Source organism: Yersinia sp. 22-579 (assembly GCF_030433455.1).
GTDB classification, from domain to species: domain Bacteria; phylum Pseudomonadota; class Gammaproteobacteria; order Enterobacterales; family Enterobacteriaceae; genus Yersinia; species Yersinia enterocolitica.
This window is the reverse complement of record NZ_JAUJTZ010000010.1, coordinates 57,672-115,342: the sequence shown is the minus strand read 5'-3', so window position 1 is coordinate 115,342 and position 57,671 is coordinate 57,672. Positions and strand designations below refer to the sequence as shown.

Here is a 57,671-nt window from a genome sequence, read left to right as displayed (position 1 = left end):
AAATGGCAGCCGGTTCGATGGGGATGATGAGCAGCAAGTTCGGCTCCAGTATCTCTGCCTACAGCTACCTGATTTTTGTCTTGTTGTATGTGCCTTGTGTCTCGGTGATGGGGGCAATTGCGCGGGAAACCAGCCGGGGCTGGATGACCTTCTCAATACTGTGGGGGCTAAATGTTGCGTACTCACTGGCAACCTTGTTCTATCAAGCCGCTACCTTCCGTGACCACCCACAGCAGAGCCTCGGTATTATCGCCTTAGTTATTATTATTAATGCGCTGATCCTGTTTGGTTTACGTCGTGCTCGTAGCCGGGTCACGGTGAGGCTACAAAACAGTGCGCCAGCCAGTTGTTGCCAAAGTTCTGGTAATGACTGTCATTAACAAGGAGGTAAAAGTGGCAAGCCTGGTGCAATTACGCGATGCCATCGCCCTTAGCGGCAGTGCTGATGCGAACCAGTTGAGTCATCAATTAGCGATGCCTTTACCTCTGGTTGAGGCAATGCTGGAAAAGTTGACGGCGATGGGCAAGATTGAACGCATTGAGCAAGATAATAGCGGCTGCCTAACCGGCAGTTGCAAGAGTTGTCCTGAGGGGAAAAATCAATGTAGCACGGTGATTTATCAGTTAAAAAACCATCGTTAAGTTAAATGAGATGCCCACTTGGGAATGACAAAACTATTGATAACTCAGCGAGTGAAGGGGTTACCGCACCTCTGGGCACTCCGGTCGCTTACGCGACTACGACCCCTACGGCACGCTTCCCCTTCATTTAATTTTATCAGCAATCTATGAGATGCCCACTTGGGCATCCCTGATCATATTATTTATAGACTTCTGCATCCGCATCAAACTTCTTCTTCTCGCGCTCGGCAATAATCACATAATACTTACCGCCTTTCTCATCTGCTAATTTTGACAACTCTTGCTTCACATCCATGGGTGAGGTTGCCTGGCCCGAGGTAGTGATTGTGCCAATCTTCTCGTAATTCTTCGCTTCTTCTTTGGTAATTTCCTTAGCCGCCATCGCGCCAAAAGAAACCCCAGTCACCACCAGAGCTACAGCCAGATTTTTCAATAAATTCATGCCAAATACCTCGCAAATGAAGGATTACTGCTTACACATGTCACACCAAGACAGTAACAATTATTAATTAAATTTAATATTTAGCCATTAAATCACTGATTAAATTTTACTTAGCTATGTATTGCTCTGTTGGGCAAAATCCACGACGAGTTGAGAAAATGCCTCAGGATGAGAGACAAAAGGAGCATGCGCAGAGCCTGGCATCACCACCGATTGAGTATGCGGCCACTGGCTGTCTAGCAATGCCGCCACTTTGCGTGGTACCAAACCATCCAGATAACCATAAATACGCAAGAAAGGGAGCGAACAGTCTGCCAATTCTTCGCGTAAATCTGCCGTACGCAGAATATCCAGCCCGCCGGTCAACACCGCCACTTCCGGCATTTGATGTTGCAATACCACCGCTTTCAGCAAACGGGCGTCCTGGCGTGCGCTTTCTGTTCCCAGCGTTTGCAATGCCAGAAAACGCTCCACAGTACGCTGGAAATCCTCACTAAGTTGTTGCTGGAAACCGGCCAATACTTCCGGACGAATCCCCGGCCACTCATCATGGGCGGTAAAACAAGGAGAAGACGAAACCGTGATCAAACCACCAACACGCTCAGGGTGGCTCAAGGCTATCTGACTGGCAACCAATCCGCCCATTGACCAGCCAAGCCAGATTGCTTGCTGCGGCGCTTGCTGTAAGACTATTTCAGCCATTTCTGACAGTGACATTGCGCCAAATTCAGTGCTACGCCCATATCCTGGGAGGTCGACCAAGTGCAGGCGAAAATGCGGCGCGAGTCGATCAATTATGCAATGCCATACCCCTGCATTCAGCCCCCACCCGTGCAGCAACACAAGATCGCGATCGCCTTCACCACAGATGTTCCAATAAAGTTGTTTCATACGTTAGTATCCTGTTGCCTTAACCCTGTATAGCATCATTTATTAAGGAAGATAACTATGCTAACAATCGTCAGCCCGTGTTGGCTATGCCAGCAACCGCTATATCATCCAAAGCACGGTATTTGTGGCTACTGCCGCCGCCACTTCCCCCTATTGCCGCCCTGCTGCCTTTACTGCGGCTTACCTTGTAGCAATACTGTTTTGCCTTGTGGCCGCTGCTTGAAACAACCACCGCGCTGGATGAGTATGACTGCGGTCAGTGATTATGCCCCGCCACTGGATGGGTTGATAAAAAAGCTCAAATTTAACGGGACAACATCACTGGCTCCGGTATTGGCCCGATTATTATTACTACGCTGGCTCGATGCCAAACGGCACGGAAAAGTCATCAAACCAGACAGAATTATCAGTGTGCCACTACACCGCTGGCGCTGTTGGCGGCGCGGGTATAATCAAACAGATTTATTAGCGCGGCCATTGGCACACTGGGTCGGTTGTCACTACAGCAATAACACCTTACGGCGTATTCGCGCGACGCCCTCTCAGCAGCAATTAAAAGCCGCAGCACGCCGTAAAAATATGCAGGGAATATTTCGCTGTATGGAGTCAGTTCGCGGCCAACATATTGCTTTGCTGGATGATGTTGTAACAACTGGCAGTACCGTGCATGAGATTGCCAGGCTACTATGGGCTGAGGGGATCGCCTCATTGCAAGTCTGGTGTATCTGTCGAACCTTGTAGTCACCCTAGCAATGGGCGTATTATAACCGACAAGAGTAGTCAACTATTGAGCAGATGCCATGATCACAATAACAGACGCAGCACAATCTCATTTTGCCAAACTGTTGGCAAATCAAGAAGAAGGCACCCAAATCCGCGTATTTGTTATCAACCCCGGTACACCCACCGCTGAATGCGGTGTGTCTTACTGCCCACCGGATGCCGTTGAAGCAACAGATACCGAACTGAAATTCGAGCAGCTATCAGCCTATATTGATGAGCTGAGTAAACCTTATCTGGAAGATGCTGAAATCGATTTCGTCACTGACCAGTTAGGTTCACAGTTAACGCTGAAAGCGCCTAACGCCAAAATGCGCAAAGTGGATGATAACGCTCCGCTGATGGAGCGGGTTGAGTATGTTCTGCAATCGCAGATTAACCCGCAATTGGCCGGTCACGGTGGTCGTGTCACCTTAATGGAGATTACGCCAGATGCGTTAGCTATCCTGCAATTCGGTGGCGGTTGTAACGGTTGCTCTATGGTCGATGTGACCTTGAAAGAAGGTATCGAGAAAGAGCTGTTACAGAAATTCCCAGAATTGAAAGGTGTGAGAGATTTGACCGAGCATCAGCGCGGCGAGCACTCTTATTACTAATTAACCTGCGTCCTTGGCGCTACAGCTGTGTTAGCTGCGCTCGCGCACCCGAATCACTGACCTGAGTCAGCTCATCGGGATTTGCTCGTTTTCTGCCTTGCTGTAACACCAATGACTTTGGCTAATATATTTATCAATGCTGACAAAGTCAGATGCCAAACTAAGGGGAAACGTGCCGTTGGGGTCGTAGTCGCGTAAGCGACCGGAGTGCCCCGAGGTGCGATAACCTCTTGGCTCACCGGCTTTATTGTTGATTTTGTCATCATATTCAGGGGGATTTCTCCCCCCCTTTTTACTTCTTATACTATTCCTGAATCACCCAGCTGAAACATTCTTGCGGCGCTTATCCAAATCTTTCAATAAACGATTAACCTGGTCATCGGCAAACATCTCTTCCAATGTTGCCGTCAACTTTCGCCGCCAGTTTGGATATTCATCACTGGTACCTGGAATGTTCACTGGGGTGGCCATATCCAACCAATCTTCCGGCTGCAAACCCAATAATGCACTGGCACTGTCGGCAACATAGCGCTGCAATCCACGATTAAGAACCGGGCTCATCGACAGCAACGACGCTTTATGACCCACTTTCTTTGGCACACAATCATAATGATGCAACCCTTCCAGCAAGCCTTGTTTCGCACGTTCCCTATCAAGATAAAGCTGTTTCAATATCTGTTGGTCCGGGTATAGCCCCAGCTTATTCCCCAACGTCAAATCATCACTTTGCCAATAACCGCGCAGCGTCGGCAGATCATGAGTGGTGATGGTTGCCATCGCTTGTACCGGATAAGACTGTGGTGCGCGGAAAGTGTTTTCGCTGTCATGCTCAAAATAGAGCACTTTATAGGAATACACTCCGCTGTCGCGCAACTTACCGACAATCTCAACCGGCACCGTACCTAAATCTTCACCAATCACCATGCAGCGATGGCGCTGACTTTCTAACGCTAATATCGCCAGCAGATCATCGACCGGGTATTTGACATAAGCCCCTTGATCCGCCGTTTGGCCGTAAGGAATCCACCACAGACGCAATAACGCCATCACGTGATCAATACGTAGCGCGCCACAACTGGTCATATTAGCCCGCAACAAATCAATAAAAGGCTGATAAGCGCGAGCAGCCATGACGTGCGGATCCATTGGCGGCAACCCCCAGTTCTGGCCCAGCGGCCCTAAAATATCGGGCGGCGCTCCCACTGAGGCTTTAAGGCAATATAACTCGCGATCGCACCAGGTTTCAGCGCCGCCTTCTGCAACACCTACCGCTAAATCACGATACAACCCCAACGGCATTTTCCGAGTTTGACTGGCACGGAAGCAGTCCTCAAACTGGCTGGCCGCCAACCACTGTAGCCACAGATAGAAGTTCACTTCATCAGCATGCTCACGACTGAAATCAGCCACAGCACTGCTGTGCCCATCACGATATTTTTCCGGCCATACTGGCCAGCCCCACATCATCGGGTCATTTTTACTCAAATGAGCATGCAAAGCATCAAAAGCGGCCTGTTGATGCAGGCTGCTGCCACCCTGTTCAACAAAACGATGGAATGCCTGTACCCGAGCATCTTTGGTTTTGCGCGCCGTAAAAAGTGGGAAAGCCAAACGCAAAGCGGTCAACTTGAGCTGCATGACCTGCGGATAATCAACCCATTCACTGGCACGCGCTTTCGCCAGCGCGCCTTGTGTCTCGGGCTGATGCCACCAGGTCTGCGCCGCCTCGCTATGCTGGAATTCATCCACGCGATTGACATCAATATAAATCACATTCAGCCAGCGCCGGGAAGAAGGGCTGTAAGGGCTGGCGCTATGTGGGTTGGCCGGATACAGCGCATGAATCGGGTTAAGACCAATAAAGGCCCCACCGCGCTCACCGACCTGCTCCAACATCTGGTTGAGGTCGCCAAAATCACCGATACCCCAGTTATGATCGGAGCGCAGGGTATACAACTGAACACAAGCTCCCCAGAGTTTTTTCCCTGCCAGCAGGGCATCTGGCTCATAGCAACGTTTCGGCGCGACGATAACCGAGCACTGCCACTGCTGTAAGCCTTGTTCCAATACCAAGCGGTGATAGCCTTGCGGCAGTGCAGCCGGCAATGTCAGTGTTTTTTTGGCACTGATACGCCCCTGATGCAAATCACCTTTTTCGGTCTGTAACTGCCAGTGATAATCGCCTGATCCCGCCATTGGCAGTTGCATTGCGCTGCCAAAAGTAAATATTTTTACCGGTGGTAATGGTGCTTTTTCTGTCTGAGAATCTGGGGGCACACTAGTGCGCCCCATGGCCGCCAACAACTGCTGCTTGGTTTGTGCTGAAATAGCCTGCGACTTACCATGCGCATTAATATAATTGGCGGCAATCCCTGCCAGTGTCGCTGCTTGATCGAGCGATTTACGATCCATGCAGTCTTCTCCTTAACGTTTGGCTTGCCAGATTCGCGTTTGATAATCGCGAATTGAACGGTCAGAACTAAACATCCCTACCCGGGCAGTGTTAAGAATGGTACGGCGGGTCCATTCATCCTTATCGCGGTACAGGGCATCAATTTGCTGCTGTGCCTGACAATATGAAGCAAAATCAGCCAGTACCAGATAAGGGTCACCCCCTTCCAACAAGCTATGCAACATCATGTCAAATGCGTGTTTATCGCCTTGGCTAAATGCGCCGCTGGCCAGCTCATCCAGAATGCTTTTCAGATGCGCGTCAGCTTTCAAATAAGTCTGTGGCTTATAACCTTTCGCCAGAATGGCTTTTACCTGTTCAACAGTGTTGCCGAATATAAAGATATTCTCATCACCCACTTGCTCAGCAATCTCGACGTTCGCGCCGTCCAGCGTACCCACCGTCAACGCACCATTCAGTGCCAGTTTCATATTACCAGTACCGGAAGCTTCTTTGCCCGCAGTTGAAATCTGCTCGGACACATCCGCCGCGGGGATCATCAACTCAGCAACCGAAACTTTGTAATCCGGGATAAAGACCACTTTCAGGCGATCTTTAACGATCGGATCGTTATTGATCTTCTCAGCAGCCTGATTAATTGCATAAATAATATTCTTGGCTAAATAATAGCCCGGCGCTGCTTTAGCGCCAAACAGGAACACACGCGGGACAATATCCAGATTTGGGTTATCGCGGATCTGGCGATACAGCGACAGAATATGCAGCAGATTCAAATGCTGACGTTTATATTCATGCAAGCGCTTAATCTGCACATCAAAGATAGCATCCGGGTTAATGGTTATCCCCATTACGCGCTTAACATATTCAGCTAACTTAACTTTATTGTCGTATTTGATCTGCTGATAGCGATTGCGGAAAGCATTATCTTCGGCATAAGGCTCAAGCCCGGCTAATGCATCCAGATCATTCGCCCATTCCACTTTTAATGTGTCATCAATCAAACCAGACAGTGCCGGGTTACATTGCTTCAACCAGCGGCGTGGTGTAATACCATTGGTAACGTTGTGGAATTTATTTGGCCACAACTGATAGTATTCAGGGAATAAATCTTTGATAACTAAATCTGAGTGCAACTGCGCGACACCATTGACCGCAAAGCCGCTGACCACGCACAGATTGGCCATCCGCACCTGCTTATTATGGTGGACTGCCAACTTGGCCCAAACTTCTTCATCGCCCGGCCATTGCTTATCGACCAACTGCTTAAATTGCGCATTGATCTGCTTGATGATGACAAAATGACGCGGCAGCAAGCTGCGCACCAGTTTTTCATCCCAGCACTCAAGGGCTTCTGGCATCAAGGTGTGGTTGGTATAGGCGAAGGTTTTACTGGTGATAGCCCAAGCCGCATCCCAGCTCAGCTGATGTTCATCCAACAATACGCGCAACATTTCAGGAATGGCGATGGTCGGGTGGGTATCATTCAACTGAATAACTTCATAATCCGGCAGTTCAGCCAGCTTGCGGCCTGCCAAATGGTGCTTACGCAAGATATCCGCCACCGAACAAGCGCACTGGAAATATTGTTGCATCAACCGCAGGCGCTTACCGGCCAGATGGTTATCATTCGGATAAAGCACTTTAGTCAGCTTTTCTGCTTCAACACCATTTTTTTCGGCCAGCAGGAATTTACCATCATTAAAGTTTGTTAAATCAAATGGATGCTGGTGAGTTGCTTGCCATAAGCGCAATGGCTGAGTGATGCCGTTACGAAAGCCCAGCACCGGTAAATCCCAAGCTTCACCACGTAAGGTAAAGGCCGGACACCATAACTGACGGCCATCCGCTTGTTTCTCCAGCTTGCCACCAAAACCGACATCCACCGCCAGCGCGGCATTGTGGCGGAACCACGGGTAGCTCTCGCGCTGCCAATTATCCGGCGCTTCCTGCTGCTTACATTCACTGAAAGATTGGCGGAACAAACCGTATTGATAATTCAGACCATAACCGGTGGCGGGTTGCTCAACTGTCGCCATCGAATCAAGGAAACAAGCTGCCAGACGCCCCAAGCCACCATTGCCCAATGCTGGGTCGGTTTCCTGCTCTAACAGGTCACTTAGATTAACCTGCTGCTCAGCTAACAGCGCCTCTACCTGATCATACCAACCCAAGTTAATCAGGTTATTAGCGGTTAAACGGCCAATTAAAAACTCCATTGAAATGTAGTTAACATGGCGCTGTACTTTTTTGGCTTTACCGGGGGCGGGCTGAGCAGACAACTGTTCAGCTAATGCTGCACTGACCGCTTCCCACCATTGGTGCTGGGTCATTTGCTGAGCGGAGGTTAAGCCAAAGCGCTGCCACTGGCGGGCAAGTGCGGCCAGAAAATCGTCCTTTTTAAGCATAGGCTGTGACATAGGGAGGTCTCTATCCTGTGAGTGGGGTAATTTTACCCTTATCCTGCCAATGAGAACTGACAAGAGCATCATCCTGCCGGACGATTAGCTGGGGATGAGTCGCAGGGCGTAGCTAAAATTGTGATCCGGTGCAACTTACAGCCATAGGAAACATTAACTCTATTGCAATAAGATGGCCGTTATCAGACCTTAGCAGTGCTGATTAATTACGAGGCTAAAAATAATTACTCTTATGAATGCCTGTAACAACTTCCTACAAATGGACATATCAATCGCCAGGACGTCTTCTCACCGGATCTCTTTAAAACCGGACATAGCATGCTGATCCCATCAAAACTGAGCCGCCCGGTACGGCTGCAAAATACTGTGATACGTGATCGCTTGTTAGTTAAGTTATCAGGTGTCGCAAATTACCGTCTGACCTTAATAAATTGCCCGGCGGGGTATGGTAAAACGACGTTGATCGCTCAGTGGGCAGCCGATCAGTCCGATCTCGGGTGGTATTCTCTCGATGAAAGTGACAATCAGCCCGAACGTTTTGCGACCTATTTGGTGGCAGCGATCCAATTGGCAACCAGAGGCCATTGCAGCAAAAGTGAGGCCATAAGCCAAAAGCATCAATATGCCAGCCTCTCTGCGCTGTTCGCACAATTATTTATCGAGCTGTCCGAGTGGGATGGCCCGCTGTATTTGGTTATTGATGATTATCATCTGATTACCAATGATGCCATTCATGAAGCTATGCGCTTCTTCCTGCGCCATCAGCCAGAAAATCTGACATTGATTATGCTCTCGCGTACCTTGCCGCCACTGGGGATTGCCAACTTGCGGGTGCGCGACCAGTTGTTGGAATTAGGTATGCAGCAGTTGGCATTTAACCATCAGGAAGCGCAGCAATTCTTCGATTGCCGCCTCTCAGTGCCGCTGGAACAAGGTGATAGCAGCCGCCTGTGTGATGAGGTTGAAGGCTGGGCGACGGCGCTGCAATTGATCGCGCTATCATCTCGCCAGCCTAACTCCTCGGCACAAAAATCAGCAAAACGACTGGCAGGTCTAAATGCCAGCCATTTGTCAGACTATCTGGTCGATGAAGTGCTGGATCAGGTCGATAGCGATGCACGCGCCTTTCTGCTGCGTTGTTCGGTTTTGCGCTCAATGAATGATGCTCTGATTGTGCGCCTGACCGGTGAAGATAACGGCCAGCAACGGCTGGAAGAGTTGGAGCGCCAAGGCCTATTTATTCATCGCATGGATGATAGCGGCGAATGGTTCTGTTTCCATCCGTTGTTCGCCACCTTCCTGCGCCAGCGTTGTCAATGGGAACTGGCATTAGAGTTACCAGAGTTGCACCATGCTGCGGCTGAAGGTTGGATGGCGCTGGGCTATCCGGCGGAAGCCATTCACCATGCATTAGCGGCGGGTGATGTCGGCATGTTGCGCGATATCTTGTTACAACACGCCTGGACGCTGTTTAACCACAGTGAGTTAGCCCTGCTGGAACAATGTCTGGTCGCGCTGCCCTATTCTTTATTGGTACAAAATCCTGAACTGGCGCTGCTACAGGCCTGGCTGGCACAAAGCCAGCATCGCTACGGTGAAGTTAACACCTTGCTTGAGCGCGCCGAATCGGCAATGCAGGAACGTAAAATTCCCATTGATGAGATTTTGCGGGCTGAATTCGATGCTTTGCGTGCTCAGGTGGCCATCAATGCCGGCAAACCGGAAGAAGCTGAAAAGCTGGCAACAGATGCACTGAAATATCTGCCAATGGCGAACTTTTATAGCCGTATTGTCGCCACTTCAGTCACCGGTGAAGTTCATCATTGCAAAGGGGAGTTGAGCCGCGCGCTGCCGATGATGCAGCAAACCGAGCAAATGGCACGCCGCCACGAAGCCTATCACTATGCTTTATGGGCATTATTGCAGCAAAGTGAAATTCTGATCGCACAGGGGTTCCTGCAAGCGGCTTATGAAACACAAGATAAAGCCTTTGATTTAATTCATGAACAGCATCTTGAACAACTGCCGATGCACGAATTCCTGTTGCGCATTCGCTCTCAGGTATTGTGGTCGTGGTCACGGCTGGATGAAGCCGAAGAAGCTGCGCGTAAAGGTATCGAAATTCTGGTGAATTACCAGCCACAGCAGCAATTACAGTGTCTGGCGATGCTGGCAAAATGCTCATTGGCGCGTGGTGATTTGGATAACGCCAACATGTATATTCAGCGCTGCGAGGCACTGCAACACGGTAGCCAGTATCATCTTGATTGGATTACCAATGCTGATAAGCCACGGGTTATTCACTGGCAAATGACTGGCGACAAAGCCGCGGCGGCAAATTGGCTGCGTCAGGCCGAAAAACCGGGTATGGCCGATAACCACTTTTTGCAGGGCCAGTGGCGCAACATTGCGCGGATACAGATTATGTTGGGCCGTTTTAATGAAGCGGAAGTGGTGCTGGACGAACTCAATGAGAATGCCCGCCGCTTGCGTCTCACCAGTGATCTTAACCGTAACCTGTTGTTAAGTAATATTCTTTACTGGCAAACCGAACGAAAAAGTGAGGCGCAAAAAGCGCTGATTGAATCACTGTCACTCGCCAACCGCACCGGTTTTATCAGCCATTTTGTGATTGAAGGTGAAGCGATGGCGCAACAGCTACGCCAGCTGATTCAACTCAATGCCTTACCCGAGTTAGAGCAGCATCGTGCCCAGCGCATTTTGAAAGACATCAATCAGCATCATCGGCATAAATTTGCTCATTTCGATGAAATCTTCGTCGATAAGCTGCTAACTCACCCACAAGTGCCAGAACTGATCCGCACCAGCCCGCTAACCCAAAGGGAATGGCAGGTCTTGGGGCTGATTTACTCTGGTTACAGCAACGACCAGATAGCCAGCGAGTTAGATGTCGCGGCCACCACCATTAAAACCCACATTCGTAATTTGTATCAAAAGTTAGGTGTCGCCCACCGGCAAGACGCGGTGCAGCAAGCGCAACGTTTATTGCAAATGATGGGGTATGTTTAAGTATGATTTTAGCATTATGGTCGTAGGTTCTGCGGCCACAATGCTACCATCTCAGTTAGGCTAGTTTTGTTATATCTCCTGGATTCAACGCGTTTTTACAATATTGAGTAAGGCTTTCAATATTATCGATTGCCTGCTTAACTTCTTCTATTTTAGAACTTTTACCGCCATCTTCAGAGCATTTAATTCTGTTTATCTCATCTTTATTATTACGTATGGTTTTTCCTACCCATTTATCATTGGCTATCTTATTTTTTAAAGAATAAATACTATTTGTTAGTTCATTTAACAATTCAACCGCAGCACTATCATTGAACCTTTTATTCAATTCATTTAATACTTCATTAATATTAGCAAATTTAATATTATAAGTTTCTTCGCCTTCAATTTTACCAATAACATTATTGGCTCGCATAAAATCATTTATTTCACTTAAAGCATTCAATTTATTTAAACTCGTTTTTAGATTTAAAAAATCAACATCTCTCTCTGGATTATTTTCCTCGATGTCATTGCAATGTCATTAAAACAATTCTCCATCTCTTTGTATTGACAAGATATGTACCCCTTACGGGTAGGAATGCCACTACTGGCGAACAACTCTTGCACATCACGAACATTTTCATTAAGGTATGTAGCGTTTGTATATTCATAAATTTTAGTATCGTCATACATGAAAATTATTTTATCATTTTTAACAGAGTACTCCCCTGTATCTTCATTCTTTTTCAGGGTAAAAAGTTGGACTATTTCATAATTCTTTTGCAATTCACTTTTTGTCAGACTTTTTAGCTCCAAGACCGTATCCATCAGCGTCGAAAGCTCATTATCATTAGGATACTGTTGAAAATAATGTAACCGCTGAGCAATATCATTTAAATGATTATCCAAGACATCCATTCTCAAAATATCTCTAATAAAATGAATGATTTTTTGAAAGATATTTAATTTTTCAGGCTCGTTATAACTCTGCGGCAGAGTATTATAAGTACGTTCCGATGGTGTTATACTCATATAATGGCTACCTCTTACTCTATTTCACATCATCCTAGCCCTTACTCAGGTAAAGTCTTTTATAAAAGCTATTAATTTATAAAATAGAAACTTTGAATACAGCAGCTATAACCCTATATAACTTGTTGATATCTGCTCTCCCAAAATCGCTTATAATGCCGCGTTAACATCACTCATCGGCATCAAGGCAAAAAGTAGAATGGAACAGTTTGAAACAATCAGCATTGAACAGGCCTATAACCGCCTAAAAGAACACCAAGCAGTTTTAGTTGATATCCGCGATCCGCAAAGTTTTGAAGCGGGCCATGCACCTGAGGCGTTTCATCTGACCAACAGCAGCTTGCATACTTTTATGCAACAGACTGATTTTGAACAACCGGTGATGGTGATGTGCTATCACGGCAATAGCAGTAAAGGTGCAGCACAGTATCTGCTCCAACAAGGCTTTGAGGCGGTTTACAGTATTGATGGTGGTTTTGAAGCTTGGGCAAGAAGCTATCCGCAAGACGTGGTACAGGCCAGTTAGCTAATACTCACCCGATTGTGATATTTTTAAGCACTTTAATTAAAATCTCGTTAGACGGTGATAGACAAAATGGTTCGTGTAATAGCAATTTCTAATCTACGTCTGGCGCAGGCTTTCGTTGATTATATGGCCACTCGCCATGTGGCACTGGAAGTGAAGCCGGATTCTCAGGGTGCGGAGATTTGGCTCGCCGATGATGAGCAATTACCCCTGGTACAGCATGAGCTGGAGCAGTTTTTACTCGACCCTCTCAATCCACGCTATCAAGCTGCCAGTTGGCAATCAGGCAATCTGCATTCTAACCTGCCTTACCAACGTTTTTCTTATCTCCAAACTCTGCGCAGTCAGGCTGGGCCACTGACACTGAGTGTCATGGTGCTGTGTATTGCCATCTATATTCTGATGCAAATCGTCGGTGATGGCGCAGTGATGTCCTGGCTGGCATGGCCGCGCGATAACAGCCAGTATCTGCAAATCTGGCGTTGGGTCAGCCATGCTTTTTTACATTTTTCACTGCTGCATATCCTGTTTAACCTCATGTGGTGGTGGTATCTGGCCGGGCAGATGGAAAAACGGCTTGGCACCGGCAAATTGCTGGTATTAACTATTGTTTCAGCCTTATTCAGTGGCTGGGGGCAATCGCTGTTTAGCGGTGTGAATTTTGGCGGCCTTTCTGGTGTCGTTTATGCCCTGATGGGCTATGTCTGGCTGACCGGTGAACGCGCACCCGAGCGGGGTATCTCGCTGCCACGTGGTTTGATGGCTTTCTCGGTTCTCTGGCTGGTTGCTGGATATTTCGATATTTTAGGGTTGTCGATTGCCAATGCAGCGCATGTTTCAGGCTTGATTATTGGGTTACTGATGGCATTTTGGGATACGCGCAACAGCGCAAAAACCACACAATAACTGTCTGGAACAACCAGGCACATTAGGGGATTATCGTGAAGCAAACGCAGCGGCATGATGCGATTATTGAATTGGTTCGCCAACAGGGCTACGTCAGTACTGAAGAGCTAGTGGAACATTTTGCCGTGAGTCCGCAAACCATCCGACGCGATTTGAATGATTTGGCGGATCAAAACAAGATTCACCGTCATCATGGCGGTGCGGCGTTACCCTCCAGCTCAGTCAATGCGGCTTATAACGACCGTAAAGTGATGTGGTCGGAAGAAAAGGCGCGTATTGCCCAGCGAGTTGCCAGCCAGATCCCCGATGGCGCGACCCTGTTTATTGATATCGGCACCACACCGGAGGCGGTAGCCCACGCTTTGATGAATCATAAAGGTCTGCGCGTGGTCACCAACAATCTCAACGTCGCCACCTTACTGACCGCTAAAGAAGATTTTCGTCTGATTCTGGCGGGCGGCGAAGTGCGTACCCGTGATGGTGGAATTATTGGCGAAGCCACATTGGACTTCATTTCTCAGTTCCGCCTTGATTACGGCATCCTCGGTATTAGCGGCATTGATATGGACGGTTCCCTGTTGGAGTTTGATTACCATGAAGTGCGCACCAAGCGGGCGATTATTGAAAACTCCCGTTGTGTGATGCTGGTAACCGACCATTCCAAGTTTGGCCGTAATGCGATGGTGAATCTGGGGAATATGAATCTGATCGATTATTTGTTTACCGATCAGATGCCCCCAGCCAGTGTGATGAAGATTATTGAACAGCATGAAGTTCAACTGGAGTTGTGTTAGCCGTTTATTTTGGTGATTTGGTTCAGTTGATATTCGAATAGTTGATCCGGTTCGGTTGTTAGAGCACCGAGTTAACTTAACCTCCGATGAACCAACCGCCAAAGGGGGCCGCGGCCCCCTTGTGGAATCCCGCGCTTGCGCGAAATATTACTGCTATTCGCAGTTCCCTCTGGCAGCCGTTGACCTTATCGAGCCAGCGCGAGTCGCGTCCTGCTCCAGCGCGCTTTTCGCCGCCGTCCATGGCGGCTCACTCGGGCCATCGTCTTTGTCGGTAATATTCCTGATTGCGCTCAAGGTCAAAAGAGAAAATCAAAACCCTTGTTTTGACCTTGAAGTTAAAAGCACATTTGAGCAGCCGAGTGAAGAATGTAGCCAGGGAAATCCGCCATGGACGGCGGATTTAGGCGTCACGCGGAGGGACCCGCGTAAAGCCGTCCCGTCAGCGAAATGATGAGCCGAGGGTACCCACGCAGTGGGCTAGCGATACGTGCGCAAGCGCGGGGTTCCAAGGGGGTCACGCGCTTGTGACCCCTTTGGCGGTTGAGGCTACGGAGGTAAGTTAATCACTGAACTTATGTCAACCGAACCGGAATACTGAACAACCAAACCTATTCACCAAATCCAAATCCAGGCCTTCCTCCCACATTTTGATAACAAAACCGTTACCTCCATCACGCATAAATGTTTTTTTTTGGTTAAGTCTTGGCTTGTTTGTTGGTTTTTGATTACAATCATGAGCGAAAACGAACATTAAAGAGCTGTTTCGAACATCCGGAGGGAGTAAGCATGGAAACCAAAGACTTGATCGTGATCGGTGGCGGCATTAATGGTGCCGGTATCGCTGCGGACGCTGCAGGGCGTGGCCTGTCCGTTCTGCTGCTGGAAGCACAAGATTTGGCCTGTGCTACATCTTCTGCCAGCTCCAAACTGATCCACGGTGGCTTACGTTACCTGGAACACTATGAATTCCGGTTGGTCAGTGAAGCATTGGCCGAACGTGAGGTTTTGCTGAAACTGGCTCCTCATATCGCTTTCCCAATGCGCTTTCGCCTGCCCCATCAGCCCCATCTGCGCCCGGCGTGGATGATTCGTACCGGCTTATTCTTGTACGATCATTTGGGCAAACGTACCAGCTTGCCAGCCAGTAAAGGGCTACGCTTTGGACCCGAATCAGTATTAAAGCCCGAGTTAGTGCGCGGTTTCGAATATTCTGACTGCTGGGTAGATGATGCCCGTCTGGTCGTGCTGAATGCTCAGGAAGTGGTCGAACGTGGCGGCGAAGTACGTACTCGCACCAAAGTGACTCGCGCCTGGCGTGAACAAGGCCTATGGATGGTGGAAGCGGTCGATGCCAACACCGGCAAAACCTTTACCTGGCGCGCTAAAGGGTTAGTCAATGCTACCGGCCCGTGGGTTAAACAGTTCTTCGATGATGGTCTGAAACTGAAATCACCTTATGGCATCCGCCTGATCAAAGGTAGCCATATTGTGGTGCCACGGGTTCATAACCAGCCACAAGCCTATATTCTGCAAAACGAAGACCATCGGATTGTCTTCGTCATTCCTTGGTTGGATGAATATTCCATCATCGGTACCACAGACGTCGAATACCACGGCGATCCGAAAGATGTGAAGATCGACGACCAGGAAATTGATTACCTGCTGAAGGTCTATAACGACCACTTTAAAAAGCAACTGGGCCGCGATGATATCGTCTGGACTTACTCTGGCGTTCGTCCGCTGTGTGATGATGAATCAGATTCACCGCAAGCGGTTACCCGCGATTACACACTGGATGTCGCCGATGAAGGCGGCAAAGCACCGCTGCTGTCAGTATTTGGTGGCAAACTGACCACCTACCGCAAATTGGCAGAACATGCGCTGGAAAAACTGTCCGGCTACTATACCAATGTCGGCCCGGCATGGACAAAAACCGGCTCATTGCCGGGCGGGGATATTGGCGGCAACCGTGATAACTACACGGTACAACTGCGCCATCGCTATAACTGGCTACCTGAAGGGTTGGCGCGCCGCTATACCCGTACCTATGGCAGTCATAGCGAGCTAATTTTGGCTGATGCCACCAGCATAGAAAGCTTGGGCGAACACTTCGGCCACGGTCTGTATGAAGCAGAATTGCGCTATCTGGTTGAAAAAGAGTGGGTTGTTGAACTCGATGATGCCATCTGGCGTCGCACCAAGTTAGGTATGATGCTAGACGAGGCACAAAAACAACGGATTTCTCAGTGGCTGGCAGAAGCGCAGGCTGAGAAACAACAGACTCTTTCCTTGGTCTCCTGATAACAAATACCCGTCATCTATCTGTTAAAAAAACCCTCTTCACAGTTCACTGTTGAAGAGGGTTTTTGTAATTAACTCGCCGAATGTTTAAAGCCTGATTGGCTTAATATGCCAAATATCATCGGCATACTCTTGAATAGTCCGATCCGAAGAGAAATAGCCCATATTGGCAATATTGAATATGGTTTTACGTGTCCATTCATCAGGATGGCGATAGAGCGTATCGACTTGCTCTTGGGTATCCACATAACTGCGATAATCCGCCAGCAATTGATAGTGGTCGCCCAGATTGACCAATGAATCAAACAGACTGGTGTATCGATGAGGCTCTTCCGGGCTGAAAGCACCGGTAGCAATTTGCGTCAATGCCAAATGCAGTTCCGGATCTTCGTCATAATATTTCCGTGGGTTATAACCACTCTTACGTAGCGCCTCAACCTGCTCGGTAGTATTACCAAAGATAAAGATATTATCCTCACCGACATGTTCGCGGATCTCGACATTCGCCCCATCCAAAGTGCCAATCGTTAGCGCCCCATTCAGCGCAAATTTCATATTACTGGTTCCTGACGCCTCGGTACCCGCCAGCGAGATCTGTTCGGAAAGATCAGCTGCTGGAATAATCAACTGCGCCAGACTGACACTGTAGTTCGGGATGAACACCACTTTTAGCAAGTTATTAATGCGCGGATCGTTATTGATCACCTTGGCTACATCATTGATCAACCGAATGATTTGCTTCGCATTGTAATAAGCCGATGCTGCTTTACCGGCAAAAATCACCACTCGCGGTACCCACTTCTCATCTGGTGCTTCAAGAATGCGGTTATAGCGGGTTATCACATGCAGAACATTCAACAGTTGTCGTTTGTACTCATGAATACGCTTGATTTGTACATCAAACAGCGCCGCCGGATTCACCACAATATTCAGCTTTTGCGCAATATAGATAGCCAGCTGCTTTTTGTTCTCCAGCTTGGCTTTTTGCACTGCCCGCAAGAAGCTCACGTAATCAATATTGTTTTTCAGCTCACTAAGTTGGCTCAAATCCGTGCGCCAGTTATGGCCGATACTGTCATCCAATACTGCGGCCAATGGTCGGTTAGCTAACCCCAGCCAGCGCCGTGGCGTAACCCCATTAGTTTTATTACAGAAACGGTTCGGGAAGATACGGGCAAAATCAGCAAACAGCGATTGCACCATCAACTCTGAATGTAGCGCTGACACGCCATTCACTTTATGGCTGGCGATCACCGCAAGCCAGGCCATACGTACTCGTCGACCATCATTTTCATCAATAATCGATACCCGTGGCAACAAATCGGGTTCGTCCGGATACTGTTCCTGCACCAGTTTGAGGAAATGGTCATTGATATCAAAGATGATTTGCAGATGGCGCGGCAGGATTTTGCCAATCATGTCGATAGGCCAGGTTTCCAGTGCTTCGCTCATCAGGGTGTGGTTGGTGTAGGAGAACACTTGCTGCACCACATCCCAGGCATCCATCCAGCTAAATTTATGCTCATCAATCAGCAAACGCATCATTTCAGGAATGGAGAGCACCGGATGGGTATCATTCAGGTGAATAGCGATCTTATCAGCCAAATTATCGAATGTTTGGTGCATCGCCCAATGGCGATTAAGAATATCCTGCACCGTGGCAGAAACTAAAAAGTACTCTTGCCGCAGGCGCAGTTCGCGCCCGGAGTAGGTCGAGTCATCGGGATAAAGCACCCGGGATACGTTTTCTGAATGGTTTTTATCTTCTACCGCTGCGAAGTAATCACCCTGATTGAATTTACCCAGATTGATCTCATTACTGGCCTGTGCGGACCATAAGCGCAGGGTATTAGTGGCATCTGTATCAAAACCAGGAATGATTTGATCATAGGCACAGGCAAGAATTTCTTCCGTTTCCAGCCAGCGAGTTTTGCTGCCTTCCTGCTGAATACGGCCACCAAACCGCACTTTATAGCGGGTATTGTGTCGTGGAAACTCCCAGGCATTGCCATATTCCAGCCAGTTATCCGGCGACTCCATCTGCTGACCATTGACGATTTTCTGGCTGAACATGCCATATTCGTAACGAATGCCGTAACCGCGACCAGGAAGTGCTAATGTCGCCAGTGAATCGAGAAAACAGGCCGCCAGACGCCCTAAGCCACCATTACCTAAACCAGGGTCATTCTCTTCTTGCAGCAGCTCAGACAGATTGAGGCCCATTTCATCCAAAGCCTGTTCGATATCTTCATAAATCCCCATCGATAACAGTGCATTAGAAAGTGTTCGCCCCAAGAGAAACTCCATCGACAAATAATAAACCTGCCGAACGTCTTGTGATAATTGTGCGCGATTAGAGCGCAGCCAGCGTTCAACCATCCGGTCACGCACGGCAAATAAGGTCGCATTCAGCCAATCGTGCTGAGTCGCAATAGAGGGATCTTTGCCGACAATAAACATTAGTTTGTAGGCAATGGAGTGTTTCAGCGCGTCCACACTGACAACAGGTGAGGTATAACTGAACGGTGATGTCATAGCGGTTTTCCCAATTAGTGGTTACAACAAATCGGCAACGAGCAATCACAGACGCCGATAAAGTGACAGATAGTCTGCCGCTGCTACTTGCCAACCAAAGTCCAACCCCATCGCGTGGCGCTGAACGTGACGCCAATGTTTTGGTCGGCTCCACAGAACAAAAGCACGGCGAATCGCCCGCACCAATGCTTGTGCATCGCATTCATCAAACACAAACCCCGAGGCACTGCCGTCTGCCAGATTTTCCAGCGCGCAATCCACCACGGTATCTGCCAACCCGCCCGTATGCCGGACCAGTGGCAAAGTGCCATACTTCAAGCCATACAACTGTGTTAGCCCACAAGGTTCAAAACGGCTGGGCACCAGAATCAGATCCGCACCGGCAATAATTCGGTGTGAAAATGCCTCGTGATAGCCTATTTGTACCCCAACCTGACCGGAATAGTCTGCCGCAGCCGCCAGGAATGCCTCTTGTAAAATGGCATCACCCGCCCCCAGAACAGCCAATTGCCCTCCCAATTGCAGTAAATCGGGCAACGCTTCCAGCACCAAATCTAACCCTTTTTGCTCCGTCAGCCTGCTGACCACGGCAAAAATAGGTTTCTTCTCCGTCACCTCTAACCCCATCGTAGTTTGCAGGTGTGTTTTATTTATCGCTTTCTTTTGCAGGTTTTCTGCATCATAGCGGGCATGGAGTAAAGCATCCGTTTTTGGGTCCCAGATATCACTGTCCACTCCATTGAGGATCCCGGTCAATCGCCCCTGACTGGCCCGCTCTTGCAGCAACCCCTCCATGCCGTAACCAAAGGCAGGTTGGGTAATTTCTTTGGCATAAGTCGGGCTAACGGTGGTGACATGGTCAGCAAAGAACAATCCGGCTTTCAGATAGGAAATTTGGCCATAGAACTCCAGCCCATACATTTGGAAAAATGCGGCTGGCAGCTGTATTTCAGCCAAATGGTGCCCCGAGAACAGCCCTTGATAAGCCAAATTATGGACGGTAAATACTGAACGTGCCGGGCGGCCACGTGCCGCGAGATAAGCACAAGCTAGCCCGGCATGCCAATCATGGGCATGCACCACCTCTGGACGCCAATAACCATCCAGGCCACAAGCCAGTTCACAAGCCATCCATCCCAGTAATGCAAAACGGCGATAGTTATCAGCATAAGCATGTAAAGATTGGTCGTGATACGGGCTTCCTGCCCGGTCATAGAGACCTGGTGCATCAATCAGGTAAATACCAATCCCCTGATAATGACCATAACGTAATGAAACACGGCCAGCAAAGGTATCAATCTCCCTGACCAAAACCGTGTCTGGGATGCCACGGCGTAAGTCAGGGAACCCCGGCAGCATAACCCTGACATCGGCCCCCTCAGCAATTTGAGCGGCAGGTAAAGCACCAACAACGTCAGCCAATCCCCCGGTTTTTAACAACGGGAACAGCTCGGAACATACGTGTAGAACCCGCATCATCACTCCTATTTATACCCTTCTTACTTGAAACGGCAGGGTTGTTAGCTGCTCTCACGCACCCGAATCACTGACCTGAGTCAATTCATCGGGATACCCTCGTTTGCTGCCTACCTGCCACTCCAATTAATTTGGGTATAAGATACTCACTTAATAAATGATAAAATCCGATAGCCCTATTTCGCCGCCAGCTTGGCCAGCATCGAACGGGTCACTAACACCACCCCGCCCTCAGAGCGATAAAAACGCTTGCTGTCTTCTTCGGCGTTTTCCCCAATAACCGTCCCCTCGGGTATCTGGCAGGCTCGGTCAATAATGCAGCGGCGCAGGCGGCACGAACGGCCAATATGTACATCCGGCAGCAGTAATGTGGAATCAATGGTGCAAAACGAGTTCACCCGCACCCGAGGGAATAGCACTGAGTGCACCACCACCGAACCGGAAACAATGCAGCCACCGGAAACCAACGAGTTCATGGTCATACCGTGGCTACCGGAACGGTCCTGCACAAACTTGGCAGGCGGCAGCGGCTCCATATGAGTCCGAATAGGCCAATCGCGGTCATACATATCCAGCTCTGGCGTCACCGATGCCAAATCGAGGTTGGCACGCCAGTAGGCATCCAGCGTCCCGACATCACGCCAGTAAGGCGGCAGTTCAGCATTAGAGGTCACACAGGAAAGGTCGAATGGATGTGCCCAGGCCACTCTTTGCTCAGTCAATTTGGGGATGATATCTTTACCAAAATCATGGCTGGAGCCGGGCGTTTTCTGATCTTCTTCTAATAATTTAAACAGATAATCAGTATTGAAAATGTAGATGCCCATGCTGGCGAGGGCCATATCCGGGCGGCCCGGCATCGCAGGAGGATTAGCCGGTTTTTCATAGAAAGCGGTTATCTGATAATCCTCGGCAACCTCCATAACACCAAATTCAGTGGCCTCGGTGATGGGGACTGGAATACACGCCACAGTACACTCAGCCCCTTTTTCAGCGTGGTCGAGCAACATGCGGGAGTAATCCATCTTGTAAATATGGTCACCCGCCAGAATGACGATATGTTCCGCTTTGTAGCGACGGATAATATCCAGATTCTGATAAACCGCATCTGCGGTTCCTTTGTACCACTGCTCAGTGCTCAGGCGCTGTTGGGCTGGCAATAAATCGACAAATTCGTTCATTTCCTCATTGAGGAATGACCAACCACGTTGAATATGTTGAACCAAGCTATGTGACTGATATTGCGTTATCACGCCAATACGCCGGATACCCGAATTCAGACAGTTGGAAAGGGCAAAATCAATAATACGAAACTTGCCGCCAAAATGAACTGCGGGTTTAGCACGGGTCGCCGTTAAATCTTTCAGCCGCGAACCACGGCCACCCGCCAGAATCAGCGCGACAGATTTATTCGGCAATAATCGAGCTAACATCAGTGGGTCTTTGTTCTCAAACTTAACCATGAAGACTCCTTAAGATTTCTGTGTGAGCACGCAAACGGTATGTGCAGACCCATTCCATACGGTTAATGGTTCCGTATGCTCTGACGGCTCAAAAGGAGGAATCACCCCCCATTCCCCCACAGGTAAATGCATTTCACACGCTTGATCAGTGGCATTAATCACCACCAGCCAGCGCTGAGATAACCGTATTTGTAGTTGTTTCTGGCAACCCTGCTCCCAAGCCCCATCACTCAGCGCTTCCCCCTGACTATCCAGCCATTGCACATTGCCATCGCCGTCTTCCCACCATGAATCTCGAACCAGAGCCGGAATCTGCTGGCGTAACCGAATAAGTTCGGCAGTAAATGCCGTTAATTCTCGATCTGCGCTCCCCCAGTCTAGCCAGGTGAGAATGTTGTTCTGACAATACGCATTGTTGTTGCCTTGCTGACTATGGCCGTGTTCATCGCCAGCCAGCAACATCGGTGTACCCTGTGAAAGTAACAAAGTGGTCAGTAATGCGCGCTGGCACGCTTTGCGCCGTTGCCAGATAGCGTCATCCGCCACCAAACCTTCACTACCAAAATTATTGCTCAGATTGTTATCACTGCCATCACGGTTTTCTTCTCCGTTGATTTGGTTGTGTTTTTGGTTAAAACACAGCAAATCTTGCAGAGTAAAACCATCATGGGCGGTGATTTGATTGATACTGGCGGAAGGCAAACGCTCCCGATGTTTGAATAAATTGCTGGATGCTGCGAAATGTTGGGCGAATTGCCCCAAAGGTAAATCGCCGCGTAACCAGAAGCGGCGCATGGCATCGCGATATTGATCATTCCATTCGCTAAAACCGGTGGGAAAGTTACCCAATTGATAACCTCCCAAGCCGATATCCCAAGGCTCTGCAATCATCTTGCAATGACAAAGCTGTTTATCAGCCGCCAGTGCGGCGAACAAAGGAGCATGTTGGTCGAAAGCCGGTGAGCGCCCCAAAACCGCCCCCAAATCAAAGCGGAAACCATCAATATGGCAGCTATCAACCCAGTAACGCAGGCAATCAAGCACCCACTGCATCACATAAGGTTGGCTAAGGCGCAATGTATTGCCACAACCGGTCATGTTGTCATATTCACCCTCAGGGGTGAGCCAGTAGTAGCTGGCATTGTCGATCCCACGCTGACACAGAGTGGGGCCAAACACATCCAGCTCTGCACTGTGGTTGAATACCACATCCAAAATCACTTCAATACCGGCTTTATGCAGCGCTTTAACCGCATCACGTAGCTCTTGCAGCGGGGAAATCCCTTCACGGCCAGAAGCATAATCCGAGTCAACTGCATAGGGAGCGAGCACGTTATAACCCCAATAATTACTCAACCCCATCTTCTGCAACCGTGGCTCATCAATATGGAATTGCACTGGTAGCAACTCCAACGTCGTTATACCCAGTTTTTGCAAGTATTGAATCATGGCTGGATGAGCCAAACCGGCGTACGTGCCACGCAGATCTGCCGGAATATCTGGGTGCAATTGAGTGAGGCCGCGTACATGCGCTTCATAAATGACGGTATTGCCCCAAGGAATGGTTGGTCGGCGATCCCCCTGCCAATCATATTCTTCATGGACCACAATACACTTTGGAGCGACAGCAGCACTGTCGCGATAATCGGGCTGACTCACCCCACCCTGTAAGCTGGGGTCATCACCCACTTTGCTATCTAACGCAAGAGCACAAGGGTCTATCAATAGCTTGTTGGGATTAAAACGGTGGCCTTGTTGCGGGTTAAATGGCCCACTGACACGGTAACCATAGCGCTGCCCCGGCTTTCCTCCGGGAAGATAGCCATGCCAGATATCCCCACTGCGGGCCGGTAACGGTATCCGCAGCTCCTGGTTATTATCATCAAACAGACACAGTTCAACCTGCTCTGCATGAGCTGAAAACAGAGTGAAATTGATCCCGACACCATCAAAATGAGCACCCATTGGCGTCGGGGAGCCACTCGTCAGAGTCGTCATCCTACCCCTCCCGCGCCAGATAAATGGTCGACAGCGGTGGCAGAGTGAGTAACAAAGAGTGATTGTGATTATGGCTGCCCACTGGGTGGCTATGAATACCGCCCTGATTACCCATATTGCTGCCACGATAGAACGCTGAATCAGAGTTCAACACTTCGCGATAATGCCCGCTCTGCGGGACACCTACGCGGTAGTGATAACGTGGGACTGGCGTGAAATTACTAATAACAATCAGTTCGTTACCATTAGCGTCACGGCGCAGGAAAGCAAATACCGAGTTTTCATGGTCATCCACCACCAACCACTCAAAGCCAGCCGGTTGGTAATCCAACTCATAGAGTGGCGCATGCTGCTGATAACAATGATTAAGATCGCGAACCCAGCGCTGCACTCCCTTATGCCAACCGTTTTCGTCATCCAGCAAATGCCAGTCCAAACTGGTATCGAAATTCCACTCACGCCCTTGAGCGAATTCACATCCCATAAATAGCAATTTTTTGCCTGGATGCGCCCACATAAACCCATAATAGGCCCGCAAGTTAGCGAATTTCTGCCATGCATCACCTGGCATACGATCAAGGATTGAACGTTTGCCATGAACCACTTCATCGTGAGAGATCGGTAAAATAAAGTTCTCGGTATAGGCGTATAACATACCGAAAGTCATTAAATTATGATGATATTTGCGGTGAACAGGATCACATTGCATGTAATTGAGCGTGTCATGCATCCAGCCCATATTCCACTTGTAGTTAAAGCCCAATCCACCCGCATCAGGAGGTAATGTCACCCCAGGGAAGTCAGTAGACTCCTCAGCCATAGTGACACCGCCGGAGCGCTCAACACCGATGGTGTGGTTGGTGTAACGCAAGAAGGCAATCGCCTCCAGATTTTCGCGCCCACCGTAATAATTGGGCACCCATTGCCCTTCGGCACGGCTGTAATCGCGGTAAATCATTGAAGCAACAGCATCAATACGTAATGCATCAATACCAAAACGCTCCATCCAGTAGAATGCATTTCCCGCTAAATAGTTGCGAACTTCATTGCGACCATAGTTATAAATCAGGGTATTCCAGTCCTGATGGTAGCCTTCACGCGGATCGGCATATTCATATAATGCGGTTCCATCGAACGTCGATAAACCATGCTCATCACTGGGGAAATGACCCGGAACCCAGTCAAGGATGACGTTAATTCCGGCCTCATGGAATTTGGCAACAAAATCTTTGAAATCTTGTGGTGTGCCGAACCGGCGAGTCGGTGCGTATAACCCCAGCGGTTGATAGCCCCAACTACCATCAAACGGATGCTCATTAATGGGCAGCAATTCCACATGGGTAAAGCCCATATATTTGACGTATTCGACCAATTGATCGGCTAATTCGCCATAACTGAGCCAAAAATTATTGTCGGTATGGCGTCGCCACGAACCAAGATGGACTTCATAAATAGAAATAGGTGAACGCAAGTCATTGGCTTTTTGTCGGGCGGGAGTATTTTCGACCACATCGGGCAACGGACTGATCAATGAGGCTGTTTCTGGCCGCATCTGGGCTTTAAAGGCGTAGGGATCCGCTTTTAACCGCACCTGACCATGGCAATCTATTATCTCAAACTTATACAACTGCCCCGCTTGCACGCCGGGCAGAAATAACTCCCAAATACCATTTTCTCGCCGTAACCGCATAGGATGGCGGCGACCATCCCAAAAATTAAATTCCCCCACCACAGAAACACGTTGAGCATTCGGTGCCCAAACCGCAAAACTGACCCCCGGCACCCCATCCAGACTCATCAAATGCGCCCCTAAGCGTTCATAAGGGCGTAGATGGGTACCTTCGGCCAATAACCAGGTATCGATATCCTGCAATAGTGTGCCAAATCGGTAGGGATCTTCGATGATTTGTGGGCTTTCTTGCCACGTAACGGCTAACTGATAACGGAAAGGTTTTTTACGCTGGGGGATTTTGGCAATAAAGAAACCACGCGGATCTTCACTCTGAAGTTGAACGATATTTCGCCCAGTTTCTGTTTCAACCAACCATACCTCTTTGGCATCCGGTAACAACGCACATACCTGTAATCCCCGCTCAGTTTGGTGCATACCCAAAACGGAAAAAGGGTCGGCATAATGGCCGGAAATAATCTGATTAATCACCTGACGGTCGGGAAGTACTGGCATATCTTCTTCCTTTGATTAACATCATGATTTTATGCAGAATTTTAAATACACAGCTAAAGTTCAGCATATTAATCATGCAATCCATTTAATGTATTAGGCATGATCAAGGTCAATAAACAGACCTAATGCCTTAACCTGCCTTTATGATTGCGCACTTAGTTATAGGATTTTTCTCACCCAAACTATAAGCATAGTCAATGAGAGCTAAAAAAATTGGCTTATGATTAATGAAATTTTTTCTCACGCAAATAAGTGAAAAAAAAGAAGATTAAGCTGTGCAAGAAACACATATATGATGGAAATGCCGTTATGAGTCGCACAAAGAAACTGTGATACTCGCCAGACGAAATGAGCAAAACAACAAGCTGACACGATTTTTAGCCCCATAGGGCTTTTTTGTTAAAACAAGGGGCGGGCTAACTTCTCGGTCGAGAAATCTGGCTACAATAGCGGCAGCAATAAATAATCTGAGTAATAACAGTGGTCATCCAACATGGGCGTTAGCCAGGTCGAACTGATTTTTTCCCTTTTACAACAGATGTGTGTCTATCTGGTCATCGCCTATCTGTTGAGTAAAACACCGCTATTTATCCCCTTAATGCAGGTTACCATTAGGTTGCCGCATAAACTGGTGTGCTACCTCACGTTTTCCATGTTTTGCATCATGGGAACCTACTTTGGTTTGCATATTGATGACTCCATCGCTAATACCCGCGCTATCGGTGCCGTATTGGGTGGCGTGCTGGGGGGGCCATCAGTCGGTTTTCTGGTGGGTCTGACTGGGGGGTTACATCGCTACTCTATGGGAGGAATGACCGCCACCGCCTGTATGTTATCTACCATCACCGAAGGGTTATTAGGCGGGCTACTCCATAGCTATCTGATCCGCAAAAATCGCCTTGATCTATTATTCCAGCCCTTGGTTGTCGCCGCTATTACCTTGGTGGCCGAAGTCCTGCAAATGTTGATTATTCTGGCAGTGGCGCGCCCCTTCCATGAAGCGGTCGAATTGGTTGAGAATATTGCCTTGCCCATGATGATAACTAACACCATCGGTGCCGCGATGTTTATGCGTATCTTATTGGACAGGCGAGCTATTTTCGAAAAATACACCACCGCATTCTCAGCCAAAGCGTTACAAATTGCCGCGCGAGCGGAAGGATTATTACGCCACGGTTTTGATCAGCAAAACAGTATGCGAGTAGCGCGTATTTTGTATGAAGAACTCGGTGTGGGCGCGGTAGCGATCACTGACCGTGAGAAACTGCTGGCGTTTATTGGTACCGGCTCAGATCACCATAAAGTGGGAGGAGCCATTACTTCCGACCATACCCACCGGGCGATTGAGCTGAATCAGGTGGTCTACGCCGACGGCAACGCCGTGCCCTATACCTGTTCAATTTCACCGACCTGTAAGCTAGGTTCTACCTTGGTTATCCCGTTGCGTGGCGAAGAACATCGGGTGATTGGCAGCATCAAACTGTATGAGCCCAAAAGTAAGCTATTTTCCAGTATTAACCGCACATTAGGTGAAGGCATTGCTCACCTGCTATCGGCCCAAATTCTGGCAGGTGAATTTGAGCAGCAAAAGCAGATGTTGGCACAATCCGAAATCAAACTGCTTCACGCGCAGGTCAACCCGCATTTCCTGTTTAATGCGCTCAATACTCTGTCGGTGGTGATCCGGCGTAATCCAGACCATGCCCGTAAACTGGTACTGTCTCTGTCGACATTCTTCCGCAAAAACCTCAAACGCAGTCATGATGTGGTCACATTGAGTGATGAAATTGAACATGTGAATGCTTATCTGGAAATAGAAAAAGCACGGTTTGCAGATCGCCTGAGTGTTGAAATTTCATTACCAGATGAGTTGATGGAAGCGCGTTTACCGGCATTTTCTCTACAACCGGTGGTAGAAAATGCCATCAAACACGGTATTTCGCAGATGTTCAGCAATGGTCGTATCACCTTGCACGGTAAGTTGGATGACCATATTCTGGTGCTGGAAGTCGAGGATAATGCCGGATTGTATCAACCGCGGCCAAATGGTGATGGGCTGGGTATGAACCTTGTGGATCGGCGGATTAAAGTACGTTATGGCAGTGAATACGGTGTAACCGTAATAAATAAAGCTGAGGAGTTCACCCGTATCATCATTAAACTGCCGTTTATCACCGCAAGTGAGAGCTAACCCGCGGATAGCTTTTTGCGAGTCATGATATTCACCATATTAAGTACCGCTGCTGAATGTTCATGCCGCCGCCATGCCAAAGTAATCTTGGTTTTTAATAAGCTGTCATCAATCTCATGATAAGTGACATTATTTGCCTGAATAGTTGTGAGTGAACGGGGCACCAGAGTAAAACCAAAACCGGCAGAAACCATGCCAATCGCAGAAACCATCTGTGGCGATTGCTGCCCTAACTCGGGTTGAAACCCTGCGCGATAGCAAGCTGTGATAATGGCATCATATAATCCGGGGCCGACCTCCCGTGGGAAAATAATCAGTTTTTCATGCTGTAGTGTTTGTAGATTGATTTTTGGCAAACGGTGCAGCGGGTGATTATGTGGCAACACCAACAGCATATCCTCCTCCACCAGCACCTTGCAGGTGAAATCATTACTGGCATCGCAGGGCTGGCGAATAAAAGCCACATCAATATGTCCGTTATGTAAATCATTCATTAACACTGGCATGGTCTCTTCGCTGGGCGACAATATCACCTCCGGATATTTATCCCGATAAGCATGGAGCAGTTGTAAGACGATGGGCTGAAAAGCTGTCGAACTGGCAAAACCTACCCGCAGTTTGCCTGTTTCCCCCCGTGCAATACTTTTAGCCCGTTTTATCGCCTCATCCGTCAACGTCAATATATGACAAGCATCCTCATAGAATACTTTCCCTGCATTGGTCAATTCGACCCCTCGCGTCAACCGGCGTAGTAGCGGTGTGCCTATTTCCTGCTCCAATTTTTGAATCTGTTGGCTCAATGGAGGCTGTGAAATACCCAGCGTTTCGGCTGCTCGGGTGAAGTGTCGGGCCGAAGCCACTGCAACAAAATAGCGTAGATAACGTAATTCCATATATTTTTGATATCGAAAAAGTGGGATTCCTATATTGGTACTTATGCTCTTTCGGCGTCAACCTTATATATAAATATAATTTATGTTACATAAGGGCGGGGAAGAATATGACTGAACCAATGGCATCGCATTGCTCGTGTGCTCAAGAGGTAGCAGCAAGCTTTATCACCTATCAAGGGCAGCATCCCGAGTGCATTATTTACCAGACTTCACTGATGAGTGCATTGATTGGCGGGGTTTACGAAGGCCAGATTACGATGGCTGAGTTATTGAAACACGGCGATTTTGGATTAGGAACATTTAACAATCTTGATGGCGAACTCGTCGCATTAAACAGTAAAATTTATCAATTACGATCCGATGGCAGCGCCCGCTCAGCCCAACCACAGCAGAAAACTCCCTTTGCAGTGATGACTTTTTTTCAACCGACTGAAAAACGCCAATTCGAGCATAAAATGAGCCGGGAGCAGCTCCACAAAGTCATTAACGATGTTGCCGCAACAGATAATCTGTTTTGCACACTGCGTATTGATGGCAAGTTCAGCCATGTTGAAACCCGCACCGTGCCGCGCCAACAGCGCCCCTATAAACCCATGCTTGAAGCTATCGCCGAGCAACCCACCTTTGAGTTTGAGCATCAAAGTGGCGTGATCATTGGTTTTCGCAGCCCAAACTATACCCAAGGTATTAATGTTGCTGGTTATCACGAACATTTTATTACCGATGACCGCAGCGGCGGTGGCCACGTGCTGGATTACCAACTGGAAAACGGCATTCTGACCTTTGGCACTGTCGCCAAATTGGTTATCGACCTGCCGCAGGAGCCTGATTTTCTTACAGCAAACCTTTCCCCACAGAATCTCAACAGCGCGATTTGCGCCGTAGAGAGTTAATCCGCCGCACAGAGTGAAGACATACATCCTAAATAATTCGAGTTGCAGGAAGGTGGCAAACGAGAGAGTTCCGATGAGCTTACACAAGTAAGTGATTCGGGTGAGTGAGCGTAGCCAACGCACATGCAGCTTGAAGTATGACGGATATAAAAGGACAACATATCATGATAAACGAACCTAATATTCTGGCCTGGAAAAGCGGTGCCGATCTGGTGGTTAATCATTTAGAGCAGCAAGGTGTGAAACAGGTATTTGGCATTCCGGGCGCTAAAATTGATCGGGTATTTGATTCACTGGAAGATTCCAGCATCAACACCATCGTGGTACGTCATGAAGCGAATGCCGCCTTTATGGCCGCTGCGGTTGGCCGATTGACCGGTAAAGCCGGTGTCGCGCTGGTGACCTCCGGGCCGGGTTGTGCCAATCTGGTTACCGGCCTTGCTACAGCGACCTCCGAAGGGGATCCGGTGGTAGCCTTGGGTGGTGCGGTTAAACGCTCCGATAGCCTGAAAATAACGCATCAAAGTATGGATACCGTGAGCATCTTCCGCCCGGTAACCAAATTTAGCGCAGAAGTGACGGCTTCTGCGGCTCTTGGCGAAGTACTGGGGAATGCCTTTAGAAGCGCTGAGTTTGGCAGACAGGGCGCCGCCTTTGTCAGTTTGCCACAAGATATTCTCAATAAACCCATCACCGGACAGGTGCTAATTCATCAAGTTTGTCCACAAAGCGGTAGCGCACCACTCAATGAAATTATTGCTGTCGCTAAATTACTTAATCAGGCTAAAAATCCCATTTTGTTACTGGGATTAATGGCCAGCCAACCGGCCAATGCGCAAGCGATTCGGCGTTTACTTCATCACAGCAAAATACCGGTCACTAGCACCTATCAGGCCGCCGGTGTCGTTGACCAGGCGCATTTCGACCATTTTGCTGGCCGGGTAGGGTTATTTAATAATCAAGCGGGCGATAAGCTACTGCAACAAGCTGATTTGATTATTACTATCGGTTATAGCCCGGTGGAATATGACCCCGCGTTATGGAACAACGGCCAGGCAACACTGATACATCTGGATATTTTACCCGCTGAGATAGATGCAGCTTATCAGCCGGAAAAAGAGCTATTGGGTGATATCGCCGCCACATTGGAGGTACTCAATCAGCAGATACATAGCCCGGTAATTTTAACCTCTCAAACACAGGCAATACTGGAAGATCGCTGTCGTCAACGGCGCGACCTGGCCAATCGTGCAGATAAAATGAGTGGTTTCGCCATCCACCCACTGCGGCTGGTGCGGGAAATGCAGGATATTGTCAACAATGACGTGACGCTTTGTGTCGATATGGGGAGTTTCCATATTTGGATTGCCCGCTATCTCTACAGTTTCCGTGCCCGGCAAATTTTAATGTCAAATGGCCAGCAGACTATGGGCGTCGCCCTGCCGTGGGCTATTGCGGCTGCACTGGTAAATCCGCAGCAAAAAGTGGTTTCTGTCTCTGGGGATGGGGGTTTTATGCAATCCAGCATGGAGTTGGAAACTGCGGTGCGGCTTAAAAGTAACCTGCTGCATATCATCTGGGTGGATAACGGCTACAACATGGTGGAAATTCAGGAGCAGAAGAAATACCACCGCTCATCCGGTGTCAGTTTTGGCCCGATAGATTTTAAAATGTACGCGGAATCCTTTGGCGCAAAAGGCTTTGCTGTTGAATCTGCTGATGAATTAACCGTTAAATTACATCAGGCAATGGATACTCAAGGCCCGGCCGTCATCGCCATTCCGGTGGATTATTCAGATAACTACCGCTTGATGGAAGAACTTAACATCAGCCAGCTGTTGTAATTGTGGCAGTCTTTATTAATGCGTGACCCTCAGCAAAAGTGCAGCAATAAAAAAGCCCTGACTATAAGATCAGGGCTTTTCATCATGATTAGAGATTAAATTACAGCAAAATTCGCAGCATACGGCGCAGTGGTTCAGCAGCGCCCCACAATAATTGGTCACCGACGGTGAAGGCGGAAAGATATTCCGGCCCCATATTCAGTTTACGCAGACGACCAACCGGAGTATTCAACGTACCGGTCACCGCCGCAGGGGTCAGTTCGCGCATACTCAACTCGCGATCATTAGGGATAACGCGAACCCAGTCATTGTGAGTTGCCAGCAGTTGCTCAATTTCAGGCAGCGGCACATCTTTTTTCAGCTTCAGTGTAAAAGCCTGGCTATGGCAACGCAGTGCGCCGATACGAACACACAGGCCATCAACCGGGATAATACTGCCGGTATTCAAAATCTTGTTGGTTTCAGCCTGGCCTTTCCACTCTTCACGACTCTGGCCGTTATCCAGCGCTTTGTCGATCCACGGAATTAAACTACCCGCCAATGGCACGCCAAAGTTGTCGGTCGGCAATTTGCCACTGCGAGTGGCCGCAGTCACTTTACGTTCGATATCCAAGATAGCTGAGGCGGGATCTTGCAGCTCTTTTGCCACATCGGCGTGCAACATACCCATTTGGGTCAGCAATTCGCGCATGTGACGTGCGCCACCACCAGAGGCGGCCTGATAAGTCGCCACAGATGCCCACTCAACCAAATCATTAGCAAACAAACCGCCCAATGACATCAGCATCAGGCTGACGGTACAATTGCCACCGGCAAAGGTCTTGATCCCTTTATCCAGCCCTTGTTGAATGACGCCGTGGTTCACCGGGTCCAGAATGATAATTGCGTCATCGCGCATACGTAGAGAGGACGCGGCGTCAATCCAATAACCTTGCCAGCCAGTTTCTCGCAGCTTTGGATAAATTTCGTTGGTATAATCCCCCCCCTGGCAAGTAATGATAATATCCAATGCACTCAGCGCATCAATATCATAAGCGTCTTGCAACGTACCTTGCTGACCCGTGAAAGACGGAGCGGCCTGGCCGTGTTGAGAGGTAGAGAAAAAGACCGGGCGGATCCCGTCAAAGTCGCGTTCTTCAATCATGCGTTGCATGAGTACTGAGCCGACCATACCGCGCCAGCCGATAAAACCAACGTTTTTCATGTTTACTGTCCTGCCTTGGAAGGTGACACCGATTAATGGATGTCTGTCTCGCATCGCTGCTGATACATACGGCAAACTGACGAGGACAGACCTGATACCACCTTACAAAATATGGACAAAGTGGCAAGTTAAATTATTCGATACCAGAATGATTCAAAGCAATCTTCCTAATATGTGACTTTGACTGGCGGGAAACGCCAGTCGTTTTGATTATTTTGAGGTAATAATGACAGAGATGATTGCGGCAACGGTGTTGCTGTTTTTGATTATGGATCCGCTGGGTAATTTACCGATTTTTATGTCGGTGCTTAAACATCTGGAACCTAAACGGCGGCGAGTGGTATTGATTCGCGAATTGCTGATCGCACTCATATTGATGCTGATTTTCCTGTTCGCCGGTGAGAAGATTCTGGCGTTCTTGAATTTGCGCACGGAAACAGTATCAATATCCGGTGGGATTATTTTGTTTTTAATCGCGATTAAGATGATTTTCCCCTCTCCCGAGAGTAGTGTTACCGGGCTATCGGCAGGGGAAGAGCCTTTTCTGGTTCCGCTCGCTATTCCATTAGTGGCAGGCCCGTCTATTCTGGCGACCCTGATGCTGCTATCCCATCAATATCCTAATCAGCTTAGCCATTTGGTGCTGGCATTGATGATTGCCTGGGGTTTATCTGCGGCCATTTTGTTAATGTCGAATCTGTTTCTGCGCTTGTTGGGCAGTAAAGGTGTTAGCGCATTGGAGCGCCTGATGGGATTAATTTTGGTGATGTTATCAACGCAGATGTTTTTGGATGGCGTGCGCGCGTATCTGACAAAGTGAATTTACGCACCCGTTGACGGCAAAGTTATTGATAGCTCGGTGAGTGAAGGGTTTACCGCACCCAAGGGGCGATTTCCCTTCATTCAACTTTGCTAACAGTTTCCGTCACGCGATGATTAGTTCTGTTTTTCCAGTGCCAACACACAGCGCTGCACAACTTCATCAATATCTGCATCAATATCCACACAGATAACATCCGGCTCTTCTGACCCCGGTTCTTCCAATGCTTCAAACTGACTTTTTAATAAATCGGTGGGCATAAAATGGCCGGAGCGGGCTTTTAGCCGTTCCATAATCACATCAAAACTGCCCTTCAGGTATAAAAATACCATTTCCGGATTACCTTCCCGCAGCCGATCGCGATAACGCCGTTTCAGTGCCGAGCAGACAATAATGCCGCTTTCATTCTTATGGTGCAGGCTATAAGCCGCGTCGCTTAGGCGCTCTAACCACGGCATGCGGTCCTCATCATTGAGAGGATGTCCACTGCCCATTTTCTGAATATTGGCGCGGGGATGTAGGTCATCACCGTCAATAAATTTGGCATGAATCCGGCGGGCCACAGCTTCACCCACAGTCGTTTTTCCACTACCCGATACACCCATCACGATAATGCTACGTCCTGCCATAATGTTGATCTCTATCTCAGAATAGGAATTTTACCACTCGCTATGGTTCCGTATTTTACCATGTTACCGGTATCATGATACCGGTAACAAATGGAGATGTGACTTTTATCACACCGGATAGAACATCGTCATTGGACTCAATCGCGCAATCACGCTGGCTCCAGCTGACTGTAACCATAATAAAAAGCGATACATCTACTCTAAATAAATGGAGAAATACTATGCCATTAGTCATTGTCGCGGTTGGCGTTGCCATGCTGCTGTTACTGATGATCCGTTTCAAACTCAACGGGTTCATCTCGCTGATACTGGTCGCTCTGGCGGTAGGTGTTATGCAAGGGATGCCGGTCGATAAGGTTGTCGGCTCAATCAAAGCAGGGGTCGGTGGAACACTGGGTAGCCTGGCGCTCATTATGGGCTTCGGTGCCATGCTGGGTAAGTTGCTGGCAGACTGCGGCGGCGCTCAACGAATTGCCACCACCCTGATTGATAAATTTGGTAAACAACACATTCAGTGGGCGGTCGTGCTCACCGGTTTTACTGTCGGTTTTGCCCTATTCTATGAAGTCGGTTTTGTGTTGTTGCTGCCGCTGGTATTCAGTATCGCCGCTTCAGCTCGAATTCCATTGTTATATGTGGGTGTCCCGATGGCCGCAGCGCTGTCAGTGACTCACGGCTTCTTACCCCCTCACCCCGGCCCAACAGCTATTGCCACCATTTTCCACGCCGACATGGGTAAAACCCTGTTATATGGGACGTTATTAGCCATTCCAACGGTAATTTTGGCCGGCCCGGTATTCGCTCGTTTCCTGAAAGGAATTGATAAACCGGTACCTGAAGGGCTGTATAACCCGAAAACGTTTACCGATGAAGAAATGCCAAGTTTTAGCGTCAGTGTCAGCACTGCACTGGTGCCAGTTATTTTGATGGCAATGCGGGCGGTGGCAGAGATGATTTTGCCCAAAGGCCACCCGGTTCTCTCCTATGCTGAGTTCTTGGGCGACCCGGTTATCGCCACATTGATCGCCGTATTAATCGCGATTTTCACCTTTGGTTTAAACCGTGGCCGTTCAATGGAATCGGTGATGGACACTGTGACCGACTCCATTAAAATCATTGCAATGATGCTATTGGTTATCGGTGGTGGCGGGGCTTTCAAACAGGTTTTAGTCGACAGCGGCGTTGACCATTACATCGCCAGCATGATGAACAGCAGCGGGCTATCACCGATTCTGATGGCATGGTCGATTGCAGCCGTGCTACGTATTGCACTGGGTTCTGCCACTGTAGCCGCCATTACGGCAGGCGGGATTGTGGCCCCCCTTATTGCCACCACCGGGGCCAGCCCTGAATTGATGGTGATTGCAGTGGGTTCAGGTAGTGTGATTTTCTCTCACGTCAACGACCCGGGTTTCTGGCTATTTAAAGAATACTTTAACCTGACTATCGTCGAGACTTTCAAATCATGGTCAGTGCTGGAAACCATTATATCGGTCTGCGGATTGGTCGGCTGTCTGTTATTAGCAATGGTGATATAGCATTAGTTATATAACATTGGTGATATAACAACCGCGATTTAGATACTACCGCCGGGGAGGATGGTGAAGCCCACATCAACCATCTTGGGTGTAACCACCTCTCCGCGTAGCCGGGCCAGTAAGCGCTCGGCACCAATTTGCCCCATTCTTTCACGCGGGGTCAGTACACTGGCAAGCTTCGGGACCATCGACTGACCAATATCATGCCCGTGGAAACCGGCTATCGCCATATCATGCGGAATAGAAAGTCCCTGGCGCTGGCATTCAAATACCGCGCCAATAGCCAGATCGTCATTGGTGCAAAAAATACTGTCGATCTGCGGATAATTCACCTGAGCTTCGCGCAACAGCTCCGCCCCAGCTGAATATGATGAGGAACGGCTAGTCATCACACTCATCGGCTCCAGGCCGGACTCACGCATCGCCTGCTCATAACCTTGTTGCTTAATTACCGTTCGCTCATCCTGACGTGCACCAAAATACACCACGAAACGGTGACCTTTGGCGATAATCTGCTGAGTCATTTGTCTTGCGGCTTCGAAGTTATTAAAACCTACGGCTAAATCAATGCAAGGTGAGGAACAATCCATCAGTTCAATAACAGGAATGCCCGCAACCTCAATCATTTTCAAAGTACGCGCCGTATGATGGCGCTCGGAAAGGATTAACCCATCAATATTGTAAGAAAGTAGCGAGGTCAACCGCTGCTCTTCCCGTTCTTTCTGATAGCCGTAATGTGCCAACATGGTTTGATAGCCATGCGCATCTGTCACGCTTTCAATACCTCTTAGCACCTCGGCAAAAACCTGATTAGTTAATGATGGCAGTAATACGCCAATAGCGTGGCTGGTTGCGTTGGAAAGGATATCGGGAGCGCGATTGGGAATGTAGCCAAGTTCGTCTAGCGCCAGTGCAATTTTTTCCCGCAATACGGCGGAAACTTGCTCTGGATTGCGCAAATAACGGCTGACCGTCATTTTGGTGACCCCAACCATATCGGCAACGTCTTGTAGCACTGGCCTTTTTTTCTTCATTATCAATGAACTGAGGCAGAGTAAACGGGGTGCTATTCTAGCAAAGAAAAGGGTATGGCGCGATGCACATACCCTTTTTTACATATACCCGTCATACTTCAAGCTGCATATGCGTTGGCTGCTCTCGCTACTCGGCCCGTCCATGGGCCTCGCCTCTGCGAGGTCGCTGCAAGCAGCGTTCAAATCGGTTCCCGACCGATTTGTCACCCGAATCACTTACCTGAGTAAGCTCATCGGGATTCACTCAATTGCCGCCTTCCTGCAACTCGAATTATTAGGGTATGGCATGAACAAACTTAAACTGGCGGTAAATCAAACAGCAAGATTTCACTGTCTTCATCGGCATGAATAGAAAGAGCAGCCTCATCCCAGATAGCAAATGCATCGCTGGTGCCCGCACGGTGTCCATTGATAGACACATTGCCTCTTACGACCTGTATCCAGATACGGCGCTCTGCCTGAATCTGATAAATTGACTGCTCTTCACGTTTCAATGCCCAGCGCCATAACGTCATGTCCTGGAACACTTTTAATGAGCCATCGCGGGCATCCGGTGATAATACCAACTGCCTCCCTTGCGGAATATCGAACATTTGCTGTTCGTAACGAGGCTCCAAACCGGTTTTATTCGGGATAATCCAAATCTGGTACAAATGCAGCGGTTGATCATCGCGGCCATTATATTCTGAATGGCGAATCCCCGTGCCAGCACTCATTATCTGAAATTCACCCGCATGGATTTGTTCTTTGTTACCCATGCTATCCTGGTGTTCGACCGTACCGGACAATACATAAGTCAGAATTTCCATATCTTTATGCGGATGGGTACCAAACCCCTGACCGGCGTCGATAACATCTTCGTTAATCACACGTAGTGCTGAAAAACCCATAAATTCTGGATCGTAATAATCAGCGAATGAGAAGGTATGCCAGCTGTCCAGCCAACCGTGATTAGCATGGCCACGTTCTTCTGCTTTGCGTAAATAAATCATGTTCAGTTCTCCTCAACGTTTTCTTTAGTCTAGATGTCGCTGGAGAATATGAAAGCGCAAAAAACTCACTCCTCTGTTCAAAAAATTCGACTGATTAATAAGTTAAAGGACAAATGATTTGAATTTGAAGTGATTAGCGGAAAAACAGGCAAAAAAAAAGCCAGCACCCGGCTGGCTAAGTAAACACTGGAAGCAATGTGAGCAATGTCGTGCCTTCGTAATGTGAACACCTAAACTTTGATGGTCTCATCTGAAAGCACGACAATGATAATCATTATCACTCTCACTTGTAAAGTGTTTTTTTTAGCCACTAGCAATATTATTGACTCCGATGAATAAAACGATATTTTATTAGGTAATTCAAACAGTAAGAGTAAGGGTATATTTATGGAAAATGTGCAGATACGCCATGTGGAATTCAGCGACTATCCCGCCTTGCAACAACTATTTGCTCATCCACAGGTTTATCGCGACACGTTACAACTCCCCCTACCCTCGCTTGAAATGTGGGCTAAAAAGATCAAAGAAATACCAGCTGGGATGCATAATTTAGTGGCGTGTATTGATGAAGAGATTGTTGGTCAACTGACTGTTGAAGCAAATCAGCGTGCACGCCGCCGACATGTGGCAACTTTTGGTATTGCTGTTGATGTTAACTCTTGCAGGAAAGGTGTCGGCAGTGCATTGATGGCAGCCATGATTGACTTATGTGATAACTGGCTGAATATACAACGTATTGAACTAACTGTTTTTGTCGATAACCTGGCAGCAATCGCCCTCTATCGTAAATTTGGCTTTGAAATTGAAGGAACCAGCCCACGCTATGCCTTCCGTGACGGCCAATTTATTGATGCTCACCATATGGGGCGAATAAAAATACCAGTCTGACCATCAGGGGATAAGTGGTATCGCTTATCCCCTGCGGTGACAGGATGCAGGCTGGCGGTGAAAATAACTAAATACCCGCTGTTTCTTTGATATAACGACGGGCTTTCACTGCATATTCAAATGGGTTAGCAATCGCCGGGTCTTGTTCTGCCTCGACCACCATCCATCCTTGATAGCCTTTTTCATCCAACAATTTAAACACTGGGCGGAAATCAATAACGCCATCACCGGGAACTGTGAATGTGCCTTTTTTCACGCCATCAAGGAAACTGAGTTTTTTCGCTTTAACTTCCGCGACCACCTCATCACGAACATCTTTTAGATGGACATGATTAATACGCGGTAAGTATTTTTCTAAAATAGCTAACATCGCTTCCTGACTACCTTCGGAATAATAGGCATGCCCAGTATCAAATAGCAGATAAACATCGTCGTTAACCATACTCATATAACGATCAATTTCTTCCGCGGTTTGAATGCCCGTCCCCATATGATGGTGTAAGCACACCTGCATCCCTTTTGTCGCCGCTATTTTAGCCAGTTCGTTATAACCCTCAGCAACACGTTGCCATTCAGTATCAGTAAAGTAAGGTTTCTCTTCAAAGATAGCTTTTGTGGTTCCCTGAATACTTTTACTTTGTTCTGAACAGCCTATAACTTTGGCCCCCATCGCATGGAGGAAATTCATGTGATTAGTAAATTCATCAATGGTTTTAGCGCGTTGGCCATCGGCAAAGAAAGTGCTGAACCAGGCATTACAGATCTGCATACCGCGTAGTTCAAGCATAGGTTTCAGTACATTAGGATCTCGTGGATATTTACTGCCAACTTCACTGCCGATAAATCCGGCCAGAGCCATTTCACTGATACATTGTTGGAAGGTATTTTCTTTGCCCAAATCTGGCATATCGTCGTTCGTCCAACCAATAGGAGCGATTGCCAACTTCACACGATCTTTATTCATAATAAACCTCTGCGATACATCTAATTTGTACAGATGAATACAATTAAAAAATGATTAATTGCCCATCCTATGATGTAAAAAATAGCGCTATGCATCAGCTTGTCGGTTGATACACAGACAATAGATATTGATATTATTTGTTATAAAAAGTGGGTCGTGGCGGCAAGCTTATCGGGACAATCTGGCCACTTTCCTGCGCGGCAATACAGGCATCAGCAGTGACCGCAGCCGCGAAGCCGTCCCAGGCAGAAGGCCCAGTAAGTTTTTCAGCTAACACATCGTTGATAAAGGCTTGCAACTCCACATCGTAAGCATCGATAAACCGATCTTTCCAGTCGGTGAGAATTTCATTCGATAACCGTGCTTCACTACGCAGCAATACTGAAGAAGGTTCCGGTAATTTTGCAATACCATTATCACCCACCACTTCGCATTGAATATCATAGCCATATTGACAGTTCACAAAGATTTCAACATCAATACGTGTCCCTTTTGCCGTTTCAAATAGTACGACTTGCGGGTCTCTTAGGTGGGTTTTAGCATGTTTAGCTTTACGCGGGAAAACAACCTGAACCGAGACATAATCATCATCTAACAACCAGCGCAGCACATCAATTTCATGAATTAAAGTGTCAGTGATAGCCATACTTGTAGTGTAGTTATCACCCACTCTCGGGTTACGATGGGCGCAATGCAGCATTAATGGCTCGCCAATTTTCCCACTGGTAATCACATCTTTTAGTGCACGATAACCTTGATCGTAAGGTCGCATAAACCCGACTTGAACCAAGCGCTTACCTTGTGCCGCTTCAGCCTCTACAATGCGTTTACATCCTTCAGCGGTTACAGCTAATGGTTTTTCGCAGAATACGTATTTGCCCGCAGCAACAGCCGCCAATACGAACTCTTCATGACTTGGCCCCCAAGAAGTGACCAGCACCGCCTCCACTTCTTTGGCATTAATGACTTCATACCCATCTGCATAAACATTCGCTTCGATACCTAAGTCACGAATAACTTTAATGGCACTTTCGCGATTAATATCGGTCACAGCGACAATACGGCTACCCTGCAACACCTTGCTACAACGGCGAATATGATCCTGGCCAATAGCACCAGTCCCGATCACACCAATATTTAATGACATATTATTTCCCTCATGAAGTTTGGTTTGCAGGTGATCCCTGCTCATTTTATGACTTCACATCCAGATCATTTAATTAGCATTAATAATCACGGGCTTTGGCGATATTCTTTTCCAGTTCCCGTACCACTGCGCCTGTTTTTTCACTGTCAGAAACTTGAGCAACCCCGACCCGCCACCAACTCAGGTAGCCATGAACCATAGTTTTTGGCAGAACTTTTATGTCAATTAAGGTTGAAACTGTCTGCAAACGGGCATCGGCCAATGCATCAAGTAGTTGCTGTTCCGTAGCAACTCGATATGTCTTACAGCCATAAGCAGCAGCCAACATGGCGAAATCTACCGGAACAAAATCACCGTCTAATTGGCCAGTTTCTTGATTACGGAAACGGAATTCAGTGGCATAGCTGTCCATGCCATGTTCCATCTGGAGGTTATTGATACAGCCATTTGTCATGTTATCGAACAATATCACATTGATTTTGCAGCGTTCTTGAATGGAGGTTACCAGCTCAGAATGCAGCATCATGAAAGCACCATCTCCCACCAATGAGTAAACTTCGCGGTTAGGTTCGGCCAGCTTCACACCCAATGCAGCACTGACTTCATAGCCCATGCACGAGTAACCATATTCGACGTGATAGCCATTATTACCTTTTGTGCGCCATACCCGCTGTAAATCACCGGGTAAGCTGCCAGCAGCCGCAACAATGACAGCATCTTGAGGTAATTGATTATTCAGCACCCCCAGCACCTGGCTTTGTGTCAAGAAAGAACCGGTTTTATCAATAAACTCGCCAAAGACGTGCTCACAATCCAAATGGTCATTAATTTCAGGGGTAAAATCCTCGGTCTGGTATTGCACCTGATAGACCCGCGTTGTCTCAGCTAATTGCTCAGCACGCATCCGGGCAATCTCCCCGCCCCAATCAGCCTGATAACCAGTACTGCCAAGTTGCTGATGCAATGCAGACAATGCTTCACGCGCATCCGCCAGCAACTGCAAACCATCCAGCTTGCCAGCATCAAAAGCACTAACATTAATATTGAGGAATGAAACATCCGGATTCTGGAATAACCATTTCGATGATGTCGTAAAATCGGTATAGCGGGTGCCGACACCAATGACTAAATCAGCCTGTTTCGCCAAGGTGTTCGCCGCCAGACAACCTGTTTCACCAATACCGCCAAGATTCAATTCATGTTCTGAGCTGATAGTGCCTTTACCTGCTTGTGTTTCAACCCACGGCACACCGAAACATTCAGCAAATCGTTGTAATGCCTGACCGGCTTGTGAGTATTTTACACCACCACCACAGACCAAAATCGGTTTTCGTTTTGAAGTCAGTAAAGCAATAGCATCAGCCAACATGGCGGCGCTGGCAGGTCGCCGGTCAAGGCGATGAATGCGTTTTTGGAAGAAATAATCTGGATAATCATAAGCTTCAGCCTGTACATCTTGCGGCAAACACAGCGTTACGGCACCAGTCTCTGCCGGGTCAGTCAGTACCCGCATGGCATTAATACACGCACTCATCAGTTGTTCTGGCCGCGTAATGCGATCCCAGTATTTACTGACGGGCTTGAATGCATCATTGGTACTGATACTCAGGTCATGAGATTGTTCAATCTGCTGGAGCACAGGATCGGGTTGGCGTGAGGCAAATACGTCACCAGGAAGCAACAACAAGGGGATACGGTTAGCTGTTGCAGTTGCGGCAGCGGTCACCATATTGGCACTGCCCGGCCCAACAGATGAGGTACAAGCATAGATTTGCTGACGCAGTTTTTGTTTGGCGAAGCCGGTCGCTGCATGAGCCATTCCTTGCTCATTTCGTCCTTGATGAACCACTAGCTCGCCGCAATCCTGTTCCAGTGCCTGCCCGACGCCTAGTACATTACCATGACCAAAAATAGCAAAAATCCCTTTGATAAATTTGATTTCCTGACCATCAACTTGCAGGTATTGATTGTCCAAAAACCGGACTAATGCCTGTGCCATGGTTAGCCGAATTTTATTCATTTATTCATCCTTTGCTCTGTTTGCGCGATACAACAGTGAGGTGAAACATAGCAGGGATTATAAACAAATATTTTTTTCATAAAATCACATTACAGAAGAAACATTTCATTCTGCGATGAAGATCAAATAATCAGGTAAACACCGAAACCGGCACACCCGCATTAACTCACGAGAAATAGCATTATTTTAAACCAACCAAAAATACAATTAATTTATTGATATTATTAATTTATATCATTCATAACTGCTTTCCATTTCCTACTAATTAAACCATCAATAACTGGCACGATACTTGGGTATAAGCCCTATTTTCGTGCGTAATATAAGGCTTTTAGCCAGGTCACATAATCGGGGAATAAATTTCATTTAACCTTGAAGTTGAAATTTTTATTCCTCATACTGATTTCAGAAACGTTACTACGGGTTTATTTCATCGATCATTGTCGAGGTTTTAAAAGAAGGAAATGGGGATGGGTACACAACACAAAGTGCTAGATGTCATATGTATCGGGCGAATTGCCATCGATTTTTATGGGCAACAGATTGGTTCCCGACTGGAAGATACCAGTACATTTGCCAAATATTTGGGCGGATCATCAGGTAATGTCGCCTACGGCACAGCAATTCAAGGCTTAAAGTCAGGTATGTTGGCACGTGTTGGTGATGAACATATGGGCCGCTTCCTGCGCGAGGAATTACAACGTGTTGGAGCTGATACCCGTTTTCTTATTACTGACAAGCAGCGCCTAACCGCATTAGTTATTCTCGGTATTAAAGATCAAGAAACCTTCCCTCTGATTTTTTACCGTGAAAACTGCGCTGATATGGCCCTGACGCCAGATGATATTGATGAGTCTTATATTGCATCATCACGAGCACTGGCTATCACTGGCACACATCTTTCGCACCCAAATACACGCGCCGCTGTATTGAAGGCGCTGGAATACGCGCATAAGCATGGGCTACGAACTGCTCTGGACATTGATTACCGTCCAGTATTATGGGGCCTGACCTCACTTGGCGACGGTGAAACACGTTTCATTGAGTCAGAAAAAGTCACTCAGCAACTGCAAGAAGTCCTGCACCATTTCAATTTAATTGTCGGTACTGAAGAAGAATTCCATATCGCGGGGGGCAGTACAGATACCCTGGTAGCGCTGCAAAATGTGCGTAAAGCAACTCAGGCGACACTGGTCTGCAAGCGTGGGGCACAAGGTTGTTCAGTATTCGAAGGGGCAATCCCTTCCAGTTGGGAACAGGTCAAACTCCATTCTGGTGTTCGCGTTGAAGTTCTCAATGTATTGGGGGCTGGTGATGCCTTTATGTCTGGTTTATTGCGCGGCTATCTTAATGATGAAAGTTGGGAGCAAGCTTGTCGTTATGCCAATGCCTGCGGCGCATTGGTTGTTTCACGTCATGGTTGTGCACCTGCCATGCCAACCAAAATTGAATTAGACGATTACCTCAGTCGTGAGCACTCTGTTCCGCGCCCTGATCATGACGCTCGCCTTAATCATTTGCATCGGGTAACCACCCGTAAACAGCAGTGGCCGGAGCTTTGCGTGTTTGCTTTCGATCACCGCAAACAATTGGCTGATATGGCACGTGAAGCGGGTGTGAGTGAAGAGCGCATCCCCAAACTCAAAACATTATTACTACAAGCAGCGCAGCAAGCGGCTCAAGAGTCAGGTCTGGAACATAAGAGTGGCATTCTGGCAGATACCACTTACGGCCAAGAAGCGCTCAACACCATTACCGGTCAAGGGTGGTGGATAGGTCGCCCCGTTGAGCTACCCAGCTCAAGGCCATTACGCCTTGAACATGGCAATATCGGCTCCCAACTCATTGATTGGCCGCTGGAACATGTCGTGAAGTGCCTGGTGTTTTATCATCCCAAAGACAGTGCGGAGCTACGCCAGCAGCAGGATGAGCTGATTCAGGATGTTTACCGTGGATGCTGTAAGTCGGGGCATGAATTACTGTTGGAAGTGATTTTACCCGAAGACAATAAAGACAAAGATGAGCGTTATTACATTGAAACTATGGCACATTTCTATGCGCTAGGTATTCAACCAGATTGGTGGAAACTGCCACCACTAAGTGCTGAAAACTGGCAAAAAGTAGGTAAATTGATTGAAACTCAAGACCCCTATTGCCGAGGTGTATTGATTCTTGGGTTAGATTCTCCGGAAGCTATATTAAAGGCAGGCTTTGCCGCTGCGGCAAAAGCACCTTGGGTTAAAGGTTTTGCTGTCGGCCGCACCATCTTCGGCCAGGCATCACGTCATTGGCTGCAAGGTGAGATAAATGATGCCGAGTTAATCGCGCAAGTGAAACAAAATTATCAAACGCTGATAGGCTATTGGCGAGATTATCGTCCAATCATCTGAATTTAAAACAGCTCTAGTGGCGCTGGCGTGGAAAACGTCGGCGCTATTGTGCTGCTATCTGCATGGTTTATTCCTTATTAGCCTGAAAAAATCCTGATTTCTGTCAAACTTAATAAAGTAATATCTTTTGCTTATAGCCGTTTCCTTTATCATGGTTTAGTGAACGGTTTAAATTCGCAATGAAATAAAAGCAAATGCGAATATCAACAAATGAAATTTTCCAACCATCTGTTAGAATAGCTGACAGATAACCCCTGAATTTTCCTCTGCCGTGGGCCGAATGGATGAATAACCCAACTCAACTATCATTGCTACAAGACCAAATTCGTCATCGTTATGAGACATTAAGCAAACGCTTAAAACAAGTTGCCCGTTATATCCTGGATAACAGTAACAGCATTGCATTTGATACAGTTGCTTCCATTGCGGCCCAAGCCAGTGTGCCACCATCAACCTTAATCCGGTTTGCAAATGCCTTTGGTTTCAGTGGTTTTAACGAAATGAAACAGGTATTCCGTCAACATCTGATGGAAGAAACCGTTAACTATACCGAACGCGCGCGGTTATTCCGTCAAACCTCAACTGATGGCAATACCGCACCAGAAAAACCGGCTGAAATACTGAATGTATTTACGATGGTCAATGCGCAAGCTCTACAGCAACTGGCGGTACAAACCAGCGCCGAACAATTAGATAGAGCCGTCGAATTGTTAAACAATGCTGAAAATATCTATGTAATTGGTTTGCGTCGTTCTTTTAGCGTGGCTTCTTATCTAACCTATGCATTACGCCATTTAGAGCGCCGGGCTTTTCTGATTGATGGGCTTGGTGGAATGTTTGCTGAACAACTGAGCATGGTAAAACCCAAAGACGTAGTGATTGCTATCAGTTACTCACCCTATGCACAAGAAGCCTTGGAACTGGTGGAGTTGGGTGCAAAAAGTGGCGCGCAGCAAATTGCGATTACTGATAGCCAGGTTAGCCCATTAGCGGCTTTCAGCGATGTCTGTTTTGTGGTGCGGGAAGCACAAGTTGACGGGTTCCGTTCACAGGTTGCCTCTATGTGTCTGGCGCAAACCTTAGCCGTTTCATTAGCACTGAATAACGCCAAAGCATAACTCCTCAGGCGCTTCCAAGTCAGGTGTAGCTTGTGGCGAGCAATAAAATGGGTAGGATCTACCTACCCATTCAATTCATACTTTAAAGCGCGGCTTAGCTTTTTTCGACCGGATAGTTATCACTGTTGATCCATGCATGATCTTTTTCCCAGGTAAATTTCCATAAACGTACTGGCCCCGCCATCACATTCAAATAATAGTTGTCATAGCCTGCCAATGTCGCCACTGGGTGGTAACCTTTTGGCACTTTTACGACATCCCGGTTATAAACCGGCATACATTCATCCAGTGAACGGTCGTCGGTATATACCCGCTGCATGCAAAAACCTTGCTCTGGATTTAGCCGGTGATAGTAAGTTTCTTCCAGATAAGTTTCATCTGCCGAATTTTCCTGATCATGTTTATGACTTGGGTATGAACTGGTATTCCCCTCATCGGTATAAACCTCAACCACCAGCAAACTGTCTGCGGGTTTATCGTCAGGCAAGATGTTATGTACTAACCGCTGGTTACGCCCCTTACCTCGCCGCTCTACTCCTACATCTGCTGGCGTAATCAGACGAGAGGGTAAATGGCCATTACTGGGCGCACGGCAGACCGCCAATTCCAAATCGGTCTCTGCCACGACTTTCACACGATCATGGTGTGGAACATAAACAGAATAAGGCGGTGTTCGTTCGAACGGACTCATGCGTTTGCCAATATGCGGATATTCAGCGTGCTGTGTTGATACCGAGGCAATTCCAGCAACTAAGACCAGACAGAGTTCATTTTCAGCACTCTCCAGCACCAATGCCTTTCCAGCCGTAAGCTGATAGACATCAAACCCAACAAAACGCCAGCCGGCGTTCTCCGGTGAAATATGCTGAATACGCCCATTCGCATCTGGCGGCTGACACTTGGCAAGCAGTGACGACATGATGACTCTCCTGTTAACAACATGAAATTATTCTAACGAACACCCTCAGGTAGCATTAACCCAGCGTTGGCATACTGTATTCTGAAACAGTTTGCTGACCTGTTGGCCAACGGGCTGTGGTTGTTTTCATGCGGGTGTAGAAACGCACCCCATCAGTGCCATGCACATTCAATGCACCGAACACGGAACGTTTCCAACCACCAAAACTGTGAAACGCCATTGGTACTGGAACAGGTACATTGACGCCAACCATCCCAGCCTGAACCTCATGCACAAACTGCCGTGCATAGTGGCCGCTACTGGTAAAAATCGCACTCCCATTACCAAACTCATGACTATTCACCGTACTAATTGCCGTTTGATAATCAGGCACTCTGACAATCCCTAACACTGGGCCAAAGATTTCTTCCTGGTAAATCTTCATTTTCGGGGTGACATGATCAAACAGAGTGCCGCCTACATAGTACCCTTGCTCATAACCAGCAACTTTATAATGACGGCCATCTGTGACTAATGTCGCACCTTCTTTAACACCTTGGTCAATATAGCCAAGTACCTTTTTCTGATGGGCCGCTGAAATTAGCGGTCCCATTTCATTCTCTTCCCCGCCTTGCTGTATACCTGGGCCGACACGTAGGCGAGCTATGAGTGGTTTTAACTTTTCAATTAATTTATCAGCGGTACTGTCGCCGACGACTACCGCAATCGGCAGTGCCATACAGCGCTCACCTGCTGATCCAAACGCACCACCCATTAATGCATTTACGGTCGCATCCAAATCAGCATCAGGCATGATGATCGCCTGATTTTTCGCCGCACCAAAGGCTTGTACACGTTTACCGTGCGCACTGGCAGTGGTGTAAATATGTTCAGCAACAGTAGAAGAACCGACAAAGCTTACGGCTTGAATTCGTGAGTCTGTACAGAGTTGGGCAGCACTTTCATTTGAACAGTGAATAACATTGAATACGCCATCAGGCAAACCCGCTTCCGTCAGCAATTCAGCTAAACGAACTGACGCTGAAGGGTCCAATGCTGGCGGTTTCAGAATAAAGGTATTGCCGCACGTTAACGCAATGGGGAACATCCACATGGGTACCATCGCAGGGAAGTTAAAAGGGGTTATCCCAGCTACAACGCCCAAAGGCTGCATCATTGAAAAGCTATCAACTCCGGTACCGACATCAGCGGAATATTCACCTTTCAATAAATGCGGGATACCACAGGCGAACTCGACGACTTCCAGACCACGAGTGATTTCGCCCAAAGCATCCGAATAGACCTTGCCATGTTCACGAACAATCAACTCCGCCAATTCATCGCGGTGTTGTTCAATCAGGGTTTTAAAGTTGAACATAATGCGAGCGCGGCGCAGAGGGGTGGTTCGCGACCAATCGGCAAAGGCCTGATGAGCTACACCAATAGCATGATGAACTTCTTCAGCTGTACTTTGCGTGACCTGGCTTTCAACCTTACCGGTGGCTGGATTATGAATATCGGCTGTTTGATTGCTGGAACTCAGGGAATTCTTCCCACCGATAAAGTTACTCACGATTTTCATGTCTCACCCTCTTCTCAATAGCTGCTATCGCAGGGTTCGCTCAAAGTGACTTAAATCAGACCACTAATAACGAACCATACGCTCAATCAATAAGGGCTATCTTGTTGTGGGACCAAAATAGCCAACAAGGCGACCAGCCGCCAGACAGGCGAAAAACCAGCCGATATGCAGACTCTATGCTATTGGAAAAAAAGTTTCAAATAACTTTGTTTGGAAATTTTGTTTTGTGCGATGTATCGCAAGTTCCTGCAAGGAGAAAAGGTAAAAACCAAAAAATCCAGATAGCCCACGCAATGCTATCATCAGCCTGAAACGTACTACTACTACGCCACAAATAAGCTGTTAATGTAAAAAAAGACCAGGCTAATGAGAACTTGATGAATTTGACCAGTCCGATATTTGAGCTGAATCGAAAAACTTACGTTCCGTTATTTCATTAAAATGAAATAAATGTTCTTATTTTGAGCGCTATTCAGGAGAAATTTCTCACGTATATCTATCACAGCAGGAGCTGACACCATGTCTATCGCACAAGATCGTTTCTGTATTAATCGCAAAATTGCCCCCAACTTAAATATTGAAAGCTTTTTCCGTTTGGTTAAAAAATGCGGGTTAAATAAAGTTGAATTACGTAATGACATGCCGAGCGGCAAAGTAACGGATGAGTTAAGTTCGGCACAGCTAAATGCACTGGCTGAGGAATACGACATAGAAATTGTGACTATCAATGCACTGCAACACTTTAATCTGCCAGAACACCGCCCAGCATTGCTGAAAGAAGCAGAAAGCATGCTACAACAAGCAAAAGAGATTCGCTGCCAAGGGATTATTTTATGCCCAAACTGTAGCGCCAGTGACCGACGATCAGCCGAACAAAAAGAACAAGATACGCTGGATGCCTTGGTGCTATTGGCTCCGTTATTTAAAAAGTACCACGTAAGCGGACTCGTGGAACCATTAGGCTTTGGAGTCAGTTCATTACGTTCTCACTTGCTAACGCAAGCTATCATCCGCAAATCAGCCGCTCCCTACAAAATGGTGCTGGATACCTTCCACTACTATCTAAGTGATATTGCACAAGCTGAGTTCGATGCCCATATCGACGTCAATTCCATTGGATTGGTGCATCTTTCTGGTGTCGAAGAGACGCGGCTGAAGTCCACACTCACTGATGAAGATCGTATTATGTTGAGTGAGCAGGACAAACTGAACAGTAAACAACAAGTGGCAAATCTTGAGCGACTGGGCTATCAGGGAATATATTCTTTTGAGCCGTTTTCATCACAATTGATTATCTGGTCAGAAGCCGACATTGAAAGGGAAATTCGCCAAAGCATTGCGTACTTACAAAACTAACATTCAAACCGATGCGGAGAACGGCTAAGTTCATAAAACTTAGCCGCTTGTTATTGATATGCCGTAGGGTAACTGACTTTCTCTACCCCAAAATACCCGAATAAGATTTATATCTGTTTTACGCTTTACTGTCAGCGCCCCACTATTTGGCACTACGGCCGCTCCATCGCACAGCCAGGCTAGCGGCCCCTGCCAGAGTGATTAAGGCGACTACGCCAGCCCAGCCCATTTTTTCCAGCATCAAGCTACCCAAGGCGGAACCAACAGCCATCCCGATAAATACACAGGTAAATAACAGTGCATTAAGCCGACTGCGAGCCGCCGGTTCCAAACTATAAATAATGGTTTGATGGGCTACCAGCGTGGCCTGCACACCAAAATCAAACCCAATAGCGCTGAGCACAATAAGTCCTATCTGGAGATGAAATGGCAACAGTGGCAAAAGGAACAAAGCAGCAAAGGACAGTGTCGCCAGGCTTGCACCAATCAACGTAACCACTTGCGGCCCCCGGCGATCTGCCAATGAACCAGCTAATGGCGCAGCTAATGCACCTGCGGCACCGGCAAGACCAAACGCACCCGCTACAGCACTGCCAAGGTGATAAGTATCCTGCAACATTACTGCCAGTGTTGACCAGAAAGCACTAAACCCTACAGACAGTAGCGCTTGTGATAACGCCGCCCGACGTAAATCTTTAAACTGTAGCCATAAATGGCTCATTGAGGCGAGTAACGCCGGATAACTCAGTGCTGAGGTTGCCGGTACGCGCGGTAAACTGCGCCATATCACCAGCGTTATTATAATAACTGATAGTGCAGCCCCCATATAAAGCGACCGCCAACCAAAGTACTCTGCAACAAAGCCACTCAACACCCGTGACAGTAAAATGCCCAAGAGTAAGCCTGTCATAACAGTACCGACCGTTTTCCCCCTCTGTGCTGCCGAGACTAATGTTGCAGACGCTGGGACAATATCCTGCGCCATTGTTGCGGCAATCCCGATAACAAAACTGGTTACCAGCAATGCGTTTATACCAGGAACAAAACCACTGAATAACAAAGCAGCCGTCAGCAGAATGCCCTTTAGTAAGATAATAATTCGGCGGTCATGACGATCGCCCAATGGGGCAAGCAACAATATCCCCAACGCATAACCAATCTGTGTCAACGTCGGTACTAAGCCAACCACTCCTACGCTGGCGTGTAAATCTGAACCCATAACACCCAACAGCGGCTGGCTATAATAAATTGATGCGACGCTAAGGCCTGCACCAGTTGCCAACATCAGAACTTTACTGCCAGAAAGGGTTTTCTCAGCACTTTCAGTGTGAGTTGATGCGGTTTGAATGACTGACATGATGGCGACCTGTAATGATATTGAGGCTGCATTTTTACGTGTGCAGACCTATCTTGGTAGTCGCCTGGAGAGTAAAACTGTTATACGCTTAACGTATGACAGAACCTAATTTAGCTGGCATCGATCGTATAGAGTTGATGGAAACATTTATTCGTATCGTCGAGGCTGGCAGTTTGTCGGCGGCCGCAGCACGCCTGGGTACTAGCCAGCCGACTATCAGCCGCCGTTTGCAGACATTAGAGCGGTTGCTTGGCCTGAAATTATTGCAGCGAACCACGCATATCATGAAGTTGACTGATGATGGCGAACGTTGCTATTCCCATGCCAAACAGCTAGTTGAGAGCTGGAATACGATGGAGGATGACTTACGTGGTGCGACTGATGAACCTAGAGGGCTACTGCGCGTTCTGGTACCACATGCGTTCGGGCAAGACCAATTAATCAAGCCACTTAAAGACTTCCTGCACCAATACCCGAAAATATCCATTGAATGGATGCTAAATGATCGCCGCCCCGACTTTATTGCCGAAGGTATTGATTGTGCTATTCAAGTTGGCTCAGTAACGGATCCCTCGGTTGTCGCTATCCTGCTGGCCGAAGTACCACGTATCGTGGTTGCCGCACCTGAATTGTTGGATAATAAGCCGCTGCCCACACATCCCGAGCAATTGCAGGATTTTCACTGGTTGGCATTGAATACGTTTTACCGTAATGAAGTTGTTCTGAGCCATAAAACAAATGGCGAAATACATCGTTTTTCCATACAACCGCAATTAAGTACCGACAGCCTGTATGCATTACGAAACGCCGCACTGACAGGATTAGGTGCCGGGATCGCGTCAACATGGGTAGTCAATGATGATATCAAGCAAGGGCGGTTAGTTCATCTGACACCGGACTGGCTTGGATTACCTCTACCAATCTATTTAGTTTACCCGCACGCCAGCTATTACCCTGCCAGATTACGAGCATTTCTTGATATTATGCGCCAAGCTATGCCACACCTGGCCGGAACACAGATCCCTACCAAGAAACTCAGGAATAAAGTCAGGTAGTAGTGAACTTGCAAAAACATCAGGGGGTAATAAACCCCCTGTTAAAATAGCAATTAAAATATTATGGATCTTGATATATAAAAATAAATAAGGACTAGCTAACAATACTATCGACTTTCACAGAAAAGTCTTTCATACATTCAGCCATATATTGTTGAGTAACCTTTGTCACTTTTTCGTAATTATTTGCTTGCCACTGTTCCAATGGTGCTTTAACCGGTGTAGGTTCACACGTTAAATACATTCCACTTTTTTGCCAGGTCTCTTTATTTTTACTAAAATAAGTAACATATCGTAATTCATAATCAGTTTCTGAACCGGATAGATTCTCATACATCAGTAACCAGACTTTTGGACGTACTTCTATTTTCTCCATATAAAGATGCTTAGGTTTATCCGCCAGTCCTTTCTTTATTTCGGTTTCAATATTTGGCATGAAGTAACCAATGCTTGGATTACTCAAGACCACTATTTTCGTTCCCCTTAAATCCTCTTTACTGAAAGTACCACCTGAAGCACTACCCGCAAATGCTTGAGCCACAAAAGCCACGACAGAGACTCCTACAGCGGCAGCAGTATCGCCACGGGTAACAAGGCGCAACGAGGTATCAGTCGCATGGCTGCCACCAACTTCCAATGCGTTATATGCAGATATCGGTATTTCAGCGCCATTATCACCACGAATAGCTTTCTTTTCGACTTCAGTATCAAAGACCTGCTTGCCAGCACAACCCGATAACAATGCCGACACCAATATAAGACAGAGAGATTTAGAATATGTCACTGTATAGTCCTTTAGATAAAACTTTTAATAAAGAGAAGTTAATTAATTTAAATGATTTATTTTATTAAATAGGAATGCAACCTAATATTATATTTTCTATATACACAGAGGTGTCAAAGCAAAGTAACCACATATGCAGTGGTAAAAATTATATCATTACATTTTACAATAATAACCCTTCTTTTTTATAAAAGTTATTAAGCAGGATTTAAATCTTATTTAAGTTAAATTAGTAATAATAGAAAGCGATTGTGACATACTAATAAAATAAAATTACTCTATGAATGTTATTATTAACAAGCTATAAAAATTGCCACTACTGTTTTTTTCGTTTTTTATCACCATAATCCCACCAACCTATTTATCAACAAATAATTAACATTTCACCGCCTGATAATCTATTGCTTAAAATAGCTTCACTAAAAAACATATTGTTTTACCTATGGTACATATTCCAAAAAAGAAACATATTTCCGCGTGACAATAATATAATGTTTTGTAATCTTTATTAGTACTTTGAAAATATGGGTATCCTACAATGATAAAACTAATAATTACCGATCTGGATGGCACTTTTCTTGATGAGAAAGGGGATTACAATCGAGAAATGTTTCAGGACGTCAAAAAAATCATGGTACAGAAAGGTGTTCATTTTGCGATATGTACCGGTAAGCAATGTGAGCGTGTAGAGGAACTATTCAAGGGTGATGCTGAACAGTTCTGGATTCTGGGTGATAGTGCCACCAGAATAAAATATAAAGGTGAATATGTTTATCAGTCTCTGATTAAAAATCAACTTGGGCTGAATATCATTACAAAACTAGAAGCCATTAATAAAGAACCCGTCATCATTGCTTGTACAGCAGAGGGCGCGTTTATTAAAAGTTCTGTTTCTAAAGAAATGGAAAGTAAAATTAAAAAGTCATATGCAAAAGTGACAAGAGTCGATGATTTTTATCATGTGAATCATGATTTTGTCAAAATCTCTATTTATGACGAAAAGGGTCGCTGCCCTGATTTTAAACCTCATCTTCACGAATTCTTTGATAAAGCCTATATCGTTGTTTCTGAAGATGCCTGGATTGATATTGCCGATATCGGCGTGCATAAAGGGCATACAGTCGAAATCCTACAGAATTTATTAAATGTTAATAAAGACGAGACTATGGTGTTTGGTGATGGGCTGAATGATATTGAATTAATGGAAAGAGCGACCTTCAGTTTCGCCATGCGTAATGCTTTTGAAGAAACTAAATCTGCTGCAAATTTCATCACAGGCAGAAATACAGAGAGCGCCGTTATGTTAACCATTCAAAGGATACTGACACTGCAATAATATAATAGCTCCATTGAGTTGACCGAATTTGTCTGGAGGATCAGGGAAAAGCATACGCACTGAGACATATCTGTACTTACCGTCTTGGTATTTGCAAATCTATCTCGCTGCGAATTGACCCAACCCTGACCTTCTCACTTTAATATCCCTGCTTATCGTTAGCACACGCATACCGATGGAAGCACATAACTGGTGTTTATACGTCAATAAATAATCTTTTAAAATCAAAAATCTAATCAATTAACTTACCAATCGATACCTTTTTGCGCCTTAATCCCACTATCAAATGCATGTTTAATTGGCCGCAACTCACTAACCGTATCCGCAAGATCAATAATGTTACGGTGACAAGCACGCCCAGTGATAACAACGCTTTGATTCTTCGGTCGGCTTTTTAGCGCGATAATCACCTCATCCAGCGCCAAATAGCCGTAGGTAATCATGTAAGTCAACTCATCCAAAATCACCAGCTCATAAGAGGGGTCAGATAACATCCGGCAGCCCTGTTCCCATACCACTTTTGCCGCAAGGGTATCAGCCGCTTTATCTTGTGTATCCCAGGTAAAACCCGTCGCCATAATATGAAACTCGACACCATTGCATTCCAGCAGATTGCGTTCACCATTTTCCCATGCCCCCTTGATAAACTGAAGCGCACCGACCCGCATACCATGCCCCACCGCGCGGGTGGCTGTCCCAAAAGCAGCCGTAGTTTTCCCTTTGCCATTGCCGGTAAATACAATAATGACGCCGCCCGTCTTGGTCGCATCAGCAACACGTGTCTCAACGTGGTCTTTAAGACGTTGCTGCCGTTGTTGATACCGTTCTTCATGCACAATGAAACCCTCAAATAGGAACTATTGCTGGCAACCAGCACATGCCTTCATCTGAATCTGGTCAAAGAAAGAGTTGCCTTTGTCATCCAGCAAAATAAAGGCCGGAAAGTTTCTAACTTCCATTTTCCACACTGCTTCCATTCCCAGCTCGGGGTACTCGATACATTCCAGACTTTTGATGTACTCCTGCGCCAAAATAGCCGCAGAACCGCCGATACTACCCAGATAAAATCCACGGTGTTTCTGACAAGCTTCAGTAACTTGCCGGCTACGGTTGCCTTTTGCCAACATAACCAGGCTGCCACCATGGGATTGGAAGAGATCCACATAAGGATCCATACGCCCACCCGTGGTTGGCCCCATCGAACCTGAAACAAACTCGTCAGGCTTTTTCGCCGGCCCAGCATAATAGACTGGGTGATCTTTCATGTACTGCGGTAACTCTTCTCCCTGCTCTAAGCGCTCTTTCAGCTTAGCGTGAACGATATCGCGCGCCACGATCAGCGGGCCATTAAGTGATACACGGGTAGATACCGGATAACGGGAAAGTTGTTCACGAATTTTATCCATCGGCTGGTTAAGATCGATATTTACCACCGTCCCTTCGTTATTCACTCGCAAATGTTCAGGAATATATTGTTCAGGATGGTGTTCTAATTTTTCGAGCCAGATACCTTCCTGGTTAATTTTGGCTTTAATATTACGGTCAGAAGAACATGAAATAGCCATACCTATTGGGCAGGAACCTCCGTGACGCGGTAAGCGAATAACCCGCACATCGTGAGCAAAATATTTGCCACCAAACTGAGCACCTAAGCCAAATTCACGAGATGCCTGTAGTAATGCCTGTTCGAGTGCCGTATCACGAAACGCCTGACCATATTCGTTACCTTCGGTTGGCAAATTGTCATAATATTTGGTTGAGGCCAGCTTGGCTGTCTTCAGTGTTAATTCCGCAGAGGTTCCGCCAATAACAAAAGCAATGTGATAAGGAGGACATGCCGCGGTTCCCAGCCCTCTCATTTTCTCGATTAAAAAGGCCTTGAGCTTTTTGGGTTCCAGAACAGCTTTTGTTTCCTGGTATAAAGCCGCTTTGTTTGCAGAACCGCCCCCTTTATTCACAAACAGAAAGGTATATTGCGCGCCAGGGGTAGCAAAAATATCGATTTGGCCGGGAAGATTGGTTCCGGTATTCACTTCGGTATACATATCTAACGCCGCATTTTGCGAATGGCGCAGGTTATCGTGACGGAAGGTGTTATAGATGCCACGAGATAAGGCTTGTGTATCATCACTATCAGTCCAAACTCGTTGGCCTTTTTTGGCCACAATAGTCGATGTGCCCGTATCCTGACAATTAGGCAAGACACCTCTAGCTGAGATCTCAGCATTACGTAATAGCTGAAGCGCGACATATTTATCGTTTTCGCTCGCTTGAGGATCATGCAAAATAGCAGCAACTTGCTGTTGATGAGCAGGACGAAGAAAAAAAG

The 57,671-nt window shown here is 47.3% G+C and carries 45 protein-coding genes (2 of these 45 cut by a window edge); 20 read left to right on the top strand and 25 right to left on the bottom strand.

Annotated elements, in window-relative coordinates:
• Together feoB and QSV56_RS13530 are read left to right on the top strand one after the other, a co-directional pair.
• Positions 1 to 380: the 3' portion of a Fe(2+) transporter permease subunit FeoB gene (gene feoB, locus QSV56_RS13535; protein WP_019081548.1), read on the top strand. The gene continues 1,936 nt to the left of window position 1, outside the view; the window shows 380 of its 2,316 coding nt (coding positions 1,937-2,316); its start codon lies off the left edge, out of view; its stop codon occupies positions 378 to 380.
• A gap of 13 nt (positions 381 to 393) precedes the next feature.
• Entirely contained in the window at positions 394 to 642 is a 249-nt protein-coding gene (locus QSV56_RS13530) for a FeoC-like transcriptional regulator (RefSeq protein ID WP_005174747.1), read from the top strand.
• A gap of 178 nt (positions 643 to 820) precedes the next feature.
• Here the strand turns inward: QSV56_RS13530 and QSV56_RS13525 are convergent, their stop codons facing one another.
• A complete protein-coding gene (locus QSV56_RS13525) occupies positions 821 to 1,084 on the bottom strand; it encodes a YdgH/BhsA/McbA-like domain containing protein (RefSeq protein ID WP_019081549.1) in 264 nt (87 codons plus the stop codon).
• Between the two features lie 114 nt (positions 1,085 to 1,198).
• Positions 1,199 to 1,975, bottom strand: a complete 777-nt coding sequence (gene bioH, locus QSV56_RS13520) for a pimeloyl-ACP methyl ester esterase BioH (RefSeq protein WP_019081550.1) — start codon at positions 1,973 to 1,975, stop codon at positions 1,199 to 1,201.
• Positions 1,976 to 2,032: 57 nt separating this feature from the next.
• Here bioH and gntX point away from each other — a divergent pair, with 57 nt between their 5' ends.
• Entirely contained in the window at positions 2,033 to 2,716 is a 684-nt protein-coding gene (gntX, locus tag QSV56_RS13515) for a DNA utilization protein GntX (RefSeq protein ID WP_046694420.1), read from the top strand.
• A 59-nt stretch (positions 2,717 to 2,775) separates the two neighbouring features.
• Complete coding sequence (gene nfuA / locus QSV56_RS13510) at positions 2,776 to 3,351, top strand: Fe-S biogenesis protein NfuA (RefSeq protein WP_005159611.1); 576 nt, start codon at positions 2,776 to 2,778, stop codon at positions 3,349 to 3,351.
• 315 nt (positions 3,352 to 3,666) lie between these two features.
• Here the strand turns inward: nfuA and malQ are convergent, their stop codons facing one another.
• Both malQ and malP read right to left on the bottom strand, forming a co-directional pair.
• A complete protein-coding gene (gene malQ, locus QSV56_RS13505) occupies positions 3,667 to 5,763 on the bottom strand; it encodes a 4-alpha-glucanotransferase (RefSeq protein WP_019081552.1) in 2,097 nt (698 codons plus the stop codon).
• Between the two features lie 12 nt (positions 5,764 to 5,775).
• Complete coding sequence (gene malP, locus QSV56_RS13500) at positions 5,776 to 8,181, bottom strand: maltodextrin phosphorylase (protein WP_242365065.1); 2,406 nt, start codon at positions 8,179 to 8,181, stop codon at positions 5,776 to 5,778.
• Between the two features lie 318 nt (positions 8,182 to 8,499).
• On the opposite strand from malP, the gene malT reads away from it, so the two are divergent.
• Positions 8,500 to 11,211, top strand: a complete 2,712-nt coding sequence (gene malT, locus QSV56_RS13495) for an HTH-type transcriptional regulator MalT (RefSeq protein ID WP_019084095.1) — start codon at positions 8,500 to 8,502, stop codon at positions 11,209 to 11,211.
• Between the two features lie 55 nt (positions 11,212 to 11,266).
• Here the strand turns inward: malT and QSV56_RS13490 are convergent, their stop codons facing one another.
• Positions 11,267 to 11,656, bottom strand: a complete 390-nt coding sequence (locus QSV56_RS13490) for a hypothetical protein (RefSeq protein ID WP_301212734.1) — start codon at positions 11,654 to 11,656, stop codon at positions 11,267 to 11,269.
• 23 nt (positions 11,657 to 11,679) lie between these two features.
• Positions 11,680 to 12,225, bottom strand: coding sequence for a hypothetical protein (locus QSV56_RS13485; RefSeq protein WP_301212732.1), 546 nt, complete (start codon positions 12,223 to 12,225; stop codon positions 11,680 to 11,682).
• Between the two features lie 199 nt (positions 12,226 to 12,424).
• Between QSV56_RS13485 and glpE the strand changes: the two genes are divergently transcribed.
• From glpE to glpD, 4 genes are all read left to right on the top strand, one after another.
• Complete coding sequence (glpE, locus tag QSV56_RS13480) at positions 12,425 to 12,751, top strand: thiosulfate sulfurtransferase GlpE (protein WP_005174725.1); 327 nt, start codon at positions 12,425 to 12,427, stop codon at positions 12,749 to 12,751.
• 69 nt (positions 12,752 to 12,820) lie between these two features.
• The gene (gene glpG / locus QSV56_RS13475) at positions 12,821 to 13,657 is read left to right on the top strand and encodes a rhomboid family intramembrane serine protease GlpG (RefSeq protein WP_019081557.1); all 837 of its coding nucleotides are present in this window, start codon (positions 12,821 to 12,823) and stop codon (positions 13,655 to 13,657) included.
• 35 nt (positions 13,658 to 13,692) lie between these two features.
• Positions 13,693 to 14,451, top strand: coding sequence for a DeoR/GlpR family transcriptional regulator (locus QSV56_RS13470; protein WP_005157500.1), 759 nt, complete (start codon positions 13,693 to 13,695; stop codon positions 14,449 to 14,451).
• Positions 14,452 to 15,237: 786 nt separating this feature from the next.
• Positions 15,238 to 16,752, top strand: a complete 1,515-nt coding sequence (glpD, locus tag QSV56_RS13465; protein WP_019081559.1) for a glycerol-3-phosphate dehydrogenase — start codon at positions 15,238 to 15,240, stop codon at positions 16,750 to 16,752.
• An 87-nt stretch (positions 16,753 to 16,839) separates the two neighbouring features.
• Here the strand turns inward: glpD and glgP are convergent, their stop codons facing one another.
• The 5 genes from glgP to glgB all read right to left on the bottom strand — a co-directional run bounded on the left by glgP (position 16,840) and on the right by glgB (position 26,409).
• Entirely contained in the window at positions 16,840 to 19,287 is a 2,448-nt protein-coding gene (gene glgP / locus QSV56_RS13460; RefSeq protein WP_046051849.1) for a glycogen phosphorylase, read from the bottom strand.
• A 45-nt stretch (positions 19,288 to 19,332) separates the two neighbouring features.
• Complete coding sequence (gene glgA, locus QSV56_RS13455; protein ID WP_046051850.1) at positions 19,333 to 20,763, bottom strand: glycogen synthase GlgA; 1,431 nt, start codon at positions 20,761 to 20,763, stop codon at positions 19,333 to 19,335.
• 176 nt (positions 20,764 to 20,939) lie between these two features.
• The gene (gene glgC, locus QSV56_RS13450) at positions 20,940 to 22,226 is read right to left on the bottom strand and encodes a glucose-1-phosphate adenylyltransferase (protein ID WP_019084100.1); all 1,287 of its coding nucleotides are present in this window, start codon (positions 22,224 to 22,226) and stop codon (positions 20,940 to 20,942) included.
• A gap of 9 nt (positions 22,227 to 22,235) precedes the next feature.
• A complete protein-coding gene (gene glgX / locus QSV56_RS13445; protein WP_046694413.1) occupies positions 22,236 to 24,224 on the bottom strand; it encodes a glycogen debranching protein GlgX in 1,989 nt (662 codons plus the stop codon).
• 1 nt (position 24,225) lies between these two features.
• On the bottom strand, positions 24,226 to 26,409 hold the full coding sequence (glgB, locus tag QSV56_RS13440) for a 1,4-alpha-glucan branching protein GlgB (RefSeq protein WP_046051853.1): 2,184 nt from the start codon (positions 26,407 to 26,409) through the stop codon (positions 24,226 to 24,228).
• A 493-nt stretch (positions 26,410 to 26,902) separates the two neighbouring features.
• Between glgB and QSV56_RS13435 the strand changes: the two genes are divergently transcribed.
• Positions 26,903 to 28,600 (top strand): sensor histidine kinase, encoded by a 1,698-nt coding sequence (locus QSV56_RS13435; RefSeq protein ID WP_019081564.1) that lies wholly within the window; start codon positions 26,903 to 26,905, stop codon positions 28,598 to 28,600.
• Here the strand turns inward: QSV56_RS13435 and QSV56_RS13430 are convergent.
• The gene (locus QSV56_RS13430; protein ID WP_046694412.1) at positions 28,597 to 29,493 is read right to left on the bottom strand and encodes a LysR substrate-binding domain-containing protein; all 897 of its coding nucleotides are present in this window, start codon (positions 29,491 to 29,493) and stop codon (positions 28,597 to 28,599) included. The two genes, QSV56_RS13435 and QSV56_RS13430, sit on opposite strands and share 4 nt — an antisense overlap.
• Before the next feature lie 107 nt (positions 29,494 to 29,600).
• Between QSV56_RS13430 and budA the strand changes: the two genes are divergently transcribed.
• Both budA and alsS read left to right on the top strand, forming a co-directional pair.
• Positions 29,601 to 30,386: an acetolactate decarboxylase gene (gene budA, locus QSV56_RS13425; protein ID WP_072083105.1), complete on the top strand. Its 786-nt coding sequence runs from the start codon at positions 29,601 to 29,603 to the stop codon at positions 30,384 to 30,386.
• Between the two features lie 164 nt (positions 30,387 to 30,550).
• Positions 30,551 to 32,230 carry an acetolactate synthase AlsS gene (gene alsS / locus QSV56_RS13420; protein WP_050917344.1) on the top strand — a complete coding sequence of 560 codons (1,680 nt, stop codon included), beginning with the start codon at positions 30,551 to 30,553 and terminating at the stop codon, positions 32,228 to 32,230.
• A 100-nt stretch (positions 32,231 to 32,330) separates the two neighbouring features.
• Here the strand turns inward: alsS and asd are convergent, their stop codons facing one another.
• Complete coding sequence (asd, locus tag QSV56_RS13415) at positions 32,331 to 33,434, bottom strand: aspartate-semialdehyde dehydrogenase (protein ID WP_046051856.1); 1,104 nt, start codon at positions 33,432 to 33,434, stop codon at positions 32,331 to 32,333.
• Between the two features lie 226 nt (positions 33,435 to 33,660).
• Between asd and QSV56_RS13410 the strand changes: the two genes are divergently transcribed.
• Complete coding sequence (locus tag QSV56_RS13410; RefSeq protein WP_005174792.1) at positions 33,661 to 34,254, top strand: YhgN family NAAT transporter; 594 nt, start codon at positions 33,661 to 33,663, stop codon at positions 34,252 to 34,254.
• Positions 34,255 to 34,370: 116 nt separating this feature from the next.
• Here the strand turns inward: QSV56_RS13410 and QSV56_RS13405 are convergent, their stop codons facing one another.
• A complete protein-coding gene (locus QSV56_RS13405) occupies positions 34,371 to 34,883 on the bottom strand; it encodes a gluconokinase (RefSeq protein WP_019081569.1) in 513 nt (170 codons plus the stop codon).
• A 221-nt stretch (positions 34,884 to 35,104) separates the two neighbouring features.
• Between QSV56_RS13405 and gntT the strand changes: the two genes are divergently transcribed.
• Positions 35,105 to 36,421 carry a gluconate transporter gene (gene gntT, locus QSV56_RS13400; RefSeq protein WP_046051857.1) on the top strand — a complete coding sequence of 439 codons (1,317 nt, stop codon included), beginning with the start codon at positions 35,105 to 35,107 and terminating at the stop codon, positions 36,419 to 36,421.
• Positions 36,422 to 36,459: 38 nt separating this feature from the next.
• On the opposite strand, the gene gntR is transcribed toward gntT, so the two are convergent.
• Together gntR and QSV56_RS13390 are read right to left on the bottom strand one after the other, a co-directional pair.
• A complete protein-coding gene (gene gntR / locus QSV56_RS13395) occupies positions 36,460 to 37,455 on the bottom strand; it encodes a gluconate operon transcriptional repressor GntR (protein ID WP_005174797.1) in 996 nt (331 codons plus the stop codon).
• A 296-nt stretch (positions 37,456 to 37,751) separates the two neighbouring features.
• Positions 37,752 to 38,447: a pirin family protein gene (locus tag QSV56_RS13390; protein WP_005174799.1), complete on the bottom strand. Its 696-nt coding sequence runs from the start codon at positions 38,445 to 38,447 to the stop codon at positions 37,752 to 37,754.
• A 387-nt stretch (positions 38,448 to 38,834) separates the two neighbouring features.
• Here QSV56_RS13390 and QSV56_RS13385 point away from each other — a divergent pair, with 387 nt between their 5' ends.
• Entirely contained in the window at positions 38,835 to 39,335 is a 501-nt protein-coding gene (locus QSV56_RS13385; RefSeq protein WP_019081573.1) for a GNAT family N-acetyltransferase, read from the top strand.
• Positions 39,336 to 39,402: 67 nt separating this feature from the next.
• On the opposite strand, the gene iolE is transcribed toward QSV56_RS13385, so the two are convergent.
• The 3 genes from iolE to iolD form a co-directional block, all read right to left on the bottom strand.
• Complete coding sequence (gene iolE / locus QSV56_RS13380; protein ID WP_019084109.1) at positions 39,403 to 40,299, bottom strand: myo-inosose-2 dehydratase; 897 nt, start codon at positions 40,297 to 40,299, stop codon at positions 39,403 to 39,405.
• Between the two features lie 133 nt (positions 40,300 to 40,432).
• Complete coding sequence (locus QSV56_RS13375; RefSeq protein WP_019081575.1) at positions 40,433 to 41,446, bottom strand: Gfo/Idh/MocA family protein; 1,014 nt, start codon at positions 41,444 to 41,446, stop codon at positions 40,433 to 40,435.
• 79 nt (positions 41,447 to 41,525) lie between these two features.
• Entirely contained in the window at positions 41,526 to 43,466 is a 1,941-nt protein-coding gene (gene iolD / locus QSV56_RS13370; RefSeq protein ID WP_046051859.1) for a 3D-(3,5/4)-trihydroxycyclohexane-1,2-dione acylhydrolase (decyclizing), read from the bottom strand.
• Positions 43,467 to 43,936: 470 nt separating this feature from the next.
• On the opposite strand from iolD, the gene iolC reads away from it, so the two are divergent.
• Positions 43,937 to 45,856, top strand: a complete 1,920-nt coding sequence (iolC, locus tag QSV56_RS13365; RefSeq protein WP_050160254.1) for a 5-dehydro-2-deoxygluconokinase — start codon at positions 43,937 to 43,939, stop codon at positions 45,854 to 45,856.
• A gap of 284 nt (positions 45,857 to 46,140) precedes the next feature.
• A complete protein-coding gene (locus tag QSV56_RS13360) occupies positions 46,141 to 46,974 on the top strand; it encodes a MurR/RpiR family transcriptional regulator (protein ID WP_005157438.1) in 834 nt (277 codons plus the stop codon).
• Between the two features lie 94 nt (positions 46,975 to 47,068).
• On the opposite strand, the gene iolB is transcribed toward QSV56_RS13360, so the two are convergent.
• The gene (iolB, locus tag QSV56_RS13355; protein ID WP_301212711.1) at positions 47,069 to 47,893 is read right to left on the bottom strand and encodes a 5-deoxy-glucuronate isomerase; all 825 of its coding nucleotides are present in this window, start codon (positions 47,891 to 47,893) and stop codon (positions 47,069 to 47,071) included.
• A 55-nt stretch (positions 47,894 to 47,948) separates the two neighbouring features.
• A complete protein-coding gene (locus QSV56_RS13350) occupies positions 47,949 to 49,454 on the bottom strand; it encodes a CoA-acylating methylmalonate-semialdehyde dehydrogenase (RefSeq protein ID WP_019081579.1) in 1,506 nt (501 codons plus the stop codon).
• Positions 49,455 to 49,973: 519 nt separating this feature from the next.
• Between QSV56_RS13350 and QSV56_RS13345 the strand changes: the two genes are divergently transcribed.
• Positions 49,974 to 50,810, top strand: a complete 837-nt coding sequence (locus QSV56_RS13345) for a TIM barrel protein (protein ID WP_046051861.1) — start codon at positions 49,974 to 49,976, stop codon at positions 50,808 to 50,810.
• Between the two features lie 142 nt (positions 50,811 to 50,952).
• On the opposite strand, the gene QSV56_RS13340 is transcribed toward QSV56_RS13345, so the two are convergent.
• A complete protein-coding gene (locus QSV56_RS13340) occupies positions 50,953 to 52,167 on the bottom strand; it encodes an MFS transporter (RefSeq protein ID WP_019084118.1) in 1,215 nt (404 codons plus the stop codon).
• A 95-nt stretch (positions 52,168 to 52,262) separates the two neighbouring features.
• On the opposite strand from QSV56_RS13340, the gene QSV56_RS13335 reads away from it, so the two are divergent.
• On the top strand, positions 52,263 to 53,222 hold the full coding sequence (locus tag QSV56_RS13335; protein WP_219642623.1) for a LysR family transcriptional regulator: 960 nt from the start codon (positions 52,263 to 52,265) through the stop codon (positions 53,220 to 53,222).
• A 94-nt stretch (positions 53,223 to 53,316) separates the two neighbouring features.
• Here the strand turns inward: QSV56_RS13335 and QSV56_RS13330 are convergent, their stop codons facing one another.
• A complete protein-coding gene (locus tag QSV56_RS13330) occupies positions 53,317 to 54,006 on the bottom strand; it encodes a hypothetical protein (RefSeq protein WP_050322285.1) in 690 nt (229 codons plus the stop codon).
• Between the two features lie 538 nt (positions 54,007 to 54,544).
• Here QSV56_RS13330 and QSV56_RS13325 point away from each other — a divergent pair.
• Positions 54,545 to 55,342: an HAD-IIB family hydrolase gene (locus tag QSV56_RS13325; protein WP_019081584.1), complete on the top strand. Its 798-nt coding sequence runs from the start codon at positions 54,545 to 54,547 to the stop codon at positions 55,340 to 55,342.
• A gap of 245 nt (positions 55,343 to 55,587) precedes the next feature.
• Here QSV56_RS13325 and cobO read toward each other — a convergent pair whose 3' ends face one another.
• Together cobO and QSV56_RS13315 are read right to left on the bottom strand one after the other, a co-directional pair.
• Positions 55,588 to 56,178, bottom strand: a complete 591-nt coding sequence (gene cobO, locus QSV56_RS13320; protein WP_046694406.1) for a cob(I)yrinic acid a,c-diamide adenosyltransferase — start codon at positions 56,176 to 56,178, stop codon at positions 55,588 to 55,590.
• Between the two features lie 21 nt (positions 56,179 to 56,199).
• A protein-coding gene (locus QSV56_RS13315) for a fumarate hydratase (protein ID WP_046694405.1) crosses the window boundary here: on the bottom strand, positions 56,200 to 57,671 show its 3' portion. 175 nt of this gene lie beyond the right edge of the window; only the last 1,472 of its 1,647 coding nucleotides appear in the window; its start codon lies off the right edge, out of view; the stop codon is at positions 56,200 to 56,202.

What these genes read in the sequence shown, in the direction of transcription:
- QSV56_RS13525 (WP_019081549.1), bottom strand. Translation starts at nt 1,084, where the DNA reads ATGAATTTATTGAAAAATCTGGCTGTAGCTCTGGTGGTGACTGGGGTT.
- bioH (WP_019081550.1), bottom strand. Translation starts at nt 1,975, where the DNA reads ATGAAACAACTTTATTGGAACATCTGTGGTGAAGGCGATCGCGATCTT.
- gntX (WP_046694420.1), top strand. Translation starts at nt 2,033, where the DNA reads ATGCTAACAATCGTCAGCCCGTGTTGGCTATGCCAGCAACCGCTATAT.
- nfuA (WP_005159611.1), top strand. Translation starts at nt 2,776, where the DNA reads ATGATCACAATAACAGACGCAGCACAATCTCATTTTGCCAAACTGTTG.
- malQ (WP_019081552.1), bottom strand. Translation starts at nt 5,763, where the DNA reads ATGGATCGTAAATCGCTCGATCAAGCAGCGACACTGGCAGGGATTGCC.
- malP (WP_242365065.1), bottom strand. Translation starts at nt 8,181, where the DNA reads ATGTCACAGCCTATGCTTAAAAAGGACGATTTTCTGGCCGCACTTGCC.
- malT (WP_019084095.1), top strand. Translation starts at nt 8,500, where the DNA reads ATGCTGATCCCATCAAAACTGAGCCGCCCGGTACGGCTGCAAAATACT.
- QSV56_RS13485 (WP_301212732.1), bottom strand. Translation starts at nt 12,225, where the DNA reads ATGAGTATAACACCATCGGAACGTACTTATAATACTCTGCCGCAGAGT.
- glpE (WP_005174725.1), top strand. Translation starts at nt 12,425, where the DNA reads ATGGAACAGTTTGAAACAATCAGCATTGAACAGGCCTATAACCGCCTA.
- glpG (WP_019081557.1), top strand. Translation starts at nt 12,821, where the DNA reads ATGGTTCGTGTAATAGCAATTTCTAATCTACGTCTGGCGCAGGCTTTC.
- glpD (WP_019081559.1), top strand. Translation starts at nt 15,238, where the DNA reads ATGGAAACCAAAGACTTGATCGTGATCGGTGGCGGCATTAATGGTGCC.
- glgP (WP_046051849.1), bottom strand. Translation starts at nt 19,287, where the DNA reads ATGACATCACCGTTCAGTTATACCTCACCTGTTGTCAGTGTGGACGCG.
- glgA (WP_046051850.1), bottom strand. Translation starts at nt 20,763, where the DNA reads ATGCGGGTTCTACACGTATGTTCCGAGCTGTTCCCGTTGTTAAAAACC.
- glgC (WP_019084100.1), bottom strand. Translation starts at nt 22,226, where the DNA reads ATGGTTAAGTTTGAGAACAAAGACCCACTGATGTTAGCTCGATTATTG.
- glgX (WP_046694413.1), bottom strand. Translation starts at nt 24,224, where the DNA reads ATGACGACTCTGACGAGTGGCTCCCCGACGCCAATGGGTGCTCATTTT.
- glgB (WP_046051853.1), bottom strand. Translation starts at nt 26,409, where the DNA reads ATGCCAGTACTTCCCGACCGTCAGGTGATTAATCAGATTATTTCCGGC.
- QSV56_RS13435 (WP_019081564.1), top strand. Translation starts at nt 26,903, where the DNA reads ATGGGCGTTAGCCAGGTCGAACTGATTTTTTCCCTTTTACAACAGATG.
- QSV56_RS13430 (WP_046694412.1), bottom strand. Translation starts at nt 29,493, where the DNA reads ATGGAATTACGTTATCTACGCTATTTTGTTGCAGTGGCTTCGGCCCGA.
- budA (WP_072083105.1), top strand. Translation starts at nt 29,601, where the DNA reads ATGACTGAACCAATGGCATCGCATTGCTCGTGTGCTCAAGAGGTAGCA.
- alsS (WP_050917344.1), top strand. Translation starts at nt 30,551, where the DNA reads ATGATAAACGAACCTAATATTCTGGCCTGGAAAAGCGGTGCCGATCTG.
- asd (WP_046051856.1), bottom strand. Translation starts at nt 33,434, where the DNA reads ATGAAAAACGTTGGTTTTATCGGCTGGCGCGGTATGGTCGGCTCAGTA.
- QSV56_RS13410 (WP_005174792.1), top strand. Translation starts at nt 33,661, where the DNA reads ATGACAGAGATGATTGCGGCAACGGTGTTGCTGTTTTTGATTATGGAT.
- QSV56_RS13405 (WP_019081569.1), bottom strand. Translation starts at nt 34,883, where the DNA reads ATGGCAGGACGTAGCATTATCGTGATGGGTGTATCGGGTAGTGGAAAA.
- gntT (WP_046051857.1), top strand. Translation starts at nt 35,105, where the DNA reads ATGCCATTAGTCATTGTCGCGGTTGGCGTTGCCATGCTGCTGTTACTG.
- gntR (WP_005174797.1), bottom strand. Translation starts at nt 37,455, where the DNA reads ATGAAGAAAAAAAGGCCAGTGCTACAAGACGTTGCCGATATGGTTGGG.
- QSV56_RS13390 (WP_005174799.1), bottom strand. Translation starts at nt 38,447, where the DNA reads ATGATTTATTTACGCAAAGCAGAAGAACGTGGCCATGCTAATCACGGT.
- QSV56_RS13385 (WP_019081573.1), top strand. Translation starts at nt 38,835, where the DNA reads ATGGAAAATGTGCAGATACGCCATGTGGAATTCAGCGACTATCCCGCC.
- iolE (WP_019084109.1), bottom strand. Translation starts at nt 40,299, where the DNA reads ATGAATAAAGATCGTGTGAAGTTGGCAATCGCTCCTATTGGTTGGACG.
- QSV56_RS13375 (WP_019081575.1), bottom strand. Translation starts at nt 41,446, where the DNA reads ATGTCATTAAATATTGGTGTGATCGGGACTGGTGCTATTGGCCAGGAT.
- iolD (WP_046051859.1), bottom strand. Translation starts at nt 43,466, where the DNA reads ATGAATAAAATTCGGCTAACCATGGCACAGGCATTAGTCCGGTTTTTG.
- iolC (WP_050160254.1), top strand. Translation starts at nt 43,937, where the DNA reads ATGGGTACACAACACAAAGTGCTAGATGTCATATGTATCGGGCGAATT.
- QSV56_RS13360 (WP_005157438.1), top strand. Translation starts at nt 46,141, where the DNA reads ATGAATAACCCAACTCAACTATCATTGCTACAAGACCAAATTCGTCAT.
- iolB (WP_301212711.1), bottom strand. Translation starts at nt 47,893, where the DNA reads ATGTCGTCACTGCTTGCCAAGTGTCAGCCGCCAGATGCGAATGGGCGT.
- QSV56_RS13350 (WP_019081579.1), bottom strand. Translation starts at nt 49,454, where the DNA reads ATGAAAATCGTGAGTAACTTTATCGGTGGGAAGAATTCCCTGAGTTCC.
- QSV56_RS13345 (WP_046051861.1), top strand. Translation starts at nt 49,974, where the DNA reads ATGTCTATCGCACAAGATCGTTTCTGTATTAATCGCAAAATTGCCCCC.
- QSV56_RS13340 (WP_019084118.1), bottom strand. Translation starts at nt 52,167, where the DNA reads ATGTCAGTCATTCAAACCGCATCAACTCACACTGAAAGTGCTGAGAAA.
- QSV56_RS13335 (WP_219642623.1), top strand. Translation starts at nt 52,263, where the DNA reads ATGACAGAACCTAATTTAGCTGGCATCGATCGTATAGAGTTGATGGAA.
- QSV56_RS13325 (WP_019081584.1), top strand. Translation starts at nt 54,545, where the DNA reads ATGATAAAACTAATAATTACCGATCTGGATGGCACTTTTCTTGATGAG.